General features: G+C 66.9%; 49 protein-coding genes, 1 tRNA gene, 1 other RNA gene, 1 pseudogene and 1 riboswitch (1 of these 53 cut by a window edge). Of the genes and pseudogenes, 22 read left to right on the forward strand and 30 right to left on the reverse strand.

Translation table 11 applies throughout. The features are described 5' to 3' along the window. Positions 1 to 181 precede the first annotated feature (181 nt). Positions 182 to 742: a transcription elongation factor GreB gene (gene greB / locus OEJ37_RS28595; protein WP_072436094.1), complete on the forward strand. Its 561-nt coding sequence runs from the start codon at positions 182 to 184 to the stop codon at positions 740 to 742. A gap of 86 nt (positions 743 to 828) precedes the next feature. On the opposite strand, the gene OEJ37_RS28600 is transcribed toward greB, so the two are convergent. Both OEJ37_RS28600 and OEJ37_RS28605 read right to left on the reverse strand, forming a co-directional pair. Beyond that, entirely contained in the window at positions 829 to 1,971 is a 1,143-nt protein-coding gene (locus OEJ37_RS28600; protein ID WP_152855459.1) for a porin, read from the reverse strand. Positions 1,972 to 2,469: 498 nt separating this feature from the next. Further along, positions 2,470 to 2,736 carry a hypothetical protein gene (locus OEJ37_RS28605; RefSeq protein ID WP_152855458.1) on the reverse strand — a complete coding sequence of 89 codons (267 nt, stop codon included), beginning with the start codon at positions 2,734 to 2,736 and terminating at the stop codon, positions 2,470 to 2,472. Positions 2,737 to 3,129: 393 nt separating this feature from the next. On the opposite strand from OEJ37_RS28605, the gene OEJ37_RS28610 reads away from it, so the two are divergent. Further along, on the forward strand, positions 3,130 to 3,333 hold the full coding sequence (locus tag OEJ37_RS28610) for a cold-shock protein (protein WP_027783827.1): 204 nt from the start codon (positions 3,130 to 3,132) through the stop codon (positions 3,331 to 3,333). Between the two features lie 141 nt (positions 3,334 to 3,474). Then, positions 3,475 to 4,602: an exonuclease domain-containing protein gene (locus tag OEJ37_RS28615; protein WP_174417781.1), complete on the forward strand. Its 1,128-nt coding sequence runs from the start codon at positions 3,475 to 3,477 to the stop codon at positions 4,600 to 4,602. 37 nt (positions 4,603 to 4,639) lie between these two features. Here the strand turns inward: OEJ37_RS28615 and OEJ37_RS28620 are convergent, their stop codons facing one another. Beyond that, complete coding sequence (locus OEJ37_RS28620) at positions 4,640 to 5,233, reverse strand: chorismate mutase (protein ID WP_174417780.1); 594 nt, start codon at positions 5,231 to 5,233, stop codon at positions 4,640 to 4,642. 223 nt (positions 5,234 to 5,456) lie between these two features. Beyond that, positions 5,457 to 5,603 carry a hypothetical protein gene (locus tag OEJ37_RS28625; protein ID WP_009690993.1) on the reverse strand — a complete coding sequence of 49 codons (147 nt, stop codon included), beginning with the start codon at positions 5,601 to 5,603 and terminating at the stop codon, positions 5,457 to 5,459. 208 nt (positions 5,604 to 5,811) lie between these two features. Between OEJ37_RS28625 and OEJ37_RS28630 the strand changes: the two genes are divergently transcribed. The 3 genes and pseudogenes from OEJ37_RS28630 to OEJ37_RS28640 all read left to right on the forward strand — a co-directional run. Next, a complete protein-coding gene (locus OEJ37_RS28630) occupies positions 5,812 to 6,201 on the forward strand; it encodes a DUF2946 domain-containing protein (protein WP_263347812.1) in 390 nt (129 codons plus the stop codon). A gap of 127 nt (positions 6,202 to 6,328) precedes the next feature. Continuing rightward, positions 6,329 to 8,689, forward strand: a complete 2,361-nt coding sequence (locus tag OEJ37_RS28635; protein ID WP_263347814.1) for a TonB-dependent receptor — start codon at positions 6,329 to 6,331, stop codon at positions 8,687 to 8,689. A 105-nt stretch (positions 8,690 to 8,794) separates the two neighbouring features. After that, positions 8,795 to 9,013: pseudogene (locus OEJ37_RS28640) on the forward strand (TlpA family protein disulfide reductase); the annotation flags it as partial. 79 nt (positions 9,014 to 9,092) lie between these two features. Here OEJ37_RS28640 and OEJ37_RS28645 read toward each other — a convergent pair. The 7 genes from OEJ37_RS28645 to pepN all read right to left on the reverse strand — a co-directional run bounded on the left by OEJ37_RS28645 (position 9,093) and on the right by pepN (position 16,978). Continuing rightward, the gene (locus OEJ37_RS28645; RefSeq protein ID WP_046545158.1) at positions 9,093 to 9,347 is read right to left on the reverse strand and encodes a GlsB/YeaQ/YmgE family stress response membrane protein; all 255 of its coding nucleotides are present in this window, start codon (positions 9,345 to 9,347) and stop codon (positions 9,093 to 9,095) included. 254 nt (positions 9,348 to 9,601) lie between these two features. After that, positions 9,602 to 9,823 carry a hypothetical protein gene (locus tag OEJ37_RS28650; RefSeq protein WP_175918943.1) on the reverse strand — a complete coding sequence of 74 codons (222 nt, stop codon included), beginning with the start codon at positions 9,821 to 9,823 and terminating at the stop codon, positions 9,602 to 9,604. Further along, positions 9,820 to 11,553, reverse strand: a complete 1,734-nt coding sequence (locus tag OEJ37_RS28655) for an FAD-dependent oxidoreductase (RefSeq protein ID WP_263347816.1) — start codon at positions 11,551 to 11,553, stop codon at positions 9,820 to 9,822. Before OEJ37_RS28655 ends, OEJ37_RS28650 begins: the two co-directional genes overlap by 4 nt. Positions 11,554 to 11,719: 166 nt before the next feature. Next, positions 11,720 to 12,529 (reverse strand): helix-turn-helix transcriptional regulator, encoded by an 810-nt coding sequence (locus OEJ37_RS28660; RefSeq protein ID WP_175918941.1) that lies wholly within the window; start codon positions 12,527 to 12,529, stop codon positions 11,720 to 11,722. A gap of 169 nt (positions 12,530 to 12,698) precedes the next feature. Further along, positions 12,699 to 12,774, reverse strand: a tRNA-Thr gene (locus OEJ37_RS28665). A gap of 209 nt (positions 12,775 to 12,983) precedes the next feature. Further along, positions 12,984 to 13,997 (reverse strand): class 1 fructose-bisphosphatase, encoded by a 1,014-nt coding sequence (locus tag OEJ37_RS28670; protein ID WP_034182997.1) that lies wholly within the window; start codon positions 13,995 to 13,997, stop codon positions 12,984 to 12,986. A 281-nt stretch (positions 13,998 to 14,278) separates the two neighbouring features. Continuing rightward, positions 14,279 to 16,978, reverse strand: coding sequence for an aminopeptidase N (gene pepN / locus OEJ37_RS28675; RefSeq protein ID WP_263347817.1), 2,700 nt, complete (start codon positions 16,976 to 16,978; stop codon positions 14,279 to 14,281). Positions 16,979 to 17,164: 186 nt separating this feature from the next. Between pepN and OEJ37_RS28680 the strand changes: the two genes are divergently transcribed. After that, entirely contained in the window at positions 17,165 to 17,866 is a 702-nt protein-coding gene (locus tag OEJ37_RS28680) for a DUF4136 domain-containing protein (protein WP_174417773.1), read from the forward strand. A 52-nt stretch (positions 17,867 to 17,918) separates the two neighbouring features. On the opposite strand, the gene OEJ37_RS28685 is transcribed toward OEJ37_RS28680, so the two are convergent. The 8 genes from OEJ37_RS28685 to OEJ37_RS28720 form a co-directional block, all read right to left on the reverse strand. Then, the gene (locus tag OEJ37_RS28685) at positions 17,919 to 18,491 is read right to left on the reverse strand and encodes a TMEM165/GDT1 family protein (RefSeq protein ID WP_174417772.1); all 573 of its coding nucleotides are present in this window, start codon (positions 18,489 to 18,491) and stop codon (positions 17,919 to 17,921) included. A gap of 78 nt (positions 18,492 to 18,569) precedes the next feature. Then, positions 18,570 to 18,707, reverse strand: a riboswitch (yybP-ykoY riboswitch). A gap of 151 nt (positions 18,708 to 18,858) precedes the next feature. After that, entirely contained in the window at positions 18,859 to 20,178 is a 1,320-nt protein-coding gene (guaD, locus tag OEJ37_RS28690; protein WP_175918938.1) for a guanine deaminase, read from the reverse strand. Beyond that, positions 20,175 to 20,585 (reverse strand): hypothetical protein, encoded by a 411-nt coding sequence (locus OEJ37_RS28695; RefSeq protein ID WP_263347820.1) that lies wholly within the window; start codon positions 20,583 to 20,585, stop codon positions 20,175 to 20,177. Before OEJ37_RS28695 ends, guaD begins: the two co-directional genes overlap by 4 nt. A 27-nt stretch (positions 20,586 to 20,612) precedes the next feature. Continuing rightward, positions 20,613 to 21,638, reverse strand: coding sequence for an adenosine deaminase (locus OEJ37_RS28700; RefSeq protein WP_175948487.1), 1,026 nt, complete (start codon positions 21,636 to 21,638; stop codon positions 20,613 to 20,615). An 18-nt stretch (positions 21,639 to 21,656) separates the two neighbouring features. Continuing rightward, positions 21,657 to 22,661 carry a xanthine dehydrogenase accessory protein XdhC gene (xdhC, locus tag OEJ37_RS28705; protein ID WP_263347823.1) on the reverse strand — a complete coding sequence of 335 codons (1,005 nt, stop codon included), beginning with the start codon at positions 22,659 to 22,661 and terminating at the stop codon, positions 21,657 to 21,659. A gap of 630 nt (positions 22,662 to 23,291) precedes the next feature. Then, the gene (locus tag OEJ37_RS28710) at positions 23,292 to 23,804 is read right to left on the reverse strand and encodes a disulfide bond formation protein B (protein WP_152855443.1); all 513 of its coding nucleotides are present in this window, start codon (positions 23,802 to 23,804) and stop codon (positions 23,292 to 23,294) included. 138 nt (positions 23,805 to 23,942) lie between these two features. Next, positions 23,943 to 25,319 (reverse strand): amidase, encoded by a 1,377-nt coding sequence (locus tag OEJ37_RS28715; RefSeq protein WP_263347825.1) that lies wholly within the window; start codon positions 25,317 to 25,319, stop codon positions 23,943 to 23,945. 7 nt (positions 25,320 to 25,326) lie between these two features. Next, positions 25,327 to 26,007, reverse strand: coding sequence for a GntR family transcriptional regulator (locus tag OEJ37_RS28720; RefSeq protein ID WP_175918934.1), 681 nt, complete (start codon positions 26,005 to 26,007; stop codon positions 25,327 to 25,329). 279 nt (positions 26,008 to 26,286) lie between these two features. Between OEJ37_RS28720 and OEJ37_RS28725 the strand changes: the two genes are divergently transcribed. After that, positions 26,287 to 27,471 (forward strand): gamma-glutamyl-gamma-aminobutyrate hydrolase family protein, encoded by a 1,185-nt coding sequence (locus OEJ37_RS28725; protein WP_175918933.1) that lies wholly within the window; start codon positions 26,287 to 26,289, stop codon positions 27,469 to 27,471. Positions 27,472 to 27,586: 115 nt separating this feature from the next. Beyond that, complete coding sequence (locus OEJ37_RS28730; RefSeq protein ID WP_263347830.1) at positions 27,587 to 28,276, forward strand: DUF2968 domain-containing protein; 690 nt, start codon at positions 27,587 to 27,589, stop codon at positions 28,274 to 28,276. A 79-nt stretch (positions 28,277 to 28,355) separates the two neighbouring features. On the opposite strand, the gene OEJ37_RS28735 is transcribed toward OEJ37_RS28730, so the two are convergent. Together OEJ37_RS28735 and OEJ37_RS28740 are read right to left on the reverse strand one after the other, a co-directional pair. After that, a complete protein-coding gene (locus tag OEJ37_RS28735) occupies positions 28,356 to 29,066 on the reverse strand; it encodes a hypothetical protein (RefSeq protein ID WP_263347832.1) in 711 nt (236 codons plus the stop codon). A 452-nt stretch (positions 29,067 to 29,518) separates the two neighbouring features. Further along, complete coding sequence (locus OEJ37_RS28740; RefSeq protein WP_175945770.1) at positions 29,519 to 29,665, reverse strand: hypothetical protein; 147 nt, start codon at positions 29,663 to 29,665, stop codon at positions 29,519 to 29,521. Here OEJ37_RS28740 and OEJ37_RS28745 point away from each other — a divergent pair. Continuing rightward, positions 29,664 to 30,959 (forward strand): MFS transporter, encoded by a 1,296-nt coding sequence (locus OEJ37_RS28745; protein WP_152855437.1) that lies wholly within the window; start codon positions 29,664 to 29,666, stop codon positions 30,957 to 30,959. The two genes, OEJ37_RS28740 and OEJ37_RS28745, sit on opposite strands and share 2 nt — an antisense overlap. Before the next feature lie 83 nt (positions 30,960 to 31,042). Here the strand turns inward: OEJ37_RS28745 and OEJ37_RS28750 are convergent, their stop codons facing one another. Then, positions 31,043 to 32,881: a tetratricopeptide repeat protein gene (locus OEJ37_RS28750; RefSeq protein WP_411859295.1), complete on the reverse strand. Its 1,839-nt coding sequence runs from the start codon at positions 32,879 to 32,881 to the stop codon at positions 31,043 to 31,045. 139 nt (positions 32,882 to 33,020) lie between these two features. Between OEJ37_RS28750 and OEJ37_RS28755 the strand changes: the two genes are divergently transcribed. Beyond that, complete coding sequence (locus OEJ37_RS28755; protein ID WP_263347837.1) at positions 33,021 to 34,667, forward strand: FAD-dependent monooxygenase; 1,647 nt, start codon at positions 33,021 to 33,023, stop codon at positions 34,665 to 34,667. An 8-nt stretch (positions 34,668 to 34,675) separates the two neighbouring features. Here OEJ37_RS28755 and OEJ37_RS28760 read toward each other — a convergent pair whose 3' ends face one another. From OEJ37_RS28760 to OEJ37_RS28775, 4 genes are read right to left on the reverse strand one after another with little or no spacing between them, the layout of a single operon-like run. Continuing rightward, on the reverse strand, positions 34,676 to 34,927 hold the full coding sequence (locus OEJ37_RS28760) for a formate dehydrogenase subunit delta (RefSeq protein WP_152855434.1): 252 nt from the start codon (positions 34,925 to 34,927) through the stop codon (positions 34,676 to 34,678). 7 nt (positions 34,928 to 34,934) lie between these two features. Then, on the reverse strand, positions 34,935 to 37,886 hold the full coding sequence (gene fdhF, locus OEJ37_RS28765) for a formate dehydrogenase subunit alpha (RefSeq protein WP_263347840.1): 2,952 nt from the start codon (positions 37,884 to 37,886) through the stop codon (positions 34,935 to 34,937). Positions 37,887 to 37,903: 17 nt separating this feature from the next. Next, positions 37,904 to 39,481 carry a formate dehydrogenase beta subunit gene (locus OEJ37_RS28770; protein WP_263347844.1) on the reverse strand — a complete coding sequence of 526 codons (1,578 nt, stop codon included), beginning with the start codon at positions 39,479 to 39,481 and terminating at the stop codon, positions 37,904 to 37,906. Then, on the reverse strand, positions 39,478 to 39,978 hold the full coding sequence (locus tag OEJ37_RS28775) for an NAD(P)H-dependent oxidoreductase subunit E (protein ID WP_174417757.1): 501 nt from the start codon (positions 39,976 to 39,978) through the stop codon (positions 39,478 to 39,480). Before OEJ37_RS28775 ends, OEJ37_RS28770 begins: the two co-directional genes overlap by 4 nt. Positions 39,979 to 40,109: 131 nt before the next feature. Here OEJ37_RS28775 and OEJ37_RS28780 point away from each other — a divergent pair, with 131 nt between their 5' ends. The 3 genes from OEJ37_RS28780 to OEJ37_RS28790 all read left to right on the forward strand — a co-directional run bounded on the left by OEJ37_RS28780 (position 40,110) and on the right by OEJ37_RS28790 (position 42,317). Beyond that, positions 40,110 to 41,216: a substrate-binding domain-containing protein gene (locus OEJ37_RS28780; RefSeq protein WP_174417756.1), complete on the forward strand. Its 1,107-nt coding sequence runs from the start codon at positions 40,110 to 40,112 to the stop codon at positions 41,214 to 41,216. A 101-nt stretch (positions 41,217 to 41,317) separates the two neighbouring features. Further along, complete coding sequence (locus OEJ37_RS28785) at positions 41,318 to 41,587, forward strand: hypothetical protein (RefSeq protein ID WP_174417814.1); 270 nt, start codon at positions 41,318 to 41,320, stop codon at positions 41,585 to 41,587. A gap of 376 nt (positions 41,588 to 41,963) precedes the next feature. Further along, on the forward strand, positions 41,964 to 42,317 hold the full coding sequence (locus OEJ37_RS28790) for a DUF4148 domain-containing protein (protein ID WP_034183020.1): 354 nt from the start codon (positions 41,964 to 41,966) through the stop codon (positions 42,315 to 42,317). Positions 42,318 to 42,591: 274 nt separating this feature from the next. Here the strand turns inward: OEJ37_RS28790 and ssrA are convergent. The 4 genes from ssrA to ompA all read right to left on the reverse strand — a co-directional run bounded on the left by ssrA (position 42,592) and on the right by ompA (position 45,228). After that, positions 42,592 to 42,961, reverse strand: a transfer-messenger RNA (tmRNA) gene (gene ssrA / locus OEJ37_RS28795). A gap of 17 nt (positions 42,962 to 42,978) precedes the next feature. Then, entirely contained in the window at positions 42,979 to 43,695 is a 717-nt protein-coding gene (gene gph, locus OEJ37_RS28800; protein ID WP_152855427.1) for a phosphoglycolate phosphatase, read from the reverse strand. A gap of 13 nt (positions 43,696 to 43,708) precedes the next feature. Next, positions 43,709 to 44,407 (reverse strand): bifunctional 2-polyprenyl-6-hydroxyphenol methylase/3-demethylubiquinol 3-O-methyltransferase UbiG, encoded by a 699-nt coding sequence (gene ubiG / locus OEJ37_RS28805; RefSeq protein WP_174417755.1) that lies wholly within the window; start codon positions 44,405 to 44,407, stop codon positions 43,709 to 43,711. A gap of 152 nt (positions 44,408 to 44,559) precedes the next feature. Continuing rightward, complete coding sequence (gene ompA, locus OEJ37_RS28810) at positions 44,560 to 45,228, reverse strand: outer membrane protein OmpA (protein ID WP_006400736.1); 669 nt, start codon at positions 45,226 to 45,228, stop codon at positions 44,560 to 44,562. 548 nt (positions 45,229 to 45,776) lie between these two features. Between ompA and gyrA the strand changes: the two genes are divergently transcribed. From gyrA to rpsA, 8 genes are all read left to right on the forward strand, one after another. Continuing rightward, on the forward strand, positions 45,777 to 48,380 hold the full coding sequence (gene gyrA / locus OEJ37_RS28815; protein WP_072436062.1) for a DNA gyrase subunit A: 2,604 nt from the start codon (positions 45,777 to 45,779) through the stop codon (positions 48,378 to 48,380). An 83-nt stretch (positions 48,381 to 48,463) separates the two neighbouring features. Beyond that, entirely contained in the window at positions 48,464 to 49,063 is a 600-nt protein-coding gene (locus tag OEJ37_RS28820; protein ID WP_034187466.1) for a DUF2059 domain-containing protein, read from the forward strand. Positions 49,064 to 49,235: 172 nt separating this feature from the next. Further along, a complete protein-coding gene (serC, locus tag OEJ37_RS28825) occupies positions 49,236 to 50,318 on the forward strand; it encodes a 3-phosphoserine/phosphohydroxythreonine transaminase (RefSeq protein ID WP_174417754.1) in 1,083 nt (360 codons plus the stop codon). Positions 50,319 to 50,351: 33 nt separating this feature from the next. Continuing rightward, positions 50,352 to 51,434 (forward strand): prephenate dehydratase, encoded by a 1,083-nt coding sequence (gene pheA, locus OEJ37_RS28830; protein ID WP_174417753.1) that lies wholly within the window; start codon positions 50,352 to 50,354, stop codon positions 51,432 to 51,434. Positions 51,435 to 51,590: 156 nt separating this feature from the next. Continuing rightward, positions 51,591 to 52,517 carry a prephenate dehydrogenase gene (locus tag OEJ37_RS28835; protein ID WP_263347856.1) on the forward strand — a complete coding sequence of 309 codons (927 nt, stop codon included), beginning with the start codon at positions 51,591 to 51,593 and terminating at the stop codon, positions 52,515 to 52,517. A gap of 13 nt (positions 52,518 to 52,530) precedes the next feature. Next, positions 52,531 to 53,835, forward strand: coding sequence for a 3-phosphoshikimate 1-carboxyvinyltransferase (aroA, locus tag OEJ37_RS28840; RefSeq protein ID WP_174417751.1), 1,305 nt, complete (start codon positions 52,531 to 52,533; stop codon positions 53,833 to 53,835). A 13-nt stretch (positions 53,836 to 53,848) separates the two neighbouring features. Continuing rightward, positions 53,849 to 54,535 (forward strand): (d)CMP kinase, encoded by a 687-nt coding sequence (gene cmk, locus OEJ37_RS28845; protein WP_174417750.1) that lies wholly within the window; start codon positions 53,849 to 53,851, stop codon positions 54,533 to 54,535. 142 nt (positions 54,536 to 54,677) lie between these two features. Continuing rightward, positions 54,678 to 56,191, forward strand: the 5' portion of a protein-coding gene (rpsA, locus tag OEJ37_RS28850) for a 30S ribosomal protein S1 (protein WP_034183438.1). Its footprint extends 199 nt past the window's final position; the window shows 1,514 of its 1,713 coding nt (coding positions 1–1,514); its start codon is at positions 54,678 to 54,680; its stop codon lies beyond the right edge, outside the window.

A 56,191-nucleotide genomic window follows, 5' to 3' on the forward strand; every position in this document is an offset into this window, starting at 1 on the left:
CGACCCCTTGGTTCGTAGCCAAGTACTCTATCCAACTGAGCTACAGCCGCACGCAGAAGCGAAATTATAGCAGGGTTGTATAAAAAGGGAAGCCTTATTCGCGAATTACGTGCCGCGACCTTTGCGGGGCGCCCTTCGTGTACCCTTGGAGCATCAGTCATCCACGTGTTGAATCTGCATCATGAACAAGGCGTTTGTCAAAGAGTCGGACGGTGACGACGACGATCTCGACCAGGCTCAACCCGCGATTCCGGCGGGCGCGAAGAACTACATCACGCCGGCCGGCCACAAGCGGCTGCGGGACGAGTTGCTGAACCTGATCGACGTCGAGCGCCCCGAGGTCGTGCGGCTCGTGTCGTGGGCCGCGTCGAACGGCGACCGGTCGGAGAACGGTGACTACATCTATGGCAAGCGGCGGCTTCGCGAGATCGATCGCCGCATCCGCTTCCTGACGAAGCGGCTCGATCTCGCCGAAGTCGTCGACGCGAGCCGTCAGGAGAATGTCGACCAGGTGTTTTTCGGCGCAACGGTCGATTACGAGACGCCGGACGGCGAGGATCACACGGTCACGATCGTCGGGATCGACGAGGTCGATCTCGACCGCGGCTGCGTCAGCTGGATTTCGCCAGTCGCGCGTGCGCTGATCAAGGCGAAGATCGGCGATACCGTCACGCTGATGACGCCGGCCGGCCCGCAGCCGATCGACATACTCGACGTCCGCTATCCGGCACCGGGCGCCTGAGCGGCGGCCCACTTTTTCCGGCAAAGAAAAAGCGCCCCGGCGGGGCGCTTCGTCATCCGGCGTGAAGCAGCGGATATGCCGGTCGCTCAGAAGCGATGGCGCAGGCCGGCCGTGACCGCGATCTGCTTGTTGGTCGATGATGCGGCGCCCAGCCCGTTGATGTTGGCGCCGATCGGCAGGCCGTCCGCCAGCACCCGCTGGTATTCGCCCTGCAGGTACACGTCGGTGCGCTTCGACAGCGCATAGTCGGCCTGCAGGTTGAACTGGTGCCAGCTCGGCTTCTGGCCGTCGAGACGGCCGTCGGTGTACGTGTACGAACCCGCGAGCGACAGCGCCGGCGTGAGCGCATAGCGGCCGTTCAGTTCGTAGTTGTTGAAGCGGGTGCCGCCCGCCAGCGGAATGCCGCCCGATACGCCGGATTGGCCCGCGCTGATGCCGGCCGAATCGGTCAGGCGCGTCTGCGTGAACACGAAGCCCGCGGTCGCCGGCCCGAACGTGTAGTTGAGGCCCCCGCCCCAGGTGCGCTGGCGGCTGGCCGCGAAGGTCCAGTCGCCGGCGACCGCGCCCGGATCGGTCGCCGCGAGCGCCAGCGAATTGATGTTGTTGTTCAGCTGCATGTACGCGGCCGCGACGTTGAAGCCCATGAAGCTGTACGACGCGCCGACGCTGTACGCGCGGTTGTTCGAGAAGCTGGACGAATTCGAGAAGCCGTACAACGCGCCGAACTTCAGCCCGTTGTAGTTCGCGCTCTGGTACTTGACCGAGTTGTTGATCCGGAACGAGTTGTTCAGGTTGTCGTTGTCGAACGGATGCGCGAACTGAGTGCCGCCGTACTGCGTGCCGGTCAGCGACAGCGGCCCGAGATAGTCGACGACGCTGTCGTATTGCCGGCCCAAGGTCAGCGAACCGAAGCTGTCGTGCGCGAGGCCGACAAACGCTTGCCGGCCGAATTCGCGGCCGTTCTGCTTCAGCGTGCCGTTGTTGATGCCGAAGCCGTTTTCCAACGTGAAGATCGCTTTCAGGCCGCCGCCCAGATCCTCGGTGCCGCGCAGGCCCCAGCGGCTGCCGTTGATCGAGCCGCTCGTTTCCTGCCAGGCGCTGTGGCCGTGCTGATTGTTCGTGTAGGTGATGCCTGCGTCGATCAGGCCGTATAGCGTAACGCTGCTTTGTGCGTGTGCTGCCGTAACGAATACACCCGACAACGCGGTGACGATCAGAGTTTTTTTCATGGATCTGTCTCCAAACAGGATGATGTCGATCGAACCTGCTGCCGAACCGGCATGTTTGGGTGACGCTGTGACCGGCCCGGCAGAACGACGGTGCGCGTATCAGAAAGCCATTTGCAGTGTACGGAGTGCGCGAAGCGGGGGAGGGTCACGCTTTAAGCAATAGTGTATTTTGGAATCCGCAAAGATCGAAAAACATGCGGAAACCGTTACCCATCAAGGGTTTGTGGCAGTGCAGCGAAGGGGAATGGCGATCAGGACTGCGTAACGGGCGTTGCGTGATCGCGACAGGCGATCAGCGGGCGGCGGCAGCCTTAGCGCGATTATTGACGCATCGGCAATAGAGGTTTGTGTGGAGCATGAATAATGAAAGGTGGTTCTCTCGCTATACTGCGATCTCTGCTTTCCGAAGCAGACTTTTTCGTTGACGGAAAAGATCTCCAAACCTTTGTCGGCGCGACTTCCCAGTCGCGCTTTTTTTTTGCCCCGCTTCTCCGTGCGCTATTGCGCGTACGAGCGCCGCTTGCGCTTGCCTGTCGGCGCGGCTTCCTCGGGTTCGGTGTGCGGCGGCGTGTAGGTCCAGTCTTCCATCACGTAGTGACGGGCATCCAGCGGCGACGCGAGCAGGTTCTGCCAGTGATCACCGTGCCACGTCGTATCGAACTCAGTATCGCACGGTGCTTCGCGAGCGGACTCGGCCAGGGCGCGGGACTTGCGGCGTACGCGCCCGAGCCGGCTCGCGAAGCGCTTGATTTCGTCCAGCCACATGACCCTCTCCTTCCTTTCGGCGTTACATCAGCATCGCAATGTCCCCGGATTTCCGCAACCCGGAAAAAACCCGAGGATTTTACCGAGTCGATTTGTCCCCGGTAGGATTTTCGTGGTCGGGATTATTGGTGATCCGATCCCGGTAATAATGACAGGTTTTTGATGCGAATCAATTAATCAAAGGCGACGGTGTACCGATTCCAGTGGTATTAGCGCTTTTTTGATAAAGAGGCCGTCAAAAATTTTCTTGACGCACCTGGATTGTCCAATTTATAAAGTCAGCACTCCGTCCTCGGGCGGCGTGCTGGTGCGGGTGCTGGCGCAATGTTTCGGGATTTCGGGAAACGGCTATAAAAATAGCTTTTTTGATCTAATCGAGTGGGGAACGAAGACATGGATACCGGTATCGTGAAATGGTTTAACGATGCTAAAGGTTTCGGCTTTATTACGTCGGACAATGGTGGTGAAGATTTGTTTGCGCACTTTTCCGAAATCCGGATGGACGGCTTCAAGACGCTGAAGGAAAACCAGCGTGTTTCGTTCGAAGTGAAAGTCGGGCCGAAAGGCAAGCAGGCAGCGAATATCCAGGCGGTCTGACGCGTCACGCGTTACCGATCACGTCCAGCCCCCGCATGGCGGGGGCTTTTTGTTTTCCGGGGGCGGATCGTTCCCGTCCGTGCTGGCCGCGAACACGCATACCGGTGCATACTCACGGAAGCATCGTTTCCGTGTCTTTTCATGTCCGATTCCCGTCTGTCCGATCCTGCCAGCGAACAACCGCTCGTCTTCGTCGACCTTGAAACCACCGGCGGCTCGTCCGCCGAGCATCGCATCACCGAAATCGGTGTGGTCGAAATCGGCCCGCTCGGCGTGTCGACGTGGACGGCGCTCGTCAATCCGGGCCAGTCGATTCCACCGTTCATCCAGCAACTGACGGGTATTTCGGACGCGATGGTGCGCGACGCGCCGTCGTTCGCGTCGCTCGCGCCTGCGCTGTTCGAGCGGCTCGACGGCAAGCTGTTCGTTGCGCACAACGCGAGTTTCGACCGCGGTTTCCTGCGTGCCGAATTCGAGCGCGCCGGTTTTGCGTTCAATCCCGATGTGCTGTGTACGGTGCGGCTGTCACGCGCGCTGTTCCCGCGCGAATCGCGGCACGGGCTCGACGCATTGATCGAACGGCATGGCCTCGTTCCGGCCGCGCGCCACCGGGCGCTCGCGGATGCCGACCTGCTCTGGCAGTTCTGGCGCCAGCTGCACGACATCGTGCCGCTCGAGCGGCTGCGCGACCAGATCGCTCGCACGACGCGCCACTTCCGTCTGGCCGGCGATCTGACCGAAGCCTGGCTCGACACCGCGCCGGCCGGGTGCGGTGCGTACGCGCTGTTCGGGGAGGGTGACGAAGCGTTGTATGTTGGCCGCAGCGTGCGCGTGCGGCAGCGGCTGCGCGCGCTGCTGACGGGCGAACGGCGCTCGTCGAAGGAAATGCGGCTCGCGCAGCAGGTGCGGCGCGTCGAATGGTGCGAGACCGGTAATGAACTGGGCGCGATGCTGGCCGAAGCGCAATGGATCACCCGGCTGCGTCCGTCGTACAACCGGCGTCCGGCGGCCGATACGGCCCGTGCGGGCGGTGCGCCCTGGCCGTTCGAGGGCGCAGTTGCGTTCGAGGCGAACGGCGAGCGTCGCCTGTTTCATGTGATCGACGGCTGGCGCTACCTCGGTTCGGCCGAATCGCTCGACGCGGCCGCGCGGCTCGTGGCCGACGCGGCGGACGGCACGTTCGAACCCTTCACCCATCGCCTGCTGCAGACACATCTCGCGCGCGGGCTTCAACTGATTCCGCTTGCCGCGCTGACGCCCGCGGGTTGAGCGCAGCGGCGCAATCCGCGCCGCGACGCCTGCCGCGTCAGCCGATCGCGCTTGCGCCGCCGGCCGAACAGATGTGCGACAACGCGGTGTCGAGCGCCCGCGTCTGCGTCGAGTCATAGCGCGTGAGCGTCTTCCAGTTCGCGATGCTGCGCGCAAGCCGCGCCTGGCAATCGGGCGCATCGCGCAGCGGCGCGACCTGCGCGAGGCCCGCGAGCATTTTCTGCGTCAGCCGGTCGAGCGCCGGGCGCGTGCTGGTCGCGAGATCGGGTGGCGTGCCCTCGGGCGGCCGCGTCGCGCGCCAGGTCGCGAACAGTGCGTTCTGGACGTCCTTGCTCGCGGCGATCTGATCCTCGAAGAACGTCCGTGCGAACGCAGGATCGACGCCGGCCTGTGCCGCGCGCTTCTCGACCGACGTGAGCAGTGCCGCTTCGCGCGGCTGGTCCTCGATCGCCTTGTGATTCGCCCATTTCCATCGCGCGACCGGTTCGGCGAGCGCGAGGCGCTGCGACGCGAGCGCGACGACGTTGGTGAGCGCGGTGTCGTCGCCGTCTGCGCTGGCGATGCGCGGCGACGAAAAGAGGGCGATGCCGAGCGCGGCGACAGCGACGCTGGCACGAATGGCTTGTTTCATCGGAATGATCGGGAGAGCCGGGCAGGCCGGACGTGGAAAACCAGAAGAATAGACGAAGACAGTCGCGCGGCGTAGCGACGCGACAGGAGAATCAGCAGGCGAACTGATCCGGCACCGTCAGGCTGTTGCGGCCCGGGTGCGACGCGAATTGCGCGCGATGCGCAGCGATGAACCGCACGATTGCGATGATCGACACGTGGCGGTTACAGAACCGAACAGGCGTTCACTTCGGCGAGTACAGCTTGTGCTGCTCGTCGAAGAATGCCCGGACGTGCTCGGGCAATTCGGCGAGGAATTCCACGCCGACGGGTTCCGGATCCGGGCTCATCACTTGCTCGGGCGGTGGCATGCGAGTTGGTCTTTCGTCCATGGTGGTTTCTCCAGCAGGTTCGATAATTATCAACCTCGTGCTTGGATTTATGCCAGAGGCGAATCGTTAGATTTTGTCTCTGTTGTATTAACGGCACATGCGCTCCGATGCGAAGTGCGACGAGGTGTGATGCCGACTATTGCGTCGTGCGCAATCGGCAACAATCGGGCCGCTTGTTATACTTGCGCGCACTTTTTCCTGGACCGCGATGAAACGAACGACGCGCTGGATCGGCCTTGTGTGGCTGGCGCTGGTACTGAATGTACTGTCGCCTGTCATCGGCTATGCGCGTCTTGCGTCGAGCGGCTCCGGCGAGCTCACGCTCGAGTTGTGCAGTGCAGCGGGCGCCCGCCAGGTCGTGCTCGCGCAGTCGGGCGACGACCGCGACGCGTCGTCGTTCGACCATGCCGGCGTGCCGCACTGCGTGTACTGTCCGGGCTTCGCGGCGAACGTCGCGCTCGGCACGAGCCTGCCCGAAATGCCGGGCTTCGTGCGGACGTTCGCCTACCGCGCGGCCGCACCGGCCATTCCCGATTTCCCCCGCAAGGGGATCCGCCTCGCGCAACCGCGCGCCCCGCCTGAAAACGCGCCGATCTGATTGATGTCGTCCGCGCGCCCCGGTGGCGCGCGTGCCGCCCGCGGCCGGGTCCGCGTGCCGCGCCGCTCGTGCGCGGCGCGCCTGCTCGTGTCCGGCGGCGTCCGATCACGTTTTCAGGAATTCACTCATGTCGTCTACCTTCGCCGCGCGGTCGTCGCGCGGCCGGCTCGCGCTCGCATGCGCGGCCGCTTTCGCATGGCCGGCCGCCCACGCGGCCTCGCCGGATGATGCACGCATCGATCCGGCCCGCAGCGGTATCGATCGTTCCACCGGTGCCGAGCCGGCCTCCGCTGTCGCAGCCGTGCCGGCTGCCACGGCCGGCGATACGCTGACTACCGTCAGCGTGACCGCGCAGCGGCAACCCGTCGATCCGGATACGCCGGCCGTCGTCGAGTCGATCACGCGCGAGCAGATCGATACGCACACCAACGTCACCGCCGAGGACGCGCTGAAGTACGCGCCGAACCTGATGGTTCGCAAGCGCTATATCGGCGACCGCAACAGCGTGTTTGCGGGCCGCGACTTCAACGAACTGCAGAGCGCGCGCGGGCTCGTCTACGCGGACGGTGTGCTGCTGTCGAACCTGCTAGGCTCGAGCTATGCGTACCCGCCGCGCTGGTCGCTGATTCCGCCTGACGACATCGCACGCGTCGACGTGCTTTATGGCCCCTTTTCCGCGTTGTATCCCGGCAATTCGATCGGCTCGACCGTGCTGCTCACGACGCGCCGCCCGGAAAAGCTCGAGGCGTCGCTGTCGACGCAGTTCTTTACGCAGCGCTACCACGACGGCTACGGGTTCGCGGACAGCTTCGGCGGCAATCACCAGACCGCGCGGATCGCGAACCGCGTCGGCCGGTTCTGGTTCGCGCTGTCGCTCGACCGGCTGGAGAACAACGGGCAGCCGATGCAGTACGCAAGCCCCAACTCCGCCTACAACCCGAAGCTGGGCGCTGCCGTGCCGGTGACGGGCGCCGCGACCGACATCGGGCCCAACGGCAAGCCGCGGACGATCGTCGGTGCGCAGACGATCGAGCGGACCGAGCAGCTCAACGAGACGGTCCGGATGGGCTACGCGTTCACCGACCATGTCGACGCGACGCTCACGCTCGGGCATTGGGAGAACCATTACCGGCAGCACGGCGAATCCTTCCTGCGCGATGCGGCCGGCAATCCGGTCTACGGTGGCAACGTGTCGATCGGCGGCCAGAGCATGACCGTCGCGCCGAATGCGTTCGCGCCGCAGCGCGGCGACCAGGAGAACTGGCTGTATGCGCTCGGCCTGAACGGCCGGCTCGATTCCGGCTGGCGGCTGTCGGGCGTCGTGTCCGCGTACGACGTGTCGCGCGACGTGCTGCGCGCGGCGTCGACCGTGCGGGGCGGTGCGGGCACGCTGTTCCAGGGCGACGGCACGGGCTGGCGCACGCTCGACCTGAAGGCCGAGGCGCCGGAAGTGAAGGGCCACACGTTCACGTTCGGCTATCACTACGACAACTACTTCCTGCGCAACGTCACGTACAACACGGCGGACTGGCTGGCCGGGCCGACCACGTCGCTCGCGAGCGTCTATCGGGGCGATACGCGCACGCAGGCGCTGTTCGCGCAGGATGCGTGGCGCTTCGCGCCGGGCTGGCTCGCGACGCTTGGGCTGCGCTACGAGCGCTGGGATGCATACGGCGGCGCGCTCGGCAACGCGACCGGCACGCTCGGCTATGCGGACCGCGGCGCGAACGCGCTGTCGCCGAAAGTCGCGCTGCAATGGGACGCGACGGACGTCTGGCGCTTCCGGCTGTCGTTCGCAACCGGCACGCGTTTCCCGACGGTCGGCGAACTGTTCCAGGGCACGATCTCGAACAATGCGATCGTCAACAACAACCCGAACCTGCGGCCTGAAAAGGCGATCGACTGGGACTTCACCGCCGAACGGGACGTGGGCGTCGGCGTCGTGCGCGCCAGCGTGTTCCAGAGCGACCTGCGCGATTCGATCTACAGCCAGACGACCGTGTCGGGCGCGTCGACCGTCACCAACATCTCGAACGTCGACCGCGTGCGCGTGCGCGGCGTCGAACTCGCGTTCAGCGGCGAGAACGTCGGGCTGAAGGGGCTCGCGATCGACGCGAACGTGTCGGCGAGCAACGCGCAGATCCTTGCCGATGCCGCGAATCCCGCTTATGTCGGCTCGCGCTTTCCGCGTATTCCGCGCATGCGCGCGAACCTGCTCGCGTCGTATCGCTTCGACGAACACTGGCTCGCGAGCGTTGGCGTTCGCTACTCGGGCCGCCAGTTCAACACGCTCGACAACAGCGACGTGAATCCGGACGTCTACGGCGGCACGAGCTCGTTCACGGTCGTCGACCTGAAGGCACGCTACCGCTTCGACCGTCACTGGACCGCGTCGGTCGGCATCGACAACCTGACGGATCGCCGCTACTACGTGTTCCATCCGTATCCGGGCCGAACTTTCTATGGAGAACTGAAGTGGTCGCTGTGAAATCGCTCGCGGCCGGCTGAGCGTTGCGGCTCGCGGCGCTGTCGCCCGCCGGCGCGCACGATGCGTGACGTGCCGACGGCCGCCGAGCCGCACGCCGCGCACATCAGCATGTCGGCGGCGCTCGCGCAGATGAACCTGCCGCCGCAGGTCGCGCAGTATGCGAACGCGGAACCGATGCCCGAGCGTCTGCGCGCGGTGCTCGATGTGGGATGGCCAGGGGAAATGCCGCGCACCGTGTGGATCGGGCGCAATGGCGCACGCGAGGCGCGCAGCGGATTGCTGACGGCCGGCATGCTCGACGGCCGGCGCAGCGCGAAGCGTTGAACGGGCCGGTGGCGCGCGGCGAACGGGCCGCGCGCCGGCCTGATGCGAAAACGCGCCCGAAGGCGCGTAGAGAGAAGCGTCAGGCCGCTCGCTTGAATAGCCGGATCACGAACAGCAGGATCACCGCGCCGACGACCGCGACGATCACCGAGCCGATGAAGCCGCTGCCGATGCTGATGCCGAGCATCCCGGCGAGCCAGCCGCCGATCACCGCGCCGACGATCCCGACGATGATGTCGACGATCAGCCCGAAGCCGCCGCCCTTGACGAGCAGGCCGGCAAGCCAGCCGGCAATCGCGCCGATGATGAGCCACATAATCAAGCCATGAGTCATGGTGGTCCTCTCCTTGTGTTGAGTCGAAATGACCGGACTTCGGCTGTCGCGCCGCAAGCTGGGTGAAGGCGGCATTGCGACCCGCCGCGCCGCCCACGCAATGTAACGCGATAGGCGGGTCAGAATCGTTAAGTAATGTTATGCACCCTTAAGCTGATTTTCCAGGGAATTTGCCTGCCCATGGCACGGCTCGCGCGTGGACGATGCGTGGCGAAATGAATTTGTAAGAAATGGGCGGTGATGAAGTCCGTCAGTCAGGAACGTTCGCCGCCGTGCGCCGATGCTTGCATGCCTGCATCGGGCAGCCCGTCGCTCGCGTCGGCGATCAGCCGTGCGACAGTTGCGGTATCGCCGATCGCCTCGATCGACAGCAGTGCGAAACGGGCGAGAAAGAGCGATGCGTCGGTTTCGCCGATACGGGTCATCGTGCGGCACAGATCGGTGTAGAGCGTGTCGCGTTCGGCGTCGGTCATCATGCGGTCTCCTGACGATCGGTTGATGCGTGCGGATGGAGTGCGCGTTCGAGCGCGGCGGCCACATCGTCGGCGCGAGCGTCGTGCCAGCGGCCGAGTACGTGCCCGTCCGGACGGACGAGATAGACGGTGCCGTCACGCGCGCCGTACATGTCGAACAGCCGGCCGTCGTCGTCATGGCCGCCGCAGGCCGGTGCCCGCGGCGCCGCATGCCGTGCGAGCGTGACGACTGCGAACGGTATCCGCGCATCCTGCAGGCGTCGTTCGAGATCGGCCAGCGACGGATCGGGCACGCCGTCGATCGTGAAGCAGAACGCGGTAAAGCGCGGCGCGACGAGATCGGTCAGATGGCCGCGCCGAGTGTCGCCGCCGCGCGCCGCGTACAGCATCAGCGGGCATTCCGCGAGCACTGTGCCCGGCGCCGGGCCGGCTGCAAATGTGTCGCGTTCGGCCGCGTTGAGCGGCGACGCCGCATACGCGATTGCCGATGTCTGGCGCGGGTTGATCAGCGAGCGCAGCGCCGGATGCCGGACCGCGAGTGTCAGCACGGCCTTGCGCATCAACTCGAATGCAAACGACGGCGGCGCCATGAACTCGGTGCTCTTCGTGCCGTAGCGCAGGTTCTCGTGCGCCGCGAACACGCGCTCGTCCGAGTAGCTGTCGAGCAGCGTGTCCGACGCAAGGCCGCGGATCACGTACGCGAGTTTCCACGCGATATTGTCGGCATCGTCGATGCCCGAATTCGCACCGCGCACGCCGAAGATCGGCACCAGGTGCGCAGCGTCGCCGCAGAACAGTACGCGGCCGTGCCGGTAGCGTTCGAGCGTCAGCGCGTTCGCCTTGTAGATCGTGATCCAGATCGGCGACCACGCACCGCGCTCGCCCATCATGTCGAGCAGGTTCTGCACGCGCGGGATCACGTTCTCGGGCTTCACGGCCGCTTCGGCGTCCTCGTCGTCGCGCAACTGGTAGTCGATCCGCCATACGTTGTCGGGCTGCTTGTGGACGAGAACCGTCGAACCCGGGTTCGACGACGGATCGAAGTACGCGAGCCGTTCGGTCGGCCGGTCGCTGTCGAGCATGATGTCGACGATCACGTAGCGGCCCTCGTAGCTCGTGCCCTTGAGCGACAGTCCGAGCGCGTCGCGCATCGTGCTGCGTCCGCCGTCGCACGCGACGACCCAGTCGGCGTCGAGCGCGTAGCCGCCGAGCGGGGTGTCGACGTCCAGGCGCACGCCGTCCGGCTGCCGCGTCACACCGATGGCCTTCGTCTGCCAGCGGATATCGATGAGCTCGGGGCGGCGCAGCGCCGCGTCGAGCAGGAACTGCTCGATGTGGTACTGCGCGAGATTCACCATCGGCGGCAGCTTCTGGTTCTCGTCCTGCGGCATCTTGAAATGCAGCACTTCGTCGCGACGGTAGAAGCTGCGTCCGCCGGCCCACGGCAACCCCGTGCGCAGGAAGTCGTCGAGCGCGCCGAGCCGTTCGACGATCTCGAGGCTGCGCCGCGAGATGCAGATTGCGCGGCTGCCGTGGCAGACCGAGTCGTCGGCCTCGATCAGCACGCTGCGGATGCCGTGGTTTGCAAGACCGAGCGCGACGGCGAGGCCCACGGGGCCGCCACCGACGATCGCGACGCGATGCCGGCGCGTATCGATGCCGTCGACGCAGTCCGGCAGACGCGCGGGATGGCGTTCGGCGACGAACGGGTAGGGCTTGAATTCGATGTCCATCGTTGGCTTCCAGGGTGATCTGCTTCGACGCTTGCGCATCGACGATGCAATGCGGGCAACAGGTCGCTGCAGTATGGAAGCCGGTCGTGCCGCCGTTGTCCCCATTCCGGGTACAGCGACTGGATGCAGGCGTGACCGCGGCAGGCTCAGCGCGAGCCGAGACGGCTCAAGGTCGCAGGCACAGCGCAAACAGCTCGCGCTGGCCCGAAATACCGAGGCGCCGGTACGCGCGCTTCTGGTAGGTCACGACGCTCGACGCCTTCACGCCGATCGTGTCGCCGATCTCGTGCGCGGTCTGGCCTTCGAGCACGCCGCGCAGCACGTCGAGTTCGCGCTTGGACAACGCCGGGCACGCACTGCGCAGCCGTGCGAGCATCATTTGCGGAATGCCGACCTGCATCGCGCCGGCGAGCGCGTAGTGATGCTTCGCGGCCTGCGCGATCAGCGGTGCGAGCGCTTCGATCGCCGCGATCTCGCGCGGCTGGAACGCGCCGCTGCGATGCGCGCGGTACAGGTTGATCGACAGCCAGCTCGCATCGTTGGGCTGCATCAGCAGCGCCAGCCGGTCGGACACGTCGGGGCCGCGGTAGCAGGCCGCGCGATACGCCTCGTGACCGATCTCGTCGCCGGCCTGCAGGTGCAGCAGCAGGTCGTGGCGGCGTGCGCCGCGATGTGCGGTCGACACGATTTGCTGGTTGCCGTCGAGTGCGTAGAAATGTCGTGCGTAGGTGTCGGCGAGGTCGCGCAGGTAGCGGCCGCCGCGATGATCGGCGACCGACATCGTGCGCGGACGGTTGCCGAATTCGTACGCGAAGATCGTGCACTGCGTGATGGACAGCGCGTCGTCGAACAGCTTCAGGACTTCGGCCGCGAATGCGTTCGGTTCGTTGCCGCCGATCGCGGCGACGAGGCGCGTCGCGCGGGACACGTCCAGTTGCCCGGTGAGGTTCGGTCGCTCGAGACGCCAGGTGCGCATGATGCGGGGAGAGGGCGGTGTGGTCCGGCGATTGTAATCGGCGGTGCGCGACGCGTGACTCGGGAGATGCCCGCAAGCGGACGTGGCGCGGGGAGAGGGCGAGCGTGCGATTTCGGCGCCGGAAAAGAGAAAAGGTCTGACAAGCGATGCTTGTCAGACCTTTATGTCTTGGTGCCGGAGATAGGAGTCGAACCTACGACCTTCGCATTACGAATGCGCTGCTCTACCAACTGAGCTACACCGGCAGCAGAGAAATGAAATTATATGGTCAAATCCGAGATCTTGGCAATAGGTTTTGCGAACTTTTTTCAGCTTGCTACTGCTGCTGCTTCGCGAAACCATCGATCCGGCGGACTTCCCGCTTTCACTTCACTGCGATGCGGCCGATCAGGGCCACATCGCGAGGCGCGATTGTACTTGCGTCGCGCATCTCCGTCCAGTGCTGCAGTGCAAATTATTCGGCTTCGTCGTGATAGCCGGTGACGCGCTCGACTTCGTTCTTCGAACCGAGGAACACGGGCACGCGCTGGTGCAGGCCCGTCGGCTGCACTTCCATGATGCGCTGCGTGCCGGTCGTCGCGGCGCCGCCCGCCTGTTCGACGATGAACGACATCGGATTCGCTTCGTACATCAGGCGCAGCTTGCCCGGGCGATCGGGCGTGCGCTTGTCGGCCGGGTACATGAAGATGCCGCCGCGGTTCAGGATCCGGTGCACGTCGGCGACCATCGATGCGATCCAGCGCATGTTGAAGTTGTCGCCGCGCGGGCCGTCCTTGCCGGCGTTCAGCTCGTCGACATAGCGCTTGACCGGGTCGTACCAGTGGCGCGCGTTCGATGCGTTGATCGCGTATTCGCGCGTGTCGGCCGGGATCTGCATGTTGCTCTGCGTGAGCACCCACGAGCCGACTTCGCGGTCGAGCGTGAAGCAGTTCACGCCGTTGCCGGTCGTCAGCACGAACACCGTTTGCGGGCCGTAGACCGCATAGCCGGCGGCGACCTGCTCGGTGCCGGGCTGCAGGAACGATTCCTCGGTCGCCTGCTTGCCGTCCGGGCAGCGCAGCACCGAGAAGATCGTGCCGATCGACACGTTCACGTCGATGTTCGACGACCCGTCGAGCGGGTCGAACACGAGCAGGTATTCGCCGCGCGGGTAGTTGGCCGGGATCGGGAAGAACGTTTCCATTTCTTCCGACGCCATCGCGGCGAGGTTGCCGCCCCATTCGTTCGCGTCGAGCAGGATCTCGTTCGACAGGATGTCGAGCTTCTTCTGCACTTCGCCCTGGACGTTCTCGCTGCCGGCGGTACCGAGCGCTTCGCCGAGCGCGCCCTTCGACACGTTGTAGCTGATCGCCTTGCACGCGCGGGCGACGACTTCGATCAGCAGGCGCAGGTCGGCGGGGAGGTTGTTGGTCTCACGTTGCTGTTCGATCAGGAACTTCGACAGCGTGGTGCGGCGGGCAATGGACATGACAGACTCCGAAAGGCCAAAGAATCCTTGAATTGCCGCAATTTTACCCGTCGCGCCTCGCGTGCCGCCGGCTTTTTTCGTCCGGTTACAAGGCCGGGCGGCCGGATCGGCCCGGCTTCCGGTGTCGGCGACGGGCGGGGTGCGCATCGCGGCGGCGGCAAATTGCGCGATCGGACCCCGCGATTCCGCCCGGTTCCAATCGCACTCGCGCAAAATAAAAAAGCCGGCGCCGCGTCAGGCGGCACCGGCTTTATCGCGCGGGCGCGATGCGCTCGCTTGCGTCAGGCGAGCGCTTTCTCGACGATCTCGCGCACGTCGCGCGATTTCGCGCCGGCGGCAACCTGCTCGAGCGCGGTGCGCATCCGGTCGCGCAGCGCGGGCGTGAAGCGGCGCCACAGTTCGAGCGAGCGCGCGAGGCGCGCCGCGACCTGCGGGTTGATCGCGTCGAGCGCGAGCACCTGTTCGGCCCAGAACGCGTAACCGGAGCCGTCCGCCGCATGGAACTGCGCGGGGTTGGCCGCGCAGAAGCTGAAGATCAGCGCGCGCGCGCGGTTCGGGTTCTTCAGGTTGAACGCGGGGTGCGCGAGCAGCTTGCGAACCTTCGCGAGCGTCGGCTGCGCGGGCGTGCCGCGCTGTGCGGCCTGCATCGCGAACCACTTGTCGATCACGAGCGCTTCCTTCTCGAAGCGACGGTAGAAGTCGTCGAGCGCATGCTCGGCCGGTTCGTCCGCACCCGCGGCTGCGGCCGCGGCGGACAGCAGCGCGCCGAGCGCGGCCGCGCGATCGGTCATGTTGTTGGCCGCGTCGTACTGCGCGGTCGCGAGGCGCACGGCGTCGGCCGGGTCGTCGAGTTCGGCCAGATACGCGAGCGCGAGGTTCTTCAGCGCGCGGCGGCCGGAGGCCTCCGGCGTCGGCTCGTATGCGCCGGGCGTCTGGTGCTGCTCGTACGCGGCGAGCCAGTCGGCGCGCAGCGCGGTCGCGAGCCGGCGGCGCACGAACAGGCGCGCGCGATGCACGGCGGCCGGGTCGGCCTCGGCCATCTGGTCGGCGAGATAGGTTTCCGACGGCAGCGTCAGCGCGAGTTCGCGGAACGCCGGCGACAGCGTCGCATCGGTCAGCACGCGGCGGAACGCGGCGACGAAGTTTTCGCCGAGCGTGAGCGGCTCGTTCGCGGCGGCACGCGCGGCGAGCGTCAGCAGCGCGCGCGTCGCGAGGCGCTGGCCGGCTTCCCAGCGGTTGAACGGATCGCTGTCGTGCGCGAGCAGGAAGGCAAGGTCGTCGTCGCTGTAGTCGTACTCGACGATCACCGGCGACGAGAAGTTGCGCAGCAGCGACGGCAGCGGTGCTTCCGGCACGTCGACGAACGTGAAGGTCTGCTCGGTGCCGGTGAAGTCGAGCACGCGCGTCGTGCCCGATGCGGCGACTTCGCCGTCGAGGCGCAGCGGCAGGTCGCGCCCGTCGCGGCCGATCAGGCCGATCGCGAACGGAATCAAGAGCGGCCCCTGCTGCGTTTCGCGCGCGGCCGGCGACGCGTCGCCGTAGCCCTGCGCGAGCGTGACGGTGTAGCGGCGCGCGGCCGCATCGTATGCGGTGCGCACCGACACGCGCGGCGTGCCGGCCTGGCTGTACCAGCGCTCGAACTGCGCGAGGTCGCGCCCGTTCGCGTCGGCCATCGCGTGACGGAAGTCGTCGCAGGTCACCGCATGGCCGTCGTGGCGCTTGAAGTACAGGTCCATCCCCTTGCGGAAGCCGTCGCGGCCGAACAGCGTCTGGTACATCCGCACGACTTCCGAGCCTTTCTCGTAGACGGTCATCGTGTAGAAGTTGTTGATCTCGACGTAGCTCTCCGGGCGCACCGGGTGCGCCATCGGGCCCGCGTCCTCGGCGAACTGCAACTGGCGCAGCACGCGCACGTCCTCGATGCGCTTGACCGCGCGGGCCGCCGATTCGACTTCGTCGCCCGCGGCCATGTCGGCCGAGAATTCCTGGTCGCGGAACACCGTCAGGCCTTCCTTCAGGCTCAGCTGGAACCAGTCGCGGCAGGTCACGCGGTTGCCCGTCCAGTTGTGGAAGTACTCGTGGCCGACCACCGATTCGATGTTCGCGAAGTCGGTGTCGGTCGCGGTCTCGGGGTTCGCCAGCACGTACTTCGTGTTGAAGATGTTGAGCCCCTTGTTTTCCATCGCGCCCATGTTGAAGTCGCCGACCGCGACGATCATGAAGCGGTCGAGATCGAGCTCGAGGCCGAAGCGCTTTTCGTCCCAGCGGATCGAGTGGATCAGCGAATCCATCGCGTGACGCGTCTTGTCGAGATCGGCCGGCTCGACCCACACCTGCAGCAGTTTTTCGTTGCCCGAGCCGGTCGTGATCTTTTCCTCGATCGCGACGAGCTTGCCCGCGACGAGCGCGAACAGGTAGCTCGGCTTGCGGAACGGGTCTTCCCATTTCGCGAAGTGGCGGCCGTCGGGCAGGTCGCCCGAATCGACGAGGTTGCCGTTCGACAGCAGCACCGGGTACGCGGCCTTGTCGGCGCGCAGCGTGACCGTGTACGACGCCATCACGTCGGGGCGGTCGAGGAAGTAAGTGATGCGGCGGAAGCCTTCGGCTTCGCACTGCGTGAAGAAGTTGCCGCTCGACACGTACAGGCCCGACAGCGTCGTATTCTGATCGGGCGCGCACGCGCTTTCGAGCGTCAGCTCGAATGCGTCGGGTACGTTCTCGACGGTCAGCCCGTGTTCGTGCGCGCGCACGGCGCCGTGCGGCGCGCCATCCAGTCGTGCGCCGAGGAATTCGAGCGCTTCGCCCAGCAGCTCCAGGTGCGGCGCGGGCGCGGCGTCCGGATTGCGGCGCACGCGCATCGTATTCCTGACGATCGTGCGGGCCGGCGCGAGATCGAATTCGAGCGCGACGGAATCGATGAGGAAGGCCGGCGGCGTGTAGTCGGCGCGGCGGATCACGGTGGAGGAGGCGTTGTCGGACATGGTCGTCGAGATCGGTGGAGTGGGGGACGGGCCCGCGGCACGGGCCAGGCGAACCGGGCCATTGTACAAAGCCTTGCGGCTGCGTGCCGCGCGAACTTTTTACCGGTTCCGGCAGTCCGCGTATTATCGGCATCCCGTGCGGTTCGCGCGGTGCGACGAACGGGTGACGGATCGACGAGGATCAACATGAAACGCGAATGGATTTTTCGCGGTGCGGGCTGGGCGGCGGCGCTGTGCGTGGCGCTGCTGACGGGCTGCACCAGCTACGTGACGACCCAGGTCACGGCCTTCTCCGACTGGAGCGGCAGCGACGCGACACGCACCTATGCATTCACGCGCAGCGACGCGCAGAAGAACAGCATCGAGCAGTCGACCTACGAGCCGATCGTCGCGAGCGAGCTGTCCGCGTATGCGTTCCGGCAAGTGCCGCAGGCGCAGGCGCGGTATCTCGTCGGGCTGACCTATGCGGTCGGCAGCGATCTCGTGACGGTGCCGCAACCCGTCTACTACGATCCCTGGTTCGTCGGGCCGGGGCCGTACTGGCGGCACGGGCCGTGGGGCCCGTGGGGGCCCTGGGGGCCGATGCCGGCCGGCTACGTCGCGCAGACGTACCAGGTGTTCGACTACACGCTCGGCATCCGTATCACCGAGCGCGCGACGGGCAAGGAGGTCTACAACGTGTCCGCGCGCACGACCGGCGACAATGGCACGCTGCTGTACGCGATGCCGTTCCTTGCGCGCAGCGCGCTCGCCGATTTCCCGCTGTCGAACGGCGCGGTCCGCTCGGTCCGGCTGCCGGTCGACAAGCACGGCGGGCCGGCGGCGCCGGCCGCCAACGAACGCGCGGTGCCGGCTGCGCCGGCTTCGGGCGCGGCGCTCGCGAAGTAACGCGACGCCAGCAACGGCGCGGCCGCCCGGCCGCGCCGGCCACCTTCGTCCGTCAGGCCCCGATGCCCAGCAGCGCCAGCGCGCCGAGCACGACGAACAGCACGGCCGCGATGCCGTGCACGAGCTTCGTCGGCAGACGGTGCGCGAAGCGGTCGCCGAGCAGGATCGCGGGCACGTTCGCGAGCATCATCCCGAACGTCGTGCCGGCCACGACGCCGATGTAGTCCTGGAAGCGCGCGGCAAGCGCGACGGTCGCGATCTGCGTCTTGTCGCCCATTTCCGCGAGGAAGAACGCGACGAGGGTCGCGCCGAACACGCCGAGCCGCGAACGGTTGGCATTGGCTTCGTCGGCATCGAGCTTGTCGGGCACGAGGATCCACAACCCCATCGCGATGAACGAGAACGCGAGCGCCCAGCGCATGATCGACGGCGTGACGAGCGCGCCGAGCCATTCGCCGAGCGCGCCGGCGAAACCGTGGTTCACGAGCGTCGCGACGAGCACGCCGAGAATGATCGGCATCGGTTTGCGATAGCGCGCGGCCAGCACGAGCGAAAGCAGTTGGGTCTTGTCGCCGATTTCAGCGAGGGCGACGGCGCCGGTGGAAATCAGGAAGGCTTGGGACACGTATGGGGTTCCGCGGGCCGATGTTGTGCGTGCGAGCGACGATCCACGGCGCGCCGGGCCCTGATGCGGCGCACTGTGAACCATCGGTCTCGCCAGGCCTAGGTGGCTGCGTCCGCCATGGCCGAACGGCCAAGTCTGTTGACGGACGCCTCCGTCACGATGCGCGCCGGGGGCGCGAGGCATCGAGCGGAGCGGCTACTCCCCAATGAGCGGCGAATTCTAGCACGGTGTGTCGCGCGCGGGAATGCGGCCGGGCAGGGCTGCGAGGCGCGCCGGGACACGATCGGCGCGTGGCGCCGTCGGCTACCCGGCATGCGCGGTGGTGGATGCGTCGCCGCGCATGCCGGGACGGAAGCCCGGCGGGCGGTTACGCTGCGGCCGCGCGGCGGGCCGCGCCGCGTTCATGGACGAGCGTGCCGGCCGCATAGGTGCGGTACACCGCGCGGTCGTCGCCGAGCAGCGCGAACGCGAACAGCAGTTCCTCGAGCGAATCCGCGCGCTTCGTGCGGCGCGCGAGCAGCGGCGTGGCCTGCGGATCGAGCACGACGAAGTCGGCCTCGGTGCGCGGCGCGAGCGTGCCGACCGTGTCGGCGAGGTCGAGCGCCTGCGCGGCGCCGGCCGTCGCGAGCCAGAACATCCGCGTCGCGGTCAGGTGGTGGCCCGACAGCCGCGCGACCTTGTGCGCTTCGTTCATCGTTTGCAGCATCGAGAACGACGTGCCGCCGCCGACGTCGGTGGCGAGCGTGACGGGCACGTCGTATTCGCCGGCCTTGTCGAAATCGAACAGCCCGCTGCCGAGGAAGAAGTTCGACGTCGGGCAGTGCGCGACGACGGTGCGCGTCTCGGCCATCCGGCGGCGGTCCTCGTCGTCGAGGTGGATGCAGTGGCCGTACACCGCGCGCGGCCGCAGCAGCCCGTAGCGGTCGTAGATGTCGAGATAGCTGCGATGGCCGGGGAACAGCTCGGCTACCCATTTCACCTCGTCGACGTTTTCCGCGACGTGGCTCTGCACGAACACGTCCGGATGGCGGCGCGCGAGTTCGCCGCACGCTTCGAGCTGCGCCTCGGTCGACGTCGGCGCGAAGCGCGGCGTGAGTGCGTACATTTGGCGGCCCTTGCCGTGCCAGCGGTCGATCAGCTCGGCGCTGTCGTCATAACCCGATTGCGCGGAGTCGCGCAGGAATTCGGGGCAGTTGCGGTCCATCAGTACCTTGCCCGCGATCATCCGCAGGTCGCGTGCGTCGCTCGCCGTGAACAGCGCGTCGGCCGACTGCTTGTGCACCGTGCAGTAGACGAGCGCGCTCGTCGTGCCGCAGGCGAGCAGTTCGTCGACGAAGAATTCGGCGACTTCGCGCGCATGCTCGGGATCGCCGAACCGGCGCTCGGTCGGGAACGTGTACTTGTCGAGCCACGGCAGCAGGCCCGGCGCCGGCGACGCGATCATGTCCGTCTGCGGATAGTGGATGTGCGTGTCGATGAAGCCGGGCACGATCAGCTTGTCGCGCAGGTCATGGACGATCGCGTCGCGCGCAAGCGTCGCGGCGAGCTGCGCATACGGACCGGCCGCGACGACCTTGCCGTCGGCGACGATCAGGAGACCGTCGGTCTCGTAGTTCGCGGCCTGGCTCGATTTAGCCGGGTCGCCGTTGAAGGTCAGCAGTTGGGAACGAAAAGCGGTTTGCGTCATGACGAATGGTCCTGCATCAAGGTAAGGCGAACAGAAGAAAGCGATCGACGCCGCGCGGGCGACGGCATGGATGGCGCCGTCCGCACGGTTGCGGGACGGCGCTTCGCGAATCGCCGCGACGCACTGCGCGACGCGCGGCCGGATGCGATTGCGCAGGCGATCGTGGCGGCAGCGGCCGCCGTCGTGTGGCTGCCGGCAAACCGCGCGGCGATGGCGATCGCGCCCGCTGCGGCGGCGAACGGGACGGCAAGCCGCGACCGCACGCGCCGGCGGGTGGCGACGGACAGTGCCGCCGCCACGCGTGCAACGAACGCGCTGCACGCGTTCGCGCCGGGCGCATGCGTGCAACCGGCGCGGCGCAAGGCCGGGCCGGGAGTCGCGAAGCGGATGCCGTTGCCGTGTTTCATCTGTCTAGCGCACCTCGATGCCGGCCGTCACGCGGCCTGCCAGTACGCGTCGAGGCGCGCGATCAGTGCGTCGCGCTGCGCCGGGTCGACGAACGACGCCTCGAAGCCGTTGCGGATCACCGCCTGGACTTCGGCATCCGTGAGCTGCAGCCCCGCGACCGTCGCGAAGTAGTTTTCATTGACGTAGCCGCCGAAATAGGCCGGATCGTCCGAGTTGATCGTCACCGCGACACCGCGGTCGAGCAGTGCCTTCAGCGTGTGTTTCGCCATGTCGTCGATCACGCACAGCTTCAGGTTCGACAGCGGGCAGACGGTGAGCGCCGTGCGCGTGCGCGCGAGGCGCTCGACGAGCGCCGCGTCCTCGATGCTGCGCACGCCGTGGTCGATCCGGTCGACCTTCAGCACGTCGAGCGCTTCGTAGATGTAGGCCGGCGGGCCTTCCTCGCCCGCGTGCGCGACGAGCTTCAGCCCGAGCGCGCGCGCTTTTTCGAACACGCGCGCGAACTTCGTTGGCGGATGGCCGAGCTCGGACGAGTCGAGGCCCACGCCGATCAGGCGATGGCGATAGCGCTCGAACAGCGGCAATGCGGATTCGAACGTCGCGAGCGCGTCCTCTTCGGGCAGGTGGCGCAGGAAGCACAGAATCAGCTTGCTCGACAGCCCGCGCTGCTCGGCATCGGCGAGTGCGCGCTCGATGCCCGCGACGACCGTCTCGATCGGCACGCCGCGTTCGGTATGCGTCTGCGGGTCGAAGAACAGTTCGGTGTGTACGACGTTGTCGGCGAGCGCGCGTTCGCAGTACGCGGCCGTCATGTCGTGGAAATCCTGCTCGGTCAGCAGCACGCTCGCGCCTGCGTAATAGATGTCGAGGAACGACTGCAGGTCGGTGAACGCGTACGCGGCGCGCAGCGCGTCGATCGAGTCGTACGCGAGCTTCACGCCGTTGCGCTGCGCGAGCGCGAAAATCAGTTCGGGCTCGAGCGAGCCTTCGATATGGATGTGCAGCTCCGCTTTCGGCGCACGGGCAATCTTGTCCTTGAATGTCGGGGTCATGGCGTCGTTCTTGGTCGGTTAGTAGGTAGGGGAAGCCTGCGCGTTCGCGTTCGCCTCGACGGCCTGCAGCAATTGCGCGGCCACCGAGATCGCGATCACTTCGGGGGCCTTGTCGATGATGCCTTCGACACCGATCGGGCAGCGCATCCGCGCGACCTGGGCCGGGTCGATGCCGATGGCAGCGAGGCGATGATCGAACTGCACGCGTTTCGCGTGCGAGCCGGTCATCCCGAAGTACGCATAGTCGCCGCGCCGCAGGATGCGCTCGGCCAGCACGAAATCGAGTGCGTGGTCGTGCGTCATCACGACGAAGTAGGACTGCGGCGGCGCCGTGTCGACGGCGTCCGCCGGCGCGGCGGCCGCCTCGATCGCGAGATTGCCGATGCCGGCGAGCACGTCGTCCGGCGGGAACACCGCATCGGGCCCGTCGATCCAGCGCACCTGGCACGGCAGCGTCGCCAGCACCTTCACGAGCGCGGTGCCGATGTGCCCGGCGCCGAACAGCACGACGGGGAACGCATGCGGCGCGATCGTTTCGGTCATCAGCGACACGCCACCGGTTTCCCACAGCAGGCAGTCGGCGCGCGCGGCTTCCGATTCGGGCTCGCTCAACAGCGGCGCGCTCGGCGAGGGGCCGAATGATACGCTCCGCACGGTCGCGGCGCCGGCCGCGACGCGCTTCGCGAGCGACATGATCCAGCCGAGATCGCCGACGTCGAGCCGCTCGAACGCGAGCACGACTGCGCCGCCGCAGCACTGGCCGAGGCTCGGGCCGAGCGCGAGCCGCTCGAGCCTGCGCGCGTGGGGCACGTGCGCGCCGTCCTTCAGCAGATGCCGCGCGATCTCGATCGCCTTCCATTCCAGATGACCGCCGCCGATCGTATGGCGGGCCATGTCGCGCGTGACGAGCATCTTGGTGCCGGCTTCGCGCGGCGCGGAGCCGTCGGTGTGCGCGACCGTCACGAGCACGGCCGCTTCGCCGTGCGCGAGCAGTTGCTGCAGATCGCCGAGCCAGGCTTCCATCAGCACGCTCCGTTCGGGACGATGCAGCACGACACGCGGCGCGGGCTGGCGGGCGCGGCGGCAGCGAGGATGGACGGGAGCGGGGCAGACTGGCCGCACGGCCGACGCAGTGCGGCGGCAGCGCGCTGAACGCGCGTGCGAACGGCGGCGGCGCCGGACACGCGGACGCCATGAGGGAGACGGATGCGGATGGTTTGCGTTGTCATGATGAATCCATTCGACATTGCGGATCGGGCGCGCGTTACGCAGTGGGCGGTGAGACCGCCTGGCCTCGCGCACGTAGATCGCCATCCAGTCAGGAAGATAGCACCGCAAGGCGACGGGAACATTGCCGGGCGGTGATCCGGGCTATCAGGAGGCGATCATGTCGATCATAGGCCCGTCGCGCGGCATCGGGGCGCCGATGCGTGCACGTCGGGCCGAAACGCAGGCGCGGCGGGGCGCGGGCGCCGCAGTCGCGCGACGCGCGTTCACCCGGAAATCCGGGCGGCGGCGGGGTAGGGGTTTACGTGTGGCCGGCCAGGTGCGGCTTGCGAAAGCGTCCGGCAGGGCCGGGCGACGACGGACCGGCGCGCGTGGCCCGACTGATCGGGCCGCGCGCGCAGGGCGCCGCCATTGCGGCCGGCCGGGTCAGGCCGCGAGCTTGCGGCGATGGCGCCAGAGGCTCGCGACGACCGCAATCAGGATCACGGCGAAGCCGATCAGAGCCCAGCCGGGCAGCAGGATGCCGAGGATCGGCGGGTAGACGGTTTCGCACAGCCCGGCGACCTTGAACATGCCGGGGAACCACTGTGCGGGCGGCAGGCTGTCGACGATCGGCTGCAGCGTGTCGAAGCCGCAGCTGAAGCCCGGATTCATCTGGATCGACAGGTGCCGCGCGGCCGTGCCGACGCCGCCGGCCGCGGCGATCGCGATCAGCAGCTCGAGCACCCAGATGCCGCGCCAGTTGCGGATCCCGGCGGCCAGGAACGCGAAGATCCCGATCGCGGCGAAGAAGTAGCGCTGGATGATGCACAGCGGGCACGGATCCTCGTTCTTCACGTACTGCAGGTACAGCGCACCGGCCAGCAGGGCGATGCACACCCATCCGAGCAGCATCAGCAGGCGGCGTTCGCGGCGTAGCGCAAGCGTGTAGTCGTTCATGTCGGCGGGGTTCCTCGTGGGTCGGTCCAGAAAACAATCGCGCGATTTTAGCGCGAACGGTCTGGCACGAAACTGACAGCGCGCGTGCGGCACCCTGCCGCACCGCGCGCATCGCCCGCCGTCGATCGGCTGGCGCGGTCAGCGGATCGTGTTCAGCACGGCTTCGACCGCCTGGCCGATCGCGAGCAGCGCGTCGTCGCGATGCGGCGCCGCCGCGAGCATCAGGCCGACCGGCGCCGCATCGCGCGGATGGCACGGCAGCGACAACGCGCACGCGTCGAGGAAGTTGAATGCGCTCGGGTTGCGCAGGATCAGCGCATTGGTGCGCGTGAACGCGGCGTCGTCCGCTTCGAGTTCCGCGATGCGCGGCGGCACGACCGGCACCGTCGGCGCGACGAGCGCATCGAAGCGCGACCAGACCGTGTGCGCGGCTTCGTCGAGCATCGCGACGCGCGCGGCGAGCAGGTCGAGATAGTCGGCCGCGCTCGCGGGTTCGCCCTTCAGGATCCGCGTCAGCACGCGCGGGTCGTACCGGTCGCGGTGCTGCGCGAGCAGCGGGCGATGCCATGCGTATGCCTCGATCGGCGAGAAGCCGAAGCGGTTGATGTCGGGCAGCCGGTCGAGCGCGGAGAAGCGCACTTCCGTGACGATCGCGCCGGCGGCTTCGAGATGCTTGAGCGCGGCGTCGAGCGCGGCCGCGACGTCGGCATCGACGCCATCCGTCACGTAGTTCGTCAGCACGCCGAGCCGCACGCCTTCGAGCGGCCGCGCGGCCGGCACGTGCGGCTCGAGGCCCGCGAGCATCCGGTCGACGAGCGCGCAGCAGGCGACCGTCAGGCCGATCGGGCCGAACGAGTCGAGCGTCGTCGACAGCGGCACGCCGCCTTGCGTCGGGATCCGGCTCGCGGTCGGCTTGAAGCCCGTCAGCCCGCACAGGGCGGCAGGAATGCGGATCGAGCCGCCCGTGTCGGTGCCGAGTGCGACGGCGGCCATCCCGTCGGCGACGGACGCGGCCGCGCCCGACGACGAGCCGCCGGAAATCCGGGCATCGCCCGGCACGTCGCGGTGGTACGGCGAGCGCGGATTGCCGTAGTGCGGATTCAGCCCGAGCCCGGAGAACGCGAACTCGCTCATGTTCGTGCGGCCGACCAGCACGGCGCCCGCGCGCTTGAGCCGCGCGACGGCGACCGCATCGGTGCGCGCTGCCGGCGCGCCGTCGAGCACGCGCGAACCCGCGCGCGTCACCTGGCCCGCGACGTCGAACAGGTCCTTGACCGACACGGGAATGCCCGCGAGCGGCGACAGCACGGTGCCCGCGGCGCGCAGCCGGTCGTGCGCGTCGGCGGCCGCGCGCGCATTGTCGGCAGCGACTTCGGTGAAGACGACGGCACCCTGGCCCGCCGGATCGGCGATCCGGTCGAGCGCGGTGTCGACGAGCGCGCGGCTCGTGGTCCGCCCGGCGGCGAGGTCGGCGGCGAGCTGGGCGAGCGGGGGGAAAGGCGTGAACGTGGTCATGGGCGGCTCAGGGGCGAAGATGTTGAAGAAGCGTGGAGCGGAACGAATCGATATGGCCTTCGACGGCCGCGCGCGCGCCGGCGGCGTCGCGCGCGGACAGCCGTTCGAACAGTTCGCGATGCTCGTGCTGGACGTCGGCGAGATGGTGAGGCTCGGACAGCGTGACGAACCAGAAGCGCAGCGAGCGCTCGTGCAGCGCGCGCAGGATCTCGGTGAGGACCGCGTTGCGCGCGGCCGCGGCGATCGCCTGATGAAACGCGCGGTCGAGTTCCATCATGCCTTCGACGTCGTGCGTGTCGACGCAGGCCTGCCCGTCGTCGAGCAGCGCGGCCATGCGCGCGAGATCGTCGGGCGTCGCATGGCGCGCGGCGAGTTCGGCGCAGTGCGCTTCGTTGATGCGCCGTACGTCGATCACCGCGACGATGTCGTCGAGCGACAGCGGCTGCACCATCAGCCCCTTGCGCGGCATCACGGACAGCAGCCCTTCGAGCACGAGCCGGTGCACGGCCTGGTGCACCGGTGTGCGGCCGATCCCCGTGCGCGCGACGAGGTCGGCTTCGTTGAGCGCGGCGCCCGGCTTCAGGCGCATCGTGATGATGTCGCGCTGGATCAGCGCGTAGGCGCGGTCGGCGAGGCTGATCGCCGACGCGGCGGGCCGGTCGCGGGTGATGTCGGTCAGGGTATTCATACGGGTTGCGGCGCGGCGGCCGGACGGGGCGCGATCATGGCGCGGGCGATAGGGAAGTGTGGGCGATGCGTGGATATTATTGTGATATATCACGGGTGTCCAGTGCACGGGCGACGTAGTGGCGCCGCCGGCACGCGCACGCGGGCGCTCCCCGGCGCGGTCTGCCACCGACTTGCAACAATATCGACAGGATGTTGCAGGTTTACCGCGCGATCGTGCACTGAAGCATAATGAATCCTCGTTTATCCATACGCGTGAGCGACGTACCAGACCATCGTCATGAGCGAAAACACGCTTTCCCCGGCCGGTCTGCCCGGCACCTCTTCCGCTTCTTCCGATTCTCCCCGTCCCGATCCGGCGAAAACGCCCGGTGCGCCGGTCGCGCAGGCCGCCGCGCAAAACGTCGCCGTGGACGGCGCGTCGCCGGTCACGGCCGCATCCGAGCCCGGTGCGCCGGGCGCGACGGGTGCCGCCGGCGATGGTGCCGCCGCGCCGCCGAAGCCCGGCTCGCCGCCGCCCGGGTTCGGCGCGCCGCCGGATTTCGATACGCCGCGGCCGCCGCCCGCGAGCACGCAGAATGCGCCGCCGGCCTACCTGAAGCAGAGCGACACGCCGTGGTCGGTGTTCGGCCGGATCATCGCCGCGCGTGCGCGTCGGCTGTTCGACCGCGCGGGCCAGCGCATCACGCAGCGCACGCTGCGCATCGGCGTGTCGGCGCGGATCTTCCATCCGGAACCGGGCGCGAAGGGGCTGCGGGGCAAGACGCTGCAGTATCTGGAGGAATCGATCGCACACTGGGTGATGTCGCGCGACGTGCTCGTGTTCATGATTCCGACCGTCGGCCATCAGGGCATGATTCACCCGAGCAACATCCGCCTGCGCGACTACGCGAAGCACCTCGACGGCCTGCTGCTGCAAGGCGGCGCCGACGTGTCGCCGCAAACCTACGCGGCGTCGGACGCCCGCCCCGAATGGCCGGGCGACCGCGTGCGCGACATGTACGAGCTCGAGCTGCTGCACGAGTTCGTCGAGTCCGGCAAACCCGTCCTCGGTGTCTGTCGCGGCTGCCAGTTGATCAACGTCGCGTTCGGCGGCTCGCTGTACCAGGACATCGCCACCGATGTACCGACCGCGAATGCGCATGTGAGCGAGCATTACGACCAGCATCGCCACGCCATCCGCTTCCCCGACTCGTCGACGCTCGCGAGCATGTTCCCCGGGCGCAGCGAAGCGATCGTCAACTCGATCCACCATCAGGCGATCCGCGATCTCGGCCGCGATCTGAACATCGAGGCCGTGTCGGCCGGCGACGGGATCATCGAGGGCATCCGCCATCGGCGTTCGCCGTTCGTCGTCGGCGTGCAATGGCACCCCGAGTTCCATCGCGCGGGCGGCTCGGAGCTGCTCGACTGCACGCCGCTGCTCGATGCTTTCCTGCGCGCCGCGCGCGAAACCCGTCTGTAGCAAGCCACATTCTTCGTATCGCACGAGGGCCGGCCGCATCCCGATAAATTCGAGATGCGGCCGTTTCGTTTTGAACGATAATCGCGAGTCCCGATTCGTTCGCCGGAGTCTGACGTTGGCTTTCCGAAATTTTTCCCCTGCACGATGCGCAACGTGGATCGTTGCACTGGCCGCCTGCGCTCAAGTGGGTGCGGCCTGGTCCGCCGACGCGACCGCGCCGGTCGCCGGTACGCGTCCGGCGGTCACGAGCCTGAGCGGCGATGCGGCGCCGGCGGCATCCGCGTCGGACGCCAGCGCGCAAGGCAACGTCGCCGAGCTGACGCAGATGCTGCACGACAGCCGGATCGTCGAGATGCGCACGACGTACAACGGCAGCTACGGCGCGAGCCTGATGTTCGATCCGCGCGAGATGACGTACTACGTCGCGTTGTTCCAGGACAAGCATCTGTGGCGCGTGATCCGGTCGCAGGAGAAGAGTCGCGCGGAGATGGTGTATGCGAACTTCGTCCAGCAGACCGTGCAACTCGCGGATATCGAGATCCGCCGTACCGAGCTGCAAGCGCAGAAGGCGTTCCTCGAACGCGTGATCGCGCTGCAGGCGAATCGCGCGCAGCAGTTGCAGGCCGATCTGAGCGTCGCGCGCAGCCAGCAGGCCGAAGTCGCGCAGCGGCAGAAGTCGGCCCAGGAGCAGGCGCAGGCGCTGCAGGTCGAGAAGCGGGCCGCGCAGATGCAGTTGCGCGATCTGCAGGAGCAGGTGCGGCAACTCGAGAAGCAGACCGAGACGGGGCTGCCCTCGCACAAATAACGATTCGTCAGACGGACGGCGCGAGAGACGAGCGAAACCCGGCGAAGCGATCTTCGCCGGGTTTTTTATTGGGCGACCGTCAGCGTGCGAACGCGTCCGGTATGTCGGTCACGCGGCGGTGGGACAGTTGCGACGTCCAGTCGAAGCCGGCGGCGGGCGCAGGCGCCGGACGGGCAGGCTGCGCGCCGCGCAGCGCGTTTGCCGTTGCGATCAGCGTGAGCGGATCGTCGAGCGTGTCGCGCGCATCGTGTGTGTCCGTTGCGTGCGGCGGCGGGGCGAGCCGATCGCGTGTGGGGGCGTTGGCTGCATCGCTCAGGGCTGGCGGACGTGCAGCCAGCCGCGGCACGGTCGGTGACCGGTGCGGTGCTGCCGTCGTGCGCGAGCCGTTTGTTTGGCGCGGCGATGCAGTGGCGGCGCGCTGCACGTCGGACGTCGCCCCCGGTTGAGGCGACGCCGGACGAGGCGCGGCGTGGTGCGTGGCCGGTGGTGATTCTGCAGTGTTCGCGACAGGTGTCGCCACCGTGCCCTGTGGTGAAGTGTTTGTCGACGTACCGGACTGAACCGCGGCAATCCGCACGGTGTCGGTCGATGACGTGGTGTGGTCCGGCGCAACGTCGGCGATCTGGATCGTGTGTGCAGGCCCGAAGCCCGTAGGCGGTTCGTGCGCGGCGATCAGCCAGCCGATGATGCCGAACGCGCCGATGCTCCAGCAGATTGCGTACATCGCACGCCGGTCGCGAGAGCGTCTGACGGTGCGTCGGATGCGCGTGCCGGCAACGGCAGCCGGCACGACCGGCGCGCCTGCCGAAATCGGCATCGATGCCGCGACGGGCCGTGGCTGCCAGCGGCACGCGCGGTGCGGCCGGTCGACGTCGATGCAGGACGTCGTCAGCGTGGCGAGGCAGTGCTTGCCGGGCCTCGCACCGGGCGCGCCGCGAAAGGTCCATTCGCGACCGAACGGCGGTACGTGATCGAGCGGGGCGACGCGAGGGCGGGCGAGCGCGCCTTCGACGGGGACAAGGGACGATGGGGTCATGAGGGCGGTGCGCCGTGCGACACAGGTAACCATGCCGGCCGCGGCGCGGGAATCTCGTCGCAAATCGTGACATTGTGGTCAGCCGGCGAGAACTGGTCGATCAGATCAATCTGATTTTCGCGTCCGTTTCGGGGCGACTCGTACGAGTCGAATGCCGCAGCGACGGCAGCAGGGCATCACAAGGCAAATGTCGGCCTGGCGTGGCATCATTCGCGGACCATGCCGGTGCGCGCGTCGTCGTGCGGCGCGCCGCCGGCGGGCAGCGATGCCCGTGTGCGCCGGCCCGGCGCCGCGAGCGTCGTCGGATTCATGCGGCGCGGATTCGCGCCATCCGAGCTGAGCGAGAAAAACATGTCCACAGCGTCACACGCCATCGCGCAGGAATCGAAATTCCGCACCGTATTCCGGGTCGTCAGCGGCAACTTCCTGGAAATGTACGATTTCATGGTCTACGGGTATTACGCGTCGGCCATCGCGAAAACCTACTTCCCGAGCGGCAACGCATTCGCGTCTCTGATGCTGTCGCTGTCAGTGTTCGGCGCGGGCTTCCTGATGCGGCCGGTCGGCGCGATCGTGCTCGGCGCGTACATCGACCATCACGGCCGCCGCAAGGGGCTGATCCTGACGCTCGGGCTGATGGCGCTCGGCACGCTCACGGTGGCGTCGATACCCGGCTACGCGACGATCGGCGTGCTCGCGCCGGTGCTCGTGCTGCTCGGCCGGCTGCTGCAGGGTTTCTCGGCGGGCGTCGAACTCGGCGGCGTGTCGGTCTACCTGTCGGAGATCGCGACGAAGGGCCACAAGGGGTTCTATACGTCGTGGCAGTCGGGCAGCCAGCAGGTGGCCGTCGTGTTCGCCGCGTTCGTCGGCGTGCTGCTGAACCGCGCGCTGCCGGCCGAGGAGATGACCGCATGGGGCTGGCGCATTCCGTTCCTGATCGGCTGCCTGATCGTGCCGTTCCTGTTCCTGATCCGTCGTTCGCTGAAGGAAACGGACGAGTTCCTCGCGAAGCGCCACCGCCCGTCGATGGGCGAGATCATGCGCTCGATGCTCGACAACTGGGGCATCGTGGTTGCCGGCATGGGGATGGTGATCATGACGACGGTGTCGTTCTACATGATCACCGCGTACACGCCGACGTTCGGCAAGGAAGTGCTGCACCTGTCGTCGCTCGACGCCCTCGTCGTGACCGTCTGCGTCGGCATCTCCAACCTCGTGTGGCTGCCGCTGTCCGGCGCGCTGTCCGACCGTATCGGCCGCCGCCCGGTGCTGATCGCATTCACGGTGCTGACGCTGCTGTCGGCTTACCCGGCCGTGCTGTGGCTCGTCGGCGATCCGTCGTTCCTGCGGCTGCTCGCGGTCGAGCTGTGGCTGTCGTTCCTGTACGCGTCGTACAACGGCGCGATGGTCGTCGCGCTGACCGAAGTGATGCCGGCCGACGTGCGCACGGCCGGCTTCTCGCTTGCGTACAGCCTGGCGACGACGATCGGCGGCTTCACGCCGGCAATCTCGACGCTGCTGATCCACCAGACGGGCAACAAGGCGGCGCCGGGGCTATGGCTGAGCGTGGCCGCAATTTGCGGGCTGATCGCGACGCTCGTGCTGTACCGCACGCCCGACGCGCGCAATCAGTACAAGGCGGCCTGACAGGCGCCCGCACATCGCGCGGCGCCGGCCGCATGCATCGCATTGAAAAAGGGAGCGCGCTGCGCTCCCTTTTTTGTCTGCGCTCAGGCTTCGCGCAGCTTGCCGGCAACCGCGGCCGTCACGTCGAGCCATGCTCCCGGTGCGGGCTGGCGGGCGATCCTGGCCTGCGGATACCACGGGCAGTCGTCGCCGGTGAACCAGCGCCAGTCGGGTGCGAACGGCAACATGACCCACAGCGGTTTGCCGAGTGCGCCCGCGAGGTGCGCGACTGCCGTATCGATCGTGACGACGCCATCGAGCCGCTCGATCAGCGCGGCCGTATCGGCGAAGTCGTTCAGCCGGCCGTCGAGGCGATGCACGCGCGGATGCGCGTCGACGCGCGCACGTTCGTCTTCGTCGAGCGCGGGCTGCAGCACGATCCAGTCGATGTCCGGTAGCGCGAGCAGCGGCGCGAGCGCGTCGAACGGCATCGAGCGGTTTTCCTGCGCCTGCCGGCGCCCCGACCACGCGAGGCCGAACTTGCGTTTCGATTGCCCGCCGAGCGAGCCGCGAAAGCGCCGGCGAGCGCCGTCGGGCGCGTCAAGGTAGCGCGAGCCGCCGACGATGTCCGCCGGCTGAAGCCCGAGCAGGAACGGCAGACTCATCAGCGTGCAGGCGACGTCTGCTTCCGGTGGCCTTGCGGCGCCCTGCGCGACGAGCGTCAAGCGCCAGCGCGATGCGGCCGGCGCCAGCAGCGGGACGAGTTCCGGCTGGACTTCGAGCACGACGTGCGCGCAGCGTGCGCGGGCAAGCGGCACGAAGCGGACGAACTGCAGCGTGTCGCCGAACCCCTGTTCCGCGCGGATCAGCAGCGTGCGCGACGCAATCGGCTCGCCCTGCCAGCGCGGCAGCGTGCCGAGCGGTATCGCGCCCGGCGTTTCGTGGCGCGCTTCGTACGCAGGCAGGCCGCGCGTGAAGTCGCCGAGCGTCAGCAGCGTGACTGCTCGATGCAGCCGCGCGAGCGTGAGATCGGGTTCGACGCGCAACGCCTGGTCGAATGCGCGCAGCGCCATCTCGTGCGCGCAGAGCGCGTGGTGCGCGTTGCCGAGGTTCAGCCACGCCAGGCTGAACGACGGATCGAGACCGACGGCGCGCTCGTAGTAGGGCAGCGCGTCGCGGTGACGCGCCTGCGCGCACAGTGCGTTCGCGAGCCCGAACAGCGCAAGCGGAAACGGCGGATGCAGCGCGAGCGCGGCTTCGAACGAGGCGGCCGCCTCGGCATGCCGGCCGACCGCATCGAACGTATTGCCGAGATTGAAATGCGCGGCGACGAAGCGTGGCTGCGCGGCGATCGCGGCCTGGAAGTGCGCGATCGCGTCGTCGGCGCGGCCCATCGCGTTCAGTGCCATTGCGAGGTTGTTGTGCGCGCCCGCATGCCCGGGCCGCAGCTCGAGTGCGCGCCGGAACGCGGCGAGCGCGTCGTCGTGGTGGCCGAGCGCGTTCAGCGCGTTGCCGAGATTGTTGTGGATCGATGCGTCGTCGGGTGTGAGCCGGAGCGCGCGGCCGAACGCGTCGATCGCATCCTCGTGGCGCTGCAGCGCCGCATACGCGTTGCCGAGGTTGTAGTGCGCGAGCGGAAATTCGGGCGCGAGCGTCAGCGCATTGCGAAAGCGGTCGATCGCATCGTCGAGCCGGCCGAGCGCCTTCAGCGCGTTGCCGAGATTGAGCTGCAGCGCGGCATCGTCCGGACGCAGCGCGACGGCGCGGCCGACGAGATCGGCCGCCTCGGCGTGCTGGCCCTGCTGGTGCCGCAGCACGCCGAACAGATGCAGCGCGTCTGTGTCGGCGGGGTTGGTGGCGAGCGCAGCGCGATAGCCTTGCTCAGCCTCGGCGAGGCGGCCCGCGCGGTGTGCTGCATACGCTCGGTCGAATGCGGAATCCATGACGCGAAAACTGGCGGAAAGCGCGTATTTTCCCACACCGCGCATGGGTGTCGCGCTTCGGCCGGTCGGCATATGGCCCCGTGACGCGCAGCGGCGTAGACTTGCAGGGTCGCGTGTCATCGATGTCATCGAGGTTCTCATGGCTGGCACACTGCTCGATATCCCGCCCGTGCTGATCGTCGGCGCGGGGCCGACCGGCCTTGCTGCGGCGATGAGCCTCGCGCGGGCCCGCGTGCCGGTGCGCATCATCGACCGTCTCGCCGCGCCCGCGCCGCATTCGCGCGCGATCGGCATCCAGGCACGCACGCTCGAACTGCTGGAGCAGCATCGCGCGGTCGAGCCGTTTCTCGCGCTCGGCCATCGCGCGCATGCGGCCGCGCTGCATGCCGACGGCCGCGTGATCGCGCGGCTCGACTTCGATCCGCTGCAAACGCGCTACCCGTATCTGCTGTTTCTCGACCAGAGCATTACCGAGCGGCTGCTCGCCGAGCACCTGGCCGGGCTCGGCGTGACGGTCGAGCGCGGCGCGACGCTGACCGCGTGCGATGCAGGCGGCACGTCGCTCGACGTGACGATCCGCTGCGCCGACGGTCGCGACGAATCGTTCGCGCCGTCGTACCTGATCGCCGCCGACGGCGCGCACAGCACGGTCAGGCATCTGCTCGGCCTGGGCTTCACCGGGCAGGCGTTCGAACAGACTTTCCTGCTCGCCGATTTCGCGGCGATACCCGACTGGCCGGACGAAGAGATCCACCTGTTCACGACGCCCGAAGGCATGGCGGGCCTGTTTCCGATGGGCGGCGGCCGTTACCGGCTCGTCGCCGACCGGCCGCCCGGCAGCGATGCGTCGCCCTATGCGCCGACCCCGTCGCTCGCGGACTGCGAGGCGATCGTGCGCGCACGCGTCGGCGCGTCGATTGCACCGAGCGATCTCGCGTGGTCGTCCTATTTCCACCTGCACAGCCGGATGGTCGACCGGCTGCGTCACGGCCGCGTGTTTTTCGCGGGCGACGCCGCGCACGTCCACAGCCCGGCCGGCGCGCAGGGCATGAACACCGGCATCCAGGAAGCGTTCAATCTGGGCTGGAAGCTTGCGCGCGTGCTCGGTGCGGGCACGCCCGAACGGCTGCTCGACACGTATCACGCCGAGCGTCATCCGATCGAGCGCGACGTGTTGCGGCAGACAGGTTTCATTACGCAGATCGTCGAGGCGGATCGCGGCGCGATGAAGCTGTTGCGCGATCATGTCGTGCCGCTGCTGGTGTCGTTCGGGCCGATGCGCGACGCGGTGCGACGTACGGTCAGCGAGCTCGGCGTGCAGTACCGGAAGAGTCCGCTCACGCTGGAGCGCGTGCTCGACGGCGGCCCGCGCGCGGGCGAGCGGGCACCCGACGCACTCGTGCACGTACTCGACGGCCCGCTCGGTCAGGCGCCGGGAACGGCGCGGCTATACGATCTGCACGATCCGGCGAGCTTCACGCTGCTGTTGCTGGAAGAACCGGCGAATGCCGACACCGGCGCTGCGCCGCCGATGGCGGCCGATGCGCAGGCGCTCGTGCAGGGGCTCGAACGGATCATGCCGGGCGCGGTGCGCGTGTGGCGGATGACCGATGCCGAAGGCGACGGTGCCGCCGGGCTGGCACAGGAGTACGGCCGTTCGCGGCCGTCGTTCTATCTGTTGCGGCCCGACGGGTATGTCGCCGCGCGCGGGCGCACGATGACCGACGCGAACGCGCTGCTGCGCCACTGCGAAAACTGGTTCGCGGGCATGTCGGTGTCCGGGTAGCAGCGTCGTCAGGCGGTCGCCGCGGCAGGAACGAGCGACGCGCGGTGCGCGGCGATCGCGTCGCGCACGATCGGTGCCGCGCGTTGCGCGCCTTCGCCCGACGGATCGTCGAGCGCGGCGAGCAATGCGCGGCGCATCCGCGGCTCCCAGAAGCGCCGGATATGTTCGGCGATGCCGGTCAGCGCTTCGTCGCGATCGGGCATCGATTCGAAGAATGCGCCGATCTGGTTGGCCATGTCGATCAGGTGGTCGTTGTCCATCGCAGCCTCACTTGCCTGTCGTCACGGTGTCGGGCGTGCTCGCGCGGCGCTCGAGCAGGTCGATCTGCTCCGCGTTGAAGCGCGCGTATGCGCGCTGCCATTCGGACGGCTGCGCAACCGGCAGCACCTGCACGGCCGTCACCTTGTATTCAGGGCAGTTCGTCGCCCAGTCGGAGCTTTCCGTCGTGATCACGTTCGCGCCCGATTCGGGGAAGTGGAACGTCGTGTACACGACGCCCGGCTGCATGCGTTCCGTCACGAGCGCGCGCAGCACCGTCTGCCCGGCACGCGATTCGATGCCGACCCAGTCGCCGGCCCGGATGCCGCGATCCTGCGCGTCGTGCGGATGGATTTCGAGGCGATCCTCTTCATGCCACCGGACGTTTTCGGTCCGGCGCGTCTGCGCGCCGACGTTGTATTGCGACAGGATGCGGCCCGTCGTCAGGATCAGCGGATAGCGCTGCGTGACCTTTTCCGGCGTCGGAATGAACTTGGTGATCACGAACCGGCCCTTGCCGCGCACGAACTCGTCTATGTGCATCGTCGGCGTGCCTTCCGGCGCGTGCTCGTTGCATGGCCACTGGATGCTGCCGAGCGCGTCGAGCTTCGCGTACGACACGCCCGAGAAGGTCGGCGTGAGCCGCGCGATCTCGTCCATGATTTCCGACGGGTGCGTGTAGTGCATGTCGTAACCGAGCGCCTGCGACAGCAGCAGCGTCACTTCCCAGTCCGCGTAGCCCGCGAGCGGCGGCATCACCTTGCGCACGCGCGAGATGCGGCGCTCCGCGTTCGTGAACGTGCCGTCCTTCTCGAGGAACGTCGAGCCCGGCAGCAGCACGTGCGCATATTTCGCGGTCTCGTTCAGGAAGATGTCCTGTACGACGATACATTCCATCGCCGACAGCGCGGCCGCGACGTGCTGCGTGTTCGGGTCGGACTGGACGATGTCCTCGCCCTGGCAGTAGAGCCCCTTGAAACTGCCGTCGAGCGCCGCGTCGAACATGTTCGGGATGCGCAGCCCCGGTTCCGGCTGCAGCTTGGCCGACCACGCCTGTTCGAACTGCGCGCGCACGATCTCGTCACTGATGTGCCGGTAGCCGGGCAGTTCGTGCGGGAACGAGCCCATGTCGCACGAACCCTGCACGTTGTTCTGGCCGCGCAGCGGATTGACGCCGACGCCTTCGCGGCCGATGTTGCCGGTTGCCATCGCGAGGTTCGCGATGCCCATCACCGTCGTCGAGCCCTGCGCGTGTTCGGTCACGCCCAGCCCGTAATAGATCGCGGCATTGCCGCCCGTTGCGTACAGGCGCGCGGCGGCGCGTACCAGCTCGGCCGGCACACCCGTCACGTCGGCGGTTGCCTCGGGCGAATTGTCGTCGCGCGACACGAAGTCGCGCCATTGCTCGAACGCGCGCGTCTCGCAGCGCTCGGCGACGAATGCGTCGGCAACAAGCCCTTCGGTGACGATCACGTGCGCGAGCGCGTTGACGATCGCGACGTTGGTGCCGGGGCGCAGTTGCAGGTGATGCGTGGCCTTCACGTGCGGGCCGTCGACGACATCGATGCGGCGCGGGTCGATCACGATCAGCTTCGCGCCTTCGCGAACGCGCCGCTTCAGCCGCGAGCCGAACACCGGGTGCCCGTCGGTCGGGTTCGCACCCATCACGACGATCACGTCGGCCTGGTCGACCGATGCGAACGTCTGCGTGCCGGCCGATTCGCCGAGCGTCGTCTTGAGGCCATAGCCGGTCGGCGAATGGCACACGCGCGCGCAGGTATCGACGTTGTTGTTGCCGAACGCGGCACGCACGAGCTTCTGCACGAGGTAGGTTTCCTCGTTCGTGCAGCGCGACGACGTGATGCCGCCGATCGAATCGCGGCCGTACTTCTGCTGCAGCTTGCGGAATTGCGTCGCCGCGTAGGTGAGCGCTTCGTCCCAGCTCACTTCGCGCCACGGGTCGGTGATCTTCTCGCGGATCATCGGCTTCGTGATGCGGTCCTTGTGCGTCGCGTAGCCCCACGCGAAGCGTCCCTTCACGCACGCGTGGCCCTCGTTGGCGAGGCCGTTCTTGTTCGGCGTCATGCGCACGACCTGCGTGCCCTTCATCTCGGCCTTGAACGAGCAGCCGACGCCGCAGTACGCGCAGGTCGTGACGACCGAGTGTTCGGCCTGCCCGAGCTGCACGACGGATTTTTCCTGCAGCGTGGCCGTCGGGCATGCGGCGACGCAGGCGCCGCACGACACGCATTCCGATGCCATGAACGATTCGCTTTCGCCCGCGGCGACGCGCGATTCGAAGCCGCGCGCGGCGATCGTCAGCGCGAACGTACCCTGGGTTTCCTCGCACGCGCGCACGCAGCGGTTGCAGACGATGCACTTCGACGGGTCGTACGTGAAGTACGGGTTCGATTCGTCCTTGCGGTCGTTGAGGTGATTCGCGCCATCGAAGCCGTAGCGCACTTCGCGCAGCCCGACGACGCCCGCCATGTCCTGCAGCTCGCAGTCGCCGTTGGCGGGGCAGGTGAGGCAGTCGAGCGGATGGTCGGAGATGTACAGTTCCATCACGTTGCGGCGCAGCGACTGCAGCCGGTCCGACTGCGTGCGCACCTTCATGCCCGCTTCGGCCGGCGTCGTGCACGACGCAGGATAACCGCGCCGGCCTTCGATCTCGACGAGGCACAGCCGGCACGAGCCGAACGGCTCGAGCGAATCGGTCGCGCAGAGCTTCGGGACGTTGACGCCGGCTTCGATCGCCGCGCGCATCACCGACGTGCCGGCCGGTACCGTCACCGGCTGGCCGTCGATTTCGAGCGTGACGTCGGTATCGGCATGGCGTTGCGGCGTGCCGTAGTCGGTATCGTCGAACGGGTCGCGGGCGCGCGCCTGTGCGGCGCTCTTGCACGCGCATTGGCCTGAGCCGCAGCCGCCTTGGCGGACGTTGTTCGTGTCGAGGGACATGCAGGGCTCCTTCTGGGTCAGGCCGCAGCCTTGACCGGGCTCGACGCGGCATCCTTGCCGCCAGCGAGCCCGAAATCTTCGGGGAAATGGTCGAGCGCGGACAGCACCGGGTAAGGCGTCATCCCGCCCATCGCGCACAGCGAACCGGCCAGCATCGTGTCGCACAGGTCGCGCAGCAGTGTGACCTGCCGCTCCGACGTGTCGCCGTGGCGGATGCGCGCGATCGTCTCGACGCCGCGCGTCGAACCGATCCGGCACGGCGTGCATTTGCCGCACGATTCGATCGCGCAGAACTTCATCGCATATTCGGCAAGCTCGGCGAGGTTCGACGTGTCGTCGTGCAGCACGATGCCGCCGTGGCCGACCACCGCGCCGATCGCCGTGTACGCCTCGTAGTCGAGCGGCACGTCCCACTGATGGTCGGGCAGGTAGGTGCCGAGCGGACCGCCGACCTGCGCGGCGCGTGCGGGCCGGCCGCTTGCCGTGCCGCCGCCGAAGTCGAACAGCAGCTCGCGCAGCGTGACGCCGAACGCGAGTTCGACGATGCCGCCGTGACGGATGTTGCCGGCCAGCTGGAACGGCAGCGTGCCGCGCGAGCGGCCCATTCCGAAATCGCGGTAGAACGCGGCGCCGCGCGCGAAGATCACGGGCGCCGTCGCGAGCGTGATCACGTTGTTGATCACGGTCGGCTGGCCGAACAGGCCGGCGAGCGCGGGCAGCGGCGGCTTCGCGCGCACGACGCCGCGCTTGCCCTCGAGCGATTCGAGCAGCGCCGTTTCCTCGCCGCACACGTACGAGCCCGCGCCTTTCGCGACGTGCAGCTCGAACGCGTGCGCGGAGCCGAGCACGCGTTCGCCGAGCCAGCCGGCTTCGCGCGCGCGGACGATCGCGGCTTCGAGCGTCGCGATCGCGTGCGGGTATTCGCTGCGCACGTAGATGTAGCCGAGCGTCGCGCCCGTCGCGATGCCGGCGATGATCATCCCTTCGATCAGGCAGTACGGATCGCATTCCATGATCAGGCGGTCGGAGAACGTGCCCGAATCGCCTTCGTCCGCGTTACAGACGATGTACTTCTGCGCGGCGCTCGCTTGCCGGACCGTGCGCCACTTGATGCCGGCCGGGAATGCCGCACCGCCGCGGCCGCGCAGCCCCGATTCGATCAGCGTTTCGCACGCGGCGTCGCCGTCGAGCGCGAGCGCGTTCTTCAGGCCGGCCAGGCCTTCATGCTGCAGGTAGTCGTCGATCGACAGCGGATCGGTCAGGCCGATGCGCGCGAACGTGAGGCGCTGCTGGCGCGCGAGATAGGGCAGCGCGTCGACGACGCCGACGCCGCTCGGATGCGCACCGCCTTCGAGCCAGTTTGCATCGAACAGGGCCGGCACGTCGGCGGCCGACAGGTTCGCATAGCCGACGCGACCGGCGGCCGTGCCGACCTCGACGAGCGGCTCGAGCCACAGCAGCCCGCGCGAGCCGTTGCGGACCAGTTCGATCGCGACGCCGCGCCGTTCGGCTTCCGCGACGATCGCGGCGGCGAGCGCGTCGGCGCCGAGGGCCAGCGCGGACGAATCGCGCGGGACATAGATGCGGGTCGTCATGCGGCCTCCGGCGTGTGGGCGACGGCATCGGCCAGCAGCGCGTCGAATTTCTCCGGCGTGACCTTTGCATGCAGCACGCCGTTGACCGTCAGCGACGGCGACTGTGCGCACAATCCGAGACAGTAGACCGATTCGAGCGCGACGGCGCCTGGCGCGTGCGCATCCGCGGCATCGCCATGCGCAGCGTCGAACCGGCAGCCCGTGCGGGCTTCAGCGTGCGCGGCGAGTGTTTCGCAGCCCATGCTGCGGCACGCTTCGGCGCGGCACATCTGGATCGTCACGCGGGCGGGCGGTGCCGTGCGGAAGTGGTGATAGTAGGTCAGTACGCCGTGCACTTCCGCACGCGACAGGTTCAGCGCCCTGGCGAGCGGCGCGACGCAGCCCGGCGGCACGTAGCCCGCGTCGTCCTGGATCGCATGCAGGATCGCGACCAGCGATCGGCCGGTGCGCGCATGGCGCTCGACGAGCGCGTCGGGCGCGTGGGAATTCGGGGACATCGGTTATGCTCCTCCAAAGTCTCATATGCTCTCACTATTCATATAGTGTGCATCGCGACTTCGTTCAGATTGATTTTCATCAACGATAAGCGGAACATTTCGCAGTCGCAATAGGAAATCGGAGTACATAATTGGTTCGAATCGAATGCGACGCGTATCTGACCGTACGCGACACGGAAGGTCGCACGGCCAGCTTGTCGGACGTCGCGCCCTTGCTGGAACTCGTGGCCGATACGGGCAGCATTGCGCAGGCTGCCCAGGCAAAAGGGCTGTCGTACCGGCACGCGTGGGGCATGCTGCGCGCGCTGGAAGCGTGCATCGGCGGGGAGTTGATCGAAACCGCGCGCGGTAAGGGATCGACGCTGTCGGCGCTCGGGCAGGCGGTCGTCGACGCGCAGCGCCTTGCGCGCAGCCGCCTCGACGGGAACCTGCGTGCGCTCGCGGCCGAGGTGGCCAGCGACCTGAACCGGCGGCTCGAGCAGCGCGACGGCGTCTTGCGTATCCATGCGTCGCACGGTTACGCGGTCGCGACGCTCGTGTCCGCGCTCGTCGATACGCAGGCGGCCGTCGACATCAAGTATCGCGAGAGCGTCGAGGCCGTGCAGGCGCTCGCACGCGGCGAATGCGACCTGGCTGGTTTCCATCTGCCGCGCGGCGCGTTTCGCGCTCAGTGCGCGCAGATCTATCGGCCGTGGCTCGACGACACGCGCCACGTGCTGATTCACCTGACGCGCCGCCAGCAGGGGCTGTTCGTGTCTCGCGGCAACCCGAAGCAGGTCCGCGGGCTCGCGGACCTCGCGCGCAATGACATCCGCTTCGTCAATCGGCAACCGGGGTCGGGTACGCGCATGCTGCTGGATCTCGCGCTGCGTGCGATCGGTATCGATCCCGAGCGCATCGACGGTTATGCGTCGGCCGAGCTCACGCATTCGGCGATTGCCGCGTTCGTCGCGAGCGGGATGGCCGATCTCGGCTTCGGCGTCGAGCCGGCCGCCCGTCATTTCGGGCTCGATTTCATCCCGGTTGTCGACGAGGACTATTACTTCGCGTGCGAACGCGCGCGGCTCGACGCGCGGCCGCTCACCGGCGTGCTGACGCTGCTGCGCGATGCACGCTTCGTCGAGCGCGTCGCACATCTCGACGGCTACGATCCGGCCGCGTGCGGGACGCTGACGAGCATCGCGTCGGGGCTGGCCGGCAGCGACGGCGCGAGCGCGCCGGACGGCAATTCCCGGTAACGGGGACGCGATCGAAGCGCGCTGCAGCAGCGGGGGATTTGCGCTACGCTTGCCGCTTGATCAACGTTCCAACAAGCACGCCGTTCAGGCGTCATCCCGCCATGAAATTTTCCGTTTCCCTCGCCGCGGCAGCGTTGACCGCGGGGCTTCTGGTTGCTGCTTCGCCGTTTGCGTTCGCGCAGAATTCCCCGGGCGTGCCCGGCGGCATCCTGAGCGAACAGTTTCGCCTGAACGAGCATCCGCAGATGCCGTTCGCGGCATCGGCGCCGTCGCAGAAATACCAGGGCAGCAAGAAATCGGCATTGCGTCGCAAGGGCGACCTGGGCGACCCGAACGGCTGCAACCTGAAGTGCCCGATGGATACTCAGTAACGCCTGGGCAGGCGTGTTTGCGCCGTCGTCGTGCGGCACCGATTCGGCAGGCGGGTGGTGATGTGCACACGCATCGGCTTGACCGTCTGACCGGCGCGAATGCACGAATCCCGTGCAATACCATTCGAGCCCCGCGAAGCGTTGTCGCTTCGCGGGGCTCGTGCTTTCAGGCGAGTCGTCATGCGGCGCGATGCCGGATGAAGCAGCGTTCGCGAATCTCTGGCCCGGCAGGTGATCTAGGGTTAACCCGTAAATCAGGAAGGATGTCTTCCAGAAACCTGCCTTATTCTTAAGCATCCGCCTACATAAACTTCGGTTTGTCGGCGCTGAACAAGGTGTTCATCGCGAAAACAGACAAATCTGGAGGTAGGTCATCATGAAGTCGCTCGTTCAAGCTGTTGTCGTTGCCGCCGCTCTCGTTGCTCCGGTCGTGTCGTTTGCCCAGTCGGGTTCGACGATCACCCGCGCGCAGGTCCGTGCCGAGCTGGTTCAGCTCCAGCAGGCCGGTTACAACTCCGCTCGCGGCGAAGATCCGCACTATCCGGAAGCAGTCCAGGCCGCAACGGCGCGTGTTGCGGAACAGCAGCGCAGCGCACTGGCGCAAGCACAAGGCGCTGACGCCAGCGGGTACGGCGCGCAGGCACAGGGCGCATCGGCATCGGGTTCGCATGCAATGGGCGTGCGTCCGGCCAGCGCTGAAGAAATGAAGTCGCTGTATCGCGGCAGCTAAGTCGCGCATTGCCCGGTGTGCTTTAGCGCAGGGTGCGACGACAAGTCGCGGCCTAGGCAGGGCAACCGGGCTGGCCGCTGCCCGGCACGACCGATGATTGTGCGGGCGCGGCAGAACATCCGTCACCTCCTGTCGCCGGAACACCGGCGGCATTCCGCCTGGCCCATCCGTGGCTGGGCGCTTTTTCGGAAGGAGAGCGGCGTGAGCGTTTCGCCGGCAACAAAAAACCCCGCAGACTTGCGTCATGCGGGGTTCGTGCGGCGAGCGCGGAATTTGGTGGAGGCGGCGGGAATCGAACCCGCGTCCAGAAGCGCTCCACGACTAGTTCTACATGTTTAGTTCAGTCATTTGATTTAACCGCAGCGACGCGGACGAACACGCTGCACTACGGCGATTCGCTAGTTTTTCGACCCTGGCGTCGCGACGCCGACAGGGCTTAACTGACGTAAATGACCTCTGGCGGTATTGCTACCGGTCTTGCGACACTAGCCCGTCAGTGAACTAGGCAGAGGACGGCGGCCGTTAGGCTGCCAGTGCGAACGTATCGTCGTTTGCAGTTACGATTTTCCCATTGATTAACGAGGTGACGGGTCCTCGACATGCCCTAGCCGCTTCACAACCCCTGTCGAAACCAGGTCGCCCCCGCGGATCAGATCGATCATTATAGCCCAACATCGCGCAGCAGTTCGCGCAGTTCTTGCGTCGTGTCGACGAGATGCTGGGCCTGCCAGTCGGCCGGCGCGGCGCCGTCGCCGCAGTAGCCGTACGCGGCCGCGACCGTCGCCATGCCGGCGGCGCTGCCGGCCTGAATGTCGCGCAGATCGTCGCCAACGTAGACGATGCGCGCCGGCGCCAGCGTCAACTGGTCGGCCGCGTGCAGCAGCGGAGCAGGGTGCGGCTTCGAGTGCGGCGTTGTGTCGCCCCCTACGACGCAGGCCGCGCGCGGTGCAAGGCCGAGCAGGTCGACGAGCGGCGCCGTGAGCCGCATCGCCTTGTTCGTGACGATGCCCCAGCGCACGCCGCGCGCATCGAGTTCGTCGAGCACGTCGCCGATGCCGGGGAACAGCGTCGTTTGCACGCAGATATCCGTCGCGTAGTTGGCCAGGAACTCGTCGCGCATCGCTTCGTAGCCGGACGTGCGCGGATCGATGCCGAATGCACCGCCGAGCAGGCCGCGCGCGCCGGCCGAGGCCAGCGGCCGCAGCACGTCGAGCGGCGTTTCGGGCAGGCCGCGCGCGCGCTGCATCTTGTTGACTGCAGCCGCGAGATCGGGTGCCGTGTCGGCAAGCGTGCCGTCCAGGTCGAACAGCACGGCATCGCAGTGCAGCAGGCGCGGTTCGTCGAGTGCGGCTCGCGCGGTCGAAAGGGGAGTCGTCATGCCGGTCGGAGGGTCATGCGCCGCGGCGGCACGCGACGAGGTAGTTGATGTCGGTGTCGTTCGACAGCGCGAAGCGCTTGCCGATCGGGTGATACGTGATGCCCTTGATCTCCGCGATGTGCAGATCCGTCGCACGCACGAAGCCGGCCAGTTCCGACGGGCGGATGAAGCGCGCGTAGTCGTGCGTGCCCTTCGGCAGCATTTGCGCGATGTACTCCGCGCCGATCACCGCGAACAGGTAGGACTTCAGGTTCCGGTTCAGCGTCGAGAAGAACACCCAGCCACCGGGCTTCACGAGCGTCGCGCACGCGGCGACGACATCGCCGGGCGACGGCACGTGCTCGAGCATCTCCATGCACGTGACGACATCGTAGGTGCCCGGCTCGCGCGCGGCGATCGCTTCGGCGGCGATCGCCTCGTAGTCGACCGCGATGCCGCTTTCGAGGCTGTGCAGGTCGGCGACGCCGAGCGCTTCGGTCGACAGGTCGATACCTTTCACCTGGGCGCCGAGTCCGGCCATCGATTCGGACAGGATGCCGCCGCCGCAGCCGATGTCGAGCACGCGCTTGCCGGCCAGGTGCGCATGCGCGTCGATCCAGCCGAGCCGGACCGGGTTCAGGTCGTGCAGCGGCTTGAATTCGGCATTCGGGTCCCACCACCGATGGGCGAGGTCGCTGAATTTCTGGAGTTCGTGCGGATCGGCGTTGGTCATGTCGGCAAACGGGCTACGGAAGGAGGGCGGTGCTGCAGTTCGTCAGCCCCGAGTATATAAGCGGGCGGACGACGAGGCCAGCGAGCGCCCGGACGGGCATCAATGAAAAAGCCCCGCCGGAGCGGGGCTTTGAAGCAGTCGAAAACCGCGGCTTACTGCGCCGGAACGGTCGTCTTCTGGACTTCTTGCGTACCAACCACTTCGACTTCCACGCGGCGGTCCGGTGCGAGGCAGGCGATCAGCTGCTTGCGGTTCTTCTGGTTGCAGCCAGTCGTAACCGGGTTGCGCTTGCCCTTGCCTTCCGTGTAGATCTTGTTGGCCGGCACACCCTTGCTGACCAGGTACGACTTCACAGCCTGCGCACGGCGCAGCGACAGACGATCGTTGTACTTGTCCGAACCGATGCGGTCCGTGTAGCCCGTTGCGACGACCACTTCCGTGTTCATGCCCTGGATCTTCGAAGCCAGTTCGTCCAGCTTCTGCTTGCCCAGCGGCTTGAGCGTTGCCTTGTCGAAGTCGAACAGGGCGTCAGCTTGATACGTGATCTTCTGGCTCGTGATGGCCGGAGCGACCGGAGCGACCGGCGGCTGCGGTGCCTGGGCGACCAGTGCGCCGTCGCACTTTGCGTTGGCGGTGGCCGGCGTCCAGAACGCGTCACGCCAGCAGAGCTCGTTCGTGCCGTTCATCCACACCCATTCGCCCGTGCCGTTCACCCAGTTGTCATTGACGGCTTGACGCGACGCCGGCACCGACTGTGCCGAAGCGGATGCAGCCATAACTGCGGTAGCTGCAATGAACGCGAGCTTTGAAAGTTTATTCATATTTCTCCTCTCGAAATTGAGATTACCGCAGGTTTACTGCGAGCCTGTTGACGGTGACAAGTCATACATTGCTCGAAGTATAACATTGGTGCGGCACAAAAAACGCGGCACCGCTCTGTGTAGACTTCGAGCAGCGTCTAACTTTCAGTGCGTTGGCATTTTGCCATATCGTTCCCTTCCTACGAAAAAAAATCCTCCCCACCCTAAGATCCCCTCAACTTTGTGGTGCATGCGCAACACCGGCCTGCCGCAACTTTTAGAGATTGTCAAGGGCGAGTCGGCGAAATTGCGCGGATGCGTGCGTCTGTTTACTCGCGCGCGTGAAACAAACCGGGCGGGATCGCCGGTAAACCGGGCGCGATCAACGGTGACGTCGAGTCGCGTGCGATTCCGGCCGGTTCGCCGCCGCCGCGATTTTCGCTATTTATATATAGAGGGGGAGGCGAATTTGCGGCTGATGGGCGCATGTTAGAATCTCGCGTTGCGTTGCGCATGCAGCGCCCACGCGAAAGGCGTTCGCCGTCTTCGCTCCGAAACGATACGGATACATGGATCAATTCGCCAAAGAGACCCTGCCCACCTCCCTAGAGGAGGAAATGCGCCGTTCGTATCTCGATTACGCGATGAGCGTGATCGTCGGACGTGCCCTCCCGGATGTCCGCGATGGCCTGAAGCCCGTGCACCGGCGCGTGTTGTTCGCGATGCACGAACTGAACAACGACTGGAACCGCGCGTACAAGAAGTCGGCGCGTATCGTCGGTGACGTGATCGGTAAGTACCACCCTCACGGCGACACCGCGGTCTACGACACGATCGTGCGGATGGCGCAGGACTTCTCGCTGCGCTACATGCTGATCGACGGGCAGGGCAACTTCGGCTCGATCGACGGCGACAATGCCGCGGCGATGCGTTACACCGAAATTCGCATGGCGAAGATCGGCCACGAGCTGCTCGCCGACATCGACAAGGAAACGGTCGATTTCGAGCCGAACTACGACGGCAACGAAATGCAGCCGTCGGTCCTGCCGTCGCGCATTCCGAACCTGCTGATCAACGGCTCGTCGGGCATCGCGGTCGGCATGGCGACCAACATCCCGCCGCACAACCTGAACGAAGTCGTCGACGCGTGCCAGCACCTGCTGAACAACCCGGCAGCGACGATCGACGAGCTGATCGAGATCATCCCGGCGCCGGACTTCCCGACGGCGGGCATCATCTACGGCGTCGCCGGCGTGCGCGACGGCTACCGCACCGGGCGCGGCCGCGTCGTGATGCGCGCGGCCACGCACTTCGAGGAGATCGACCGCGGCCAGCGGATGGCGATCATCGTCGACGAGCTGCCGTACCAGGTGAACAAGCGCTCGCTGCTCGAGCGGATCGCCGAGCTCGTCAACGAGAAGAAGCTCGAGGGCATCTCCGACATCCGCGACGAGTCCGACAAGAGCGGTATGCGTGTCGTGATCGAGCTCAAGCGCGGTGAAGTGCCGGAAGTGGTGCTGAACAACCTGTACAAGGCGACGCAGCTCCAGGACACGTTCGGCATGAACATGGTCGCGCTCGTCGACGGCCAGCCGAAGCTGCTGAACCTGAAGGAAATCCTGCAGTGCTTCCTGTCGCATCGGCGCGAAGTGCTGACGCGTCGCACGATCTACGAACTGCGCAAGGCCCGCGAACGCGGCCACGTGCTCGAAGGTCTCGCGGTCGCGCTCGCGAACATCGACGAGTTCATCGCGATCATCAAGGCCGCGCCGACGCCGCCGATCGCCAAGCAGGAGCTGATGGCGAAGCCGTGGGATTCGTCGCTCGTGCGCGAGATGCTGACGCGTGCCGAGAGTGAGAACGCGGCGGCCGGCGGCCGCTCCGCATATCGCCCGGAGGGCCTGAACCCGGCGTTCGGCATGCAGGGCGACGGGCTGTACCGTCTGTCCGACACGCAGGCCCAGGAAATCCTGCAGATGCGCCTGCAGCGCCTGACCGGCCTCGAGCAGGACAAGATCATCGGCGAATACCGCGAAGTGATGGCGCAGATCGCCGACCTGCTGGACATCCTCGCACGCCCCGAGCGGATCACGACGATGATCGGCGAGGAACTCACGTCGGTGAAGGCCGAATTCGGCGACGCGCGCCGCTCGAAGATCGAGCTGAACGCGACCGAGCTGAACACCGAGGATCTGATCACGCCGCAGGACATGGTCGTCACGATGTCGCACGCGGGCTACGTGAAGTCGCAGCCGCTGTCCGAGTACCGCGCGCAGAAGCGCGGCGGTCGCGGCAAGCAGGCGACGCAGATGAAGGAAGACGACTGGATCGAGACGCTGTTCATCGCGAACACGCACGACTACATCCTGTGCTTCTCGAACCGCGGCCGCGTGTACTGGGTCAAGGTCTATGAAGTGCCGCAGGGCTCGCGCAACTCGCGCGGCCGCCCGATCGTCAACATGTTCCCGCTGCAGGATGGCGAGAAGATCAACGTCGTGCTGCCGGTCAAGGAATTCTCGGCTGACAAGTTCATCTTCATGGCGACGTCGCTCGGCACCGTGAAGAAGACGCCGCTCGAAGCATTCAGCCGTCCGATGAAGAAGGGCATCATCGCGGTCGGCCTCGACGACGGCGACTTCCTGATCGGTGCGTCGATCACCGACGGCGCGCACGACGTGATGCTGTTCTCCGATGCCGGCAAGGCCGTGCGTTTCGACGAGAACGACGTGCGTCCGATGGGGCGCGAGGCGCGCGGCGTGCGCGGCATGCAGCTCGAGGACGGGCAGCAGGTCATCGCGATGCTGGTCGCGGGCAGCGAGGAGCAGACCGTGCTCACCGCGACCGAGAACGGCTACGGCAAGCGTACGCCGATCACCGAGTACACGCGTCACGGCCGCGGCACGAAGGGTATGATCGCGATCCAGACGTCCGAGCGCAACGGCAAGGTCGTGGCCGCGACGCTCGTCGACGCCGAGGATCAGATCATGCTGATCACGACGGCCGGCGTGTTGATTCGCACCCGTGTTTCCGAGATTCGCGAGATGGGACGTGCCACGCAAGGTGTTACACTCATCAGTCTCGATGAGGGTACCAAGCTCTCCGGCCTGCAGCAGATTGCGGAGGCCGAGGAGGGCGATGGCGAGGCCGACGAGGCGTCGGACGGCGAAGCCTGAAGAACGGATGAGACTCTGGCCGCCGCGGGCGTGAAGCGCCGCGGCCGGCGAGCAACCATTCATATTTCCAAAAGGGAGTGATGATGCAAAAGCAATTCAAGCAACTGGTCCTGCTGGCTGCACTGGTGCCGACGTTCGCGATGGCGCAAGCGCTGTCGAATTCCGCACCGGCGCCCGCCGCGGCAGCTGCGCCGATCGACGCCGACAAGAAGGCCGCGATCAAGGATCTGCTCGACGCGATCGACGCGCCGAAGCTCGTGTCGGCAATCGGCAACAGCGCCGAAATGCAGGCCAAGCAGCTCGTGCCGGCGATCCTGTCGGACGCGCTGTCGGAAAACAAGACGCTGAACGACAAGCAGAAGCAGGCTGCCGTTCCGACGCTGCAGAAGAACGCGGTGCCGAAGCTGGTCGACGGCGCGGGCAAGGTGTTCGGCACGCAGCAGTTCCAGAGCGACGCGATGTCGGCTCAGTACGACGCATACGCGAAGTACTACAGCACGTCGGAGATCAAGGATCTGACGACGTTCTACAAGAGCCCGACGGGCCGCAAGTTCATCCAGGTTCAGGATCAGGTCGGTCGCGACGTGGTCAACGGCCTGATGCAGAAGTACATGCCGCAAGCGATCCAGGCGACGCGCACGCAGGCTGACAAGGAAGTCGCAGCAGTCAAGCCGGGCAAGTAAGGCGTCCCGGCACGCCCCCGGCCGTTCGGCCGGGTTTGGCGGGAGCCTGACGACAGTGCGATAATGGCCGTTTGCGCGCGAGCGCAAGCGGCCATTCCTTTTCTGGCGCGGCTCATTTGCAACTGACATGCGGCGGCAAGCCGCCGGTCGCGTCCCTCCCGAGGTTTTCACGATGCGCGTCTTTAATTTCTCCGCCGGTCCTGCGGCGATGCCCGAGGAAGTGCTGCGGCAGGCCGCCGACGAAATGCTCGACTGGCACGGCAGCGGCATGAGCGTGATGGAGATGAGCCATCGCGGCAAGGAATTCATGTCGATTCACGAGGCCGCGCTGACCGACCTGCGCGACCTGCTCGGCGTGCCGGCAAGCCACCGGATCCTGTTCCTGCAGGGCGGCGGCATCGCGGAAAACGCGATCGTGCCGATGAACCTGCTCGGGTCGCGCACGACCGCCGACTTCGTCGTGACGGGCTCGTGGTCGCAGAAATCGTTCGGCGAGGCGAAGAAATTCTGCACGCCGCATCTCGCCGCAACCGGCAAGACGGAAGACGGCTTCACGCGTGCGCCGGCGCGCGCCGAATGGCAACTGTCGGACGATCCGGCCTACGTGCATCTGTGCACCAACGAGACGATCGACGGCGTCGAGACGTTCGAGATTCCCGATCTCGGCGACGTGCCGCTGGTCGCTGATGTCTCGTCGCACATCCTGTCGCGGCCGATGGACGTCGCGAAATACGGCGTGCTGTTCGGCGGCGCGCAGAAGAATATCGGGATGGCCGGCGTGACGGTCGTGATCGTGCGCGAGGATCTGCTCGATCGCGCGCTGTCGATCTGCCCGTCCGCGTTCGAATGGAAGACTGTCGCCGAGAACAACTCGCTGTACAACACGCCGCCCACCTATGCGATCTACATCGCGGGCCTCGTGTTCCAGTGGCTGAAGCGGCAGGGTGGCCTCAAAGCGATCGAGGCCCGCAATATCGAAAAATCGAAGCTGCTCTACGACACGATCGATGCGAGCAGCTTCTATCTGAACAAGGTCGAGCCGGCAGCGCGTTCGCGGATGAACGTGCCGTTTTTCCTGGCCGACGAAACGCGCAACGAAGACTTCCTTGCCGGCGCAAAGGCGCGCGGGCTGCTGCAGCTGAAGGGCCACAAGTCCGTCGGTGGCATGCGGGCGTCGATCTACAACGCGGTGCCGCTCGATGGCGTGAAGGCGCTCGTCGAGTACATGAAGGACTTCGAGCAGCGCGGCGCCTGACGGCGACGCTGCTCAAACAGCACGGCAAAACGCATGGACGACGAACTGAATTCCCGCCTGAAACCGCTGCGCGATCGCATCGACGCGATCGACGCGCAGCTGATTGCGCTCCTGAACCAGCGCGCCGCGGTGGCGCTGGAGGTGGGCGAGGTCAAGAAGCATTTCAACGCGCCGGTGTTCCGGCCGGAGCGCGAGCTGCAGGTGATCGCACGGCTGCAGGACATGAGCGCGGGGCCGCTCGCGAGCGAGCACATCAGCGCAATCTGGCGCGAGATCATGGCAGCGAGCCGCGCGCTCGAGCAGACGATCCACGTCGCGTTCCTCGGGCCGGTCGGCACGTATACCGAACAGGCGATGTTCGAGTATTTCGGCCAGTCGATCGAGGGGCTGCCGTGCCCGTCGATCGACGAGGTGTTCCGTTCGGTCGAGGCCGGTGCGTCCGCGTTCGGCGTCGCGCCGGTCGAGAATTCGACCGAAGGGGCCGTGTCGCGCACGCTCGACCTGCTGCTGCAGACGCAACTGCTGATCAGCGGCGAGCTCGCGCTGCCCATCCACCACAACCTGCTCACGCAAGGCGGCACGCTCGATGGCGTGAAGCGCGTCTGCGCGCATGCGCAGGCGCTCGCGCAATGCCAGCAGTGGCTCGCCGCGAATGCGCCGCAGCTCGAGCGGCAGGCCGTGGCGAGCAACGCGGAGGCCGCGCGCCTCGCGGCGGCCGATCCGACCGTCGCGGCGATCGCGGGTGACCGCGCGGCCGCGCATTACGGCTTGCAGATCGCGTTCTCGCAGATCCAGGACGATCCGCACAACCGCACGCGCTTCGTGATCGTCGGCAAGCAGCCGGCCGGGCAAAGCGGTCATGACCAGACATCGCTGATCGTGTCGGTGAAGAACGAGCCGGGCGCCGTGTTCAAGCTGCTCGAACCGCTCGCGCGGCACGGCGTGTCGATGACGCGCTTCGAGTCGCGTCCGGCACGCGTCGGCACGTGGGAGTACTACTTCTACATCGACATCGAAGGGCACCGCGACGATGCGTCGGTCGCGGCCGCGCTCGCGGAGCTCGGCCAGAAGGCTGCGTTCCTGAAGATACTCGGTTCGTATCCGCGCGCACGCTGATGCGCGGCGGCCAGGCGGCAGGGCAGGCCGATCGGCGCTGCCGAAGGCGGGTTCGGGTGGCATCCGGTGCTGGTTGCGCCGGGTGCGGGCCCGTTGCCCGGAATCTGGAATTCCGTGTGCGGGGCGTTGTTCCGCACGCGTAACTTGGCTCTTGTCGTGTCAGGCTTTGCATTCAACAAACTGGTCATTTTCGGTGTCGGCCTGATCGGCGGATCGCTGGCCCGCGCGCTGCGCGAGCGCGCGCCGGGCGGCGCGGGCGAGATCGTCGGCGTGGGCCGTTCGCGCGCATCGGTCGAGCGTGCGCTGTCGCTCGGCGTGATCGATCGCGCGGCGGCGCTCGACGACGACGCGCAGTTGCGCGACGCGCTTGCGGGCGCCGATCTCGTGCTGCTGGCCGCACCCGTCGCGCAGACGGGCCCGTTGCTCGCGCGCATCGCGCCGTGGCTCGCCGATGCGACGATCGTCACCGATGCGGGCAGCACCAAATCCGATGTCGTCGCGGCCGCGCGGGAAGCGCTCGGCGCGCGGATCGCGCAGTTCGTGCCGGGGCATCCGATTGCCGGCCGCGAGTCGAGCGGCGTCGAGGCTGCGTTGCCGGACCTGTACGTCGGCCGCAACGTCGTGCTGTGCCCGCTGCCGGAGAACGCGCCCGAATCGGTCGCGCGGATCGACGCGATGTGGCGCGCGACCGGCGCCGACGTGCGCACGATGAGCACCGCGCAGCACGATCGCGTGTTTGCGTCGATCAGCCATCTGCCGCACGTGCTGTCGTTTGCGCTCGTCGAGCAGATCCTCGGCGAGGCGGACGCGGAGCTCAAATTCTCGTACGCGGCGGGCGGCTTCCGCGATTTCACGCGCATCGCGGCGTCGAGCCCGGAGATGTGGCGCGACGTGTGCATCGCGAACCGCGCGGCGCTGCTCGACGAACTCGACGGCTACACGCGCGTGCTCGCGCGGCTGCGCGAGGCGATCGACGCCGGCGACGGCGCGGCGCTCGAAGCCGTGTTTACGCGCTCGCGCGCCGCACGCAAGGCATGGCAGGAGCGCGGCGGCGCGCCCGCTGCCGAACCGGTCAAGAAATAACAGGACGATTCCCATGGACTATCTCGATCTCGGCCCGTACTCCAGCGCATCGGGCACCGTGCGCTTGCCCGGCTCGAAGAGCATCTCGAACCGCGTGCTGCTGCTCGCGGCGCTTGCCGAAGGTGAAACGACGATCACCAATCTGCTCGACTCCGACGACACGCGCGTGATGCTCGATGCACTCGGCAAGCTCGGCGTGAAGCTCGCGCGCGACGGCGACACCTGCGTCGTCACGGGCACGCGCGGCGCGTTCACCGCGAAGACGGCCGACCTGTTCCTCGGCAACGCGGGCACGGCCGTGCGGCCGCTGACCGCGGCGCTCGCGGTGAACGGCGGCGACTATCGCGTGCACGGCGTGCCGCGCATGCACGAGCGGCCGATCGGCGATCTCGTCGACGGCCTGCGGCAGATCGGCGCGCGGATCGACTACGAGCTGAACGAAGGCTACCCGCCGCTGCGGATCAGGCCCGCGACGATCTCGGTCGATGCGCCGATCCGTGTGCGCGGCGACGTGTCGAGCCAGTTCCTCACGGCGCTGCTGATGACGCTGCCGCTCGTGAAGGCGAAGGACGGCAAGATCGTCGTCGAGGTCGACGGCGAACTGATCTCGAAGCCGTACATCGACATCACGATCCGGCTGATGGAGCGTTTCGGCGTGGTCGTCGAGCGCGACGGCTGGCAGCGCTTCGTCGTGCCGGCCGGCGTCCGCTACCGCTCGCCGGGGCGGATCATGGTCGAGGGCGATGCGTCGTCCGCATCGTACTTCCTCGCGGCCGGCGCACTTGGCGGCGGCCCGCTGCGCGTCGAGGGCGTAGGGCGGGCGAGCATCCAGGGCGACGTCGGTTTCGCGAACGCGCTGATGCAGATGGGCGCGAACGTGACGATGGGGGACGACTGGATCGACGTGCGCGGCATCGGCCACGACCACGGCAAGCTCGAGCCGATCGACATGGATTTCAACCTGATCCCCGATGCGGCGATGACCATCGCGGTTGCGGCGCTGTTCGCGAGCGGCACGAGCACGCTGCGCAACATCGCGAGCTGGCGCGTGAAGGAGACCGACCGCATCGCGGCGATGGCGACCGAACTGCGCAAGGTCGGCGCAACCGTCGAGGAAGGTCCCGACTATCTCGTCGTCACGCCGCCTGAAAAGCTCACGCCGAACGCGGCGATCGACACGTACGACGATCACCGGATGGCGATGTGCTTCTCGCTCGTCAGCCTGGGCGGCGTGCCCGTGCGGATCAACGATCCGAAGTGCGTCGGCAAGACGTTCCCCGACTATTTCGACCGCTTCGCCGCGCTCGCCAAAGCCTGACCCGACTGTTCCGATGAAATCGACCCGACCCTTTCACCCGACTCCCGTCATCACGATCGACGGCCCGACCGCCTCCGGCAAGGGCACCGTCGCGGCGCTCGTCGCCGCGCACCTTGGCTTCCACCTGCTCGACAGCGGCGCGCTGTACCGTCTCGCGGCGCTTGCAAGCGTGCGCTACGGCATCGCGGCGGAGGACATCGACGCACTGGTGAAACTGATCGACGATCTCCACATCACGTTCCGCGAAGGCTGCGCGCAGCTCGACGGCGTCGACGTGTCGAACGACATCCGCGCCGAAGCGGTCGGCAACCGCGCGTCGGCCATTGCCGTGCACGGGCCCGTGCGCACCGCGCTGGTCGCGCGCCAGCGCGCGTTCCGCAAGACGCCGGGCCTCGTTGCCGACGGCCGCGACATGGGGACGGTGATCTTCCCGGACGCCGTGCTGAAGGTGTTCCTGACCGCCAGCGCCGAGGCGCGCGCGGCCAGGCGGTATAAGCAATTGATGCAAAAAGGTTTTTCTGCTAATATAGATGACTTGCTCCGGGATCTTCGTGAACGTGACGCGCGCGACAGCAATCGTGCGGCCGCACCGCTGAAGCCCGCGGCAGATGCCGAGCTGCTCGATACGTCGGCACTTTCGGTCGATGAAGCAGTCGACCGGGTGCTGCAGTGGTACCGGGCGCTCGGCCAGCCCGCCTGAGAAGGCGGGCAGCGGTAGGTGTTCCGCGTCGCAAGCGCGGAGCGTGTTTCGAACCCTTAACCCCGTGTGGAATTCGATCTGGCCCTTTCAGCCTGCCATTCCGGCCGGCGTGGCACAGCGATCCATGCACAATCAGATTTTTATGTCCGACCTGCAAACCTCCACCCCGAATACCGAATCCTTTGCGGCTCTGTTCGAAGAGTCGCTGACCCGCCAAGACATGCGCGCCGGCGAAGTGATTTCCGCCGAAGTCGTGCGCGTCGACCACAACTTCGTGGTCGTCAATGCAGGCCTGAAGTCCGAGGCTTACATTCCGATCGAGGAATTCCTGAACGATCAGGGCGAGGTTGAGGTGCAGTCGGGCGATTTCGTGTCGGTCGCGATCGACGCACTCGAAAACGGCTACGGCGACACGATCCTGTCGCGCGACAAGGCGAAGCGCCTTGCATCGTGGCTGTCGCTGGAAAAGGCCCTCGACAACAACGAACTCGTCACCGGCACGATCACCGGCAAGGTGAAGGGCGGCATGACCGTGATGGTCAACGGCATCCGCGCGTTCCTGCCGGGTTCGCTGGTCGACACGCGTCCGGTCAAGGACACGACCCCGTACGAAGGCAAGACGCTCGAGTTCCGCGTGATCAAGCTCGATCGCAAGCGTAACAACGTCGTGCTGTCGCGTCGTGCAGTGATCGAAGCGACGCAAGGCGAAGAGCGCGCGAAGCTGCTCGAGACGCTGAAGGAAGGCGCGATCGTCAACGGCGTGGTCAAGAACATCACCGACTACGGCGCGTTCGTCGACCTCGGCGGCATCGACGGCCTGCTGCACATCACCGACATCGCATGGCGTCGTGTGCGTCACCCGAGCGAAGTCCTGTCGGTTGGCCAGGAAGTCACCGCGAAGATCCTCAAGTTCGACCAAGAGAAGAACCGCGTCTCGCTGGGCATCAAGCAACTGGGCGACGATCCGTGGGAAGGCATCTCGCGCCGTTACCCGTCGGGCACGCGCCTGTTCGGCAAGGTCACGAACATCACCGACTACGGCGCATTCGTCGAAGTGGAATCGGGCATCGAAGGCCTCGTCCACGTGTCGGAAATGGACTGGACCAACAAGAACGTTGCTCCGTCGAAGGTTGTCCAGCTCGGCGACGAAGTCGAAGTCATGGTCCTCGAGATCGACGAAGACCGTCGTCGTATCAGCCTCGGCATGAAGCAGTGCAAGCCGAATCCGTGGGATGACTTCAGCCGCAACTTCAAGAAGGGCGACAAGATCACGGGCGCAATCAAGTCGATCACCGACTTCGGCGTGTTCATCGGTCTGCCGGGCGGCATCGACGGCCTGGTCCACCTGTCGGACCTGTCGTGGAGCGAAGCTGGCGAAGAAGCCGTTCGCAAGTACAAGAAGGGCGACGAAGTCGAAGCAATCGTGCTCGGTATCGACGTCGAGAAGGAGCGTATTTCGCTCGGCATCAAGCAGCTCGAAGGCGACCCGTTCAGCAACTACGTTGCAATGAACGACAAGGGCTCGATCGTCGACGGCGTCGTGAAGACTGTCGATGCGAAGGGTGCGGTCATCACGCTGACGGGCGACATCGAAGGCTACCTGCGCGCGTCGGAAATCTCGCAGGATCGCGTCGAAGATGCACGCAACGTGCTGAA

The organism is Burkholderia sp. BKH01, from assembly GCF_025685725.1.
GTDB lineage: Bacteria > Pseudomonadota > Gammaproteobacteria > Burkholderiales > Burkholderiaceae > Burkholderia > Burkholderia pyrrocinia_C.

Coding starts and splice junctions, on each gene's coding strand:
- OEJ37_RS28750 (WP_411859295.1), bottom strand. CDS start 32,881: ATGGATTCCGCATTCGACCGAGCGTATGCAGCACACCGCGCGGGCCGC.
- OEJ37_RS28635 (WP_263347814.1), top strand. CDS start 6,329: ATGTCGTCTACCTTCGCCGCGCGGTCGTCGCGCGGCCGGCTCGCGCTC.
- OEJ37_RS28820 (WP_034187466.1), top strand. CDS start 48,464: ATGCAAAAGCAATTCAAGCAACTGGTCCTGCTGGCTGCACTGGTGCCG.
- OEJ37_RS28745 (WP_152855437.1), top strand. CDS start 29,664: ATGTCCACAGCGTCACACGCCATCGCGCAGGAATCGAAATTCCGCACC.
- OEJ37_RS28725 (WP_175918933.1), top strand. CDS start 26,287: ATGAGCGAAAACACGCTTTCCCCGGCCGGTCTGCCCGGCACCTCTTCC.
- OEJ37_RS28760 (WP_152855434.1), bottom strand. CDS start 34,927: ATGGACAACGACCACCTGATCGACATGGCCAACCAGATCGGCGCATTC.
- xdhC (WP_263347823.1), bottom strand. CDS start 22,661: ATGGAAGCCTGGCTCGGCGATCTGCAGCAACTGCTCGCGCACGGCGAA.
- pheA (WP_174417753.1), top strand. CDS start 50,352: ATGGACGACGAACTGAATTCCCGCCTGAAACCGCTGCGCGATCGCATC.
- aroA (WP_174417751.1), top strand. CDS start 52,531: ATGGACTATCTCGATCTCGGCCCGTACTCCAGCGCATCGGGCACCGTG.
- fdhF (WP_263347840.1), bottom strand. CDS start 37,886: ATGTCCCTCGACACGAACAACGTCCGCCAAGGCGGCTGCGGCTCAGGC.
- OEJ37_RS28655 (WP_263347816.1), bottom strand. CDS start 11,553: ATGGACATCGAATTCAAGCCCTACCCGTTCGTCGCCGAACGCCATCCC.
- OEJ37_RS28600 (WP_152855459.1), bottom strand. CDS start 1,971: ATGAAAAAAACTCTGATCGTCACCGCGTTGTCGGGTGTATTCGTTACG.
- OEJ37_RS28695 (WP_263347820.1), bottom strand. CDS start 20,585: ATGAAACACGGCAACGGCATCCGCTTCGCGACTCCCGGCCCGGCCTTG.
- OEJ37_RS28770 (WP_263347844.1), bottom strand. CDS start 39,481: ATGACGACCCGCATCTATGTCCCGCGCGATTCGTCCGCGCTGGCCCTC.
- cmk (WP_174417750.1), top strand. CDS start 53,849: ATGAAATCGACCCGACCCTTTCACCCGACTCCCGTCATCACGATCGAC.
- OEJ37_RS28615 (WP_174417781.1), top strand. CDS start 3,475: ATGTCCGATTCCCGTCTGTCCGATCCTGCCAGCGAACAACCGCTCGTC.
- OEJ37_RS28605 (WP_152855458.1), bottom strand. CDS start 2,736: ATGTGGCTGGACGAAATCAAGCGCTTCGCGAGCCGGCTCGGGCGCGTA.
- pepN (WP_263347817.1), bottom strand. CDS start 16,978: ATGTCCGACAACGCCTCCTCCACCGTGATCCGCCGCGCCGACTACACG.
- OEJ37_RS28775 (WP_174417757.1), bottom strand. CDS start 39,978: ATGTCCCCGAATTCCCACGCGCCCGACGCGCTCGTCGAGCGCCATGCG.
- OEJ37_RS28680 (WP_174417773.1), top strand. CDS start 17,165: ATGAAACGCGAATGGATTTTTCGCGGTGCGGGCTGGGCGGCGGCGCTG.
- OEJ37_RS28625 (WP_009690993.1), bottom strand. CDS start 5,603: ATGGACGAAAGACCAACTCGCATGCCACCGCCCGAGCAAGTGATGAGC.
- gyrA (WP_072436062.1), top strand. CDS start 45,777: ATGGATCAATTCGCCAAAGAGACCCTGCCCACCTCCCTAGAGGAGGAA.
- OEJ37_RS28785 (WP_174417814.1), top strand. CDS start 41,318: ATGAAATTTTCCGTTTCCCTCGCCGCGGCAGCGTTGACCGCGGGGCTT.
- OEJ37_RS28755 (WP_263347837.1), top strand. CDS start 33,021: ATGGCTGGCACACTGCTCGATATCCCGCCCGTGCTGATCGTCGGCGCG.
- OEJ37_RS28630 (WP_263347812.1), top strand. CDS start 5,812: ATGAAACGAACGACGCGCTGGATCGGCCTTGTGTGGCTGGCGCTGGTA.
- OEJ37_RS28740 (WP_175945770.1), bottom strand. CDS start 29,665: ATGTTTTTCTCGCTCAGCTCGGATGGCGCGAATCCGCGCCGCATGAAT.
- ompA (WP_006400736.1), bottom strand. CDS start 45,228: ATGAATAAACTTTCAAAGCTCGCGTTCATTGCAGCTACCGCAGTTATG.
- OEJ37_RS28720 (WP_175918934.1), bottom strand. CDS start 26,007: ATGAATACCCTGACCGACATCACCCGCGACCGGCCCGCCGCGTCGGCG.
- OEJ37_RS28700 (WP_175948487.1), bottom strand. CDS start 21,638: ATGACCCCGACATTCAAGGACAAGATTGCCCGTGCGCCGAAAGCGGAG.
- OEJ37_RS28620 (WP_174417780.1), bottom strand. CDS start 5,233: ATGAAACAAGCCATTCGTGCCAGCGTCGCTGTCGCCGCGCTCGGCATC.
- OEJ37_RS28790 (WP_034183020.1), top strand. CDS start 41,964: ATGAAGTCGCTCGTTCAAGCTGTTGTCGTTGCCGCCGCTCTCGTTGCT.
- guaD (WP_175918938.1), bottom strand. CDS start 20,178: ATGACGCAAACCGCTTTTCGTTCCCAACTGCTGACCTTCAACGGCGAC.
- OEJ37_RS28645 (WP_046545158.1), bottom strand. CDS start 9,347: ATGACTCATGGCTTGATTATGTGGCTCATCATCGGCGCGATTGCCGGC.
- OEJ37_RS28710 (WP_152855443.1), bottom strand. CDS start 23,804: ATGAACGACTACACGCTTGCGCTACGCCGCGAACGCCGCCTGCTGATG.
- OEJ37_RS28715 (WP_263347825.1), bottom strand. CDS start 25,319: ATGACCACGTTCACGCCTTTCCCCCCGCTCGCCCAGCTCGCCGCCGAC.
- gph (WP_152855427.1), bottom strand. CDS start 43,695: ATGACGACTCCCCTTTCGACCGCGCGAGCCGCACTCGACGAACCGCGC.
- serC (WP_174417754.1), top strand. CDS start 49,236: ATGCGCGTCTTTAATTTCTCCGCCGGTCCTGCGGCGATGCCCGAGGAA.
- OEJ37_RS28670 (WP_034182997.1), bottom strand. CDS start 13,997: ATGTCCATTGCCCGCCGCACCACGCTGTCGAAGTTCCTGATCGAACAG.
- greB (WP_072436094.1), top strand. CDS start 182: ATGAACAAGGCGTTTGTCAAAGAGTCGGACGGTGACGACGACGATCTC.
- ubiG (WP_174417755.1), bottom strand. CDS start 44,407: ATGACCAACGCCGATCCGCACGAACTCCAGAAATTCAGCGACCTCGCC.
- OEJ37_RS28610 (WP_027783827.1), top strand. CDS start 3,130: ATGGATACCGGTATCGTGAAATGGTTTAACGATGCTAAAGGTTTCGGC.
- OEJ37_RS28660 (WP_175918941.1), bottom strand. CDS start 12,529: ATGCGCACCTGGCGTCTCGAGCGACCGAACCTCACCGGGCAACTGGAC.
- OEJ37_RS28650 (WP_175918943.1), bottom strand. CDS start 9,823: ATGATGACCGACGCCGAACGCGACACGCTCTACACCGATCTGTGCCGC.